This window comes from Anaerobutyricum hallii DSM 3353 (assembly GCF_000173975.1).
GTDB classification, from domain to species: domain Bacteria; phylum Bacillota; class Clostridia; order Lachnospirales; family Lachnospiraceae; genus Anaerobutyricum; species Anaerobutyricum hallii.
This window is the reverse complement of record NZ_ACEP01000093.1, coordinates 1-50,366: the sequence shown is the minus strand read 5'-3', so window position 1 is coordinate 50,366 and position 50,366 is coordinate 1. Positions and strand designations below refer to the sequence as shown.

43 protein-coding genes and 1 tRNA gene are annotated in these 50,366 nt (G+C 38.9%); 35 read left to right on the top strand and 9 right to left on the bottom strand.

From position 1 onward, the window contains the following. Positions 1-268: 268 nt before the first annotated feature. From EUBHAL_RS09305 to EUBHAL_RS09270, 8 genes are all read left to right on the top strand, one after another. Positions 269-1,180 (top strand): AEC family transporter, encoded by a 912-nt coding sequence (locus tag EUBHAL_RS09305; RefSeq protein WP_022169673.1) that lies wholly within the window; start codon positions 269-271, stop codon positions 1,178-1,180. 303 nt (positions 1,181-1,483) lie between these two features. Continuing rightward, positions 1,484-2,212 carry a CpsB/CapC family capsule biosynthesis tyrosine phosphatase gene (locus EUBHAL_RS09300; RefSeq protein ID WP_005348459.1) on the top strand — a complete coding sequence of 243 codons (729 nt, stop codon included), beginning with the start codon at positions 1,484-1,486 and terminating at the stop codon, positions 2,210-2,212. A 134-nt stretch (positions 2,213-2,346) separates the two neighbouring features. After that, positions 2,347-3,366 carry an LCP family protein gene (locus tag EUBHAL_RS09295; protein ID WP_005348457.1) on the top strand — a complete coding sequence of 340 codons (1,020 nt, stop codon included), beginning with the start codon at positions 2,347-2,349 and terminating at the stop codon, positions 3,364-3,366. A gap of 18 nt (positions 3,367-3,384) precedes the next feature. After that, the gene (locus EUBHAL_RS09290) at positions 3,385-4,209 is read left to right on the top strand and encodes a YveK family protein (RefSeq protein WP_005348456.1); all 825 of its coding nucleotides are present in this window, start codon (positions 3,385-3,387) and stop codon (positions 4,207-4,209) included. Continuing rightward, a complete protein-coding gene (locus EUBHAL_RS09285; RefSeq protein ID WP_005348455.1) occupies positions 4,209-4,958 on the top strand; it encodes a CpsD/CapB family tyrosine-protein kinase in 750 nt (249 codons plus the stop codon). Before EUBHAL_RS09290 ends, EUBHAL_RS09285 begins: the two co-directional genes overlap by 1 nt. A 123-nt stretch (positions 4,959-5,081) precedes the next feature. Then, positions 5,082-5,684: a hypothetical protein gene (locus EUBHAL_RS09280; RefSeq protein WP_005348454.1), complete on the top strand. Its 603-nt coding sequence runs from the start codon at positions 5,082-5,084 to the stop codon at positions 5,682-5,684. A 256-nt stretch (positions 5,685-5,940) separates the two neighbouring features. Then, entirely contained in the window at positions 5,941-7,233 is a 1,293-nt protein-coding gene (locus EUBHAL_RS09275; protein WP_044922830.1) for a phenylacetate--CoA ligase family protein, read from the top strand. A gap of 10 nt (positions 7,234-7,243) precedes the next feature. After that, positions 7,244-8,689, top strand: a complete 1,446-nt coding sequence (locus EUBHAL_RS09270; protein ID WP_005348452.1) for a lipopolysaccharide biosynthesis protein — start codon at positions 7,244-7,246, stop codon at positions 8,687-8,689. A gap of 423 nt (positions 8,690-9,112) precedes the next feature. On the opposite strand, the gene EUBHAL_RS09265 is transcribed toward EUBHAL_RS09270, so the two are convergent. From EUBHAL_RS09265 to rffA, 3 genes are all read right to left on the bottom strand, one after another. Continuing rightward, positions 9,113-10,294 carry an ATP-grasp domain-containing protein gene (locus EUBHAL_RS09265; protein WP_005348450.1) on the bottom strand — a complete coding sequence of 394 codons (1,182 nt, stop codon included), beginning with the start codon at positions 10,292-10,294 and terminating at the stop codon, positions 9,113-9,115. A 232-nt stretch (positions 10,295-10,526) separates the two neighbouring features. Continuing rightward, positions 10,527-11,543, bottom strand: a complete 1,017-nt coding sequence (locus EUBHAL_RS09260) for a glycosyltransferase family 2 protein (protein WP_005348449.1) — start codon at positions 11,541-11,543, stop codon at positions 10,527-10,529. Between the two features lie 229 nt (positions 11,544-11,772). After that, positions 11,773-12,903 carry a dTDP-4-amino-4,6-dideoxygalactose transaminase gene (gene rffA, locus EUBHAL_RS09255; RefSeq protein WP_044922827.1) on the bottom strand — a complete coding sequence of 377 codons (1,131 nt, stop codon included), beginning with the start codon at positions 12,901-12,903 and terminating at the stop codon, positions 11,773-11,775. Positions 12,904-13,391: 488 nt separating this feature from the next. Between rffA and EUBHAL_RS14865 the strand changes: the two genes are divergently transcribed. The 11 genes from EUBHAL_RS14865 to EUBHAL_RS09200 all read left to right on the top strand — a co-directional run bounded on the left by EUBHAL_RS14865 (position 13,392) and on the right by EUBHAL_RS09200 (position 28,461). Next, a complete protein-coding gene (locus EUBHAL_RS14865; RefSeq protein WP_005348447.1) occupies positions 13,392-15,122 on the top strand; it encodes a L,D-transpeptidase family protein in 1,731 nt (576 codons plus the stop codon). Positions 15,123-15,477: 355 nt separating this feature from the next. Beyond that, positions 15,478-19,029 carry a YfhO family protein gene (locus tag EUBHAL_RS09245; RefSeq protein WP_005348446.1) on the top strand — a complete coding sequence of 1,184 codons (3,552 nt, stop codon included), beginning with the start codon at positions 15,478-15,480 and terminating at the stop codon, positions 19,027-19,029. A gap of 196 nt (positions 19,030-19,225) precedes the next feature. After that, entirely contained in the window at positions 19,226-19,615 is a 390-nt protein-coding gene (locus EUBHAL_RS09240) for a BlaI/MecI/CopY family transcriptional regulator (protein WP_005348445.1), read from the top strand. A 492-nt stretch (positions 19,616-20,107) separates the two neighbouring features. Further along, the gene (locus tag EUBHAL_RS09235) at positions 20,108-21,022 is read left to right on the top strand and encodes an L-lactate dehydrogenase (protein WP_242648775.1); all 915 of its coding nucleotides are present in this window, start codon (positions 20,108-20,110) and stop codon (positions 21,020-21,022) included. Positions 21,023-21,242: 220 nt separating this feature from the next. Next, positions 21,243-22,271, top strand: coding sequence for an ABC transporter substrate-binding protein (locus EUBHAL_RS09230; protein ID WP_005348442.1), 1,029 nt, complete (start codon positions 21,243-21,245; stop codon positions 22,269-22,271). A gap of 30 nt (positions 22,272-22,301) precedes the next feature. Then, on the top strand, positions 22,302-23,240 hold the full coding sequence (locus EUBHAL_RS09225; protein ID WP_005348441.1) for an ABC transporter permease: 939 nt from the start codon (positions 22,302-22,304) through the stop codon (positions 23,238-23,240). Further along, positions 23,240-24,016: an ABC transporter ATP-binding protein gene (locus tag EUBHAL_RS09220; RefSeq protein WP_005348440.1), complete on the top strand. Its 777-nt coding sequence runs from the start codon at positions 23,240-23,242 to the stop codon at positions 24,014-24,016. Before EUBHAL_RS09225 ends, EUBHAL_RS09220 begins: the two co-directional genes overlap by 1 nt. A gap of 341 nt (positions 24,017-24,357) precedes the next feature. Then, positions 24,358-25,644: a hypothetical protein gene (locus tag EUBHAL_RS09215; protein WP_005348439.1), complete on the top strand. Its 1,287-nt coding sequence runs from the start codon at positions 24,358-24,360 to the stop codon at positions 25,642-25,644. A gap of 99 nt (positions 25,645-25,743) precedes the next feature. Next, positions 25,744-26,514 carry a DUF6320 domain-containing protein gene (locus tag EUBHAL_RS09210; RefSeq protein ID WP_005348438.1) on the top strand — a complete coding sequence of 257 codons (771 nt, stop codon included), beginning with the start codon at positions 25,744-25,746 and terminating at the stop codon, positions 26,512-26,514. 67 nt (positions 26,515-26,581) lie between these two features. Continuing rightward, the gene (locus EUBHAL_RS09205; RefSeq protein ID WP_242648774.1) at positions 26,582-27,700 is read left to right on the top strand and encodes an alpha/beta hydrolase; all 1,119 of its coding nucleotides are present in this window, start codon (positions 26,582-26,584) and stop codon (positions 27,698-27,700) included. Positions 27,701-27,918: 218 nt separating this feature from the next. Then, positions 27,919-28,461, top strand: a complete 543-nt coding sequence (locus EUBHAL_RS09200) for a stage V sporulation T C-terminal domain-containing protein (RefSeq protein ID WP_005348436.1) — start codon at positions 27,919-27,921, stop codon at positions 28,459-28,461. Positions 28,462-28,755: 294 nt separating this feature from the next. Here the strand turns inward: EUBHAL_RS09200 and EUBHAL_RS09195 are convergent, their stop codons facing one another. Both EUBHAL_RS09195 and EUBHAL_RS09190 read right to left on the bottom strand, forming a co-directional pair. Beyond that, complete coding sequence (locus tag EUBHAL_RS09195) at positions 28,756-28,995, bottom strand: RNA-binding S4 domain-containing protein (protein WP_005348435.1); 240 nt, start codon at positions 28,993-28,995, stop codon at positions 28,756-28,758. A 47-nt stretch (positions 28,996-29,042) separates the two neighbouring features. Then, positions 29,043-29,318 (bottom strand): HU family DNA-binding protein, encoded by a 276-nt coding sequence (locus tag EUBHAL_RS09190; protein ID WP_005348434.1) that lies wholly within the window; start codon positions 29,316-29,318, stop codon positions 29,043-29,045. 151 nt (positions 29,319-29,469) lie between these two features. Here EUBHAL_RS09190 and yabP point away from each other — a divergent pair, with 151 nt between their 5' ends. The 4 genes from yabP (at position 29,470) to EUBHAL_RS09170 (ending at position 30,868) form a co-directional block, all read left to right on the top strand. Beyond that, entirely contained in the window at positions 29,470-29,781 is a 312-nt protein-coding gene (yabP, locus tag EUBHAL_RS09185) for a sporulation protein YabP (protein ID WP_242648773.1), read from the top strand. Next, complete coding sequence (gene yabQ, locus EUBHAL_RS09180) at positions 29,782-30,231, top strand: spore cortex biosynthesis protein YabQ (protein ID WP_005348432.1); 450 nt, start codon at positions 29,782-29,784, stop codon at positions 30,229-30,231. 22 nt (positions 30,232-30,253) lie between these two features. Then, positions 30,254-30,733 (top strand): FtsB family cell division protein, encoded by a 480-nt coding sequence (locus EUBHAL_RS09175; protein ID WP_005348431.1) that lies wholly within the window; start codon positions 30,254-30,256, stop codon positions 30,731-30,733. Between the two features lie 61 nt (positions 30,734-30,794). Further along, positions 30,795-30,868, top strand: a tRNA-Met gene (locus EUBHAL_RS09170). A 232-nt stretch (positions 30,869-31,100) separates the two neighbouring features. Here EUBHAL_RS09170 and EUBHAL_RS15925 read toward each other — a convergent pair. Then, positions 31,101-31,385 (bottom strand): hypothetical protein, encoded by a 285-nt coding sequence (locus EUBHAL_RS15925; protein WP_005348430.1) that lies wholly within the window; start codon positions 31,383-31,385, stop codon positions 31,101-31,103. Between the two features lie 254 nt (positions 31,386-31,639). On the opposite strand from EUBHAL_RS15925, the gene EUBHAL_RS14860 reads away from it, so the two are divergent. The 4 genes from EUBHAL_RS14860 to ftsH are packed head-to-tail and all read left to right on the top strand — an operon-like array spanning position 31,640 to position 37,026. After that, positions 31,640-33,049, top strand: coding sequence for a SpoIIE family protein phosphatase (locus EUBHAL_RS14860; RefSeq protein WP_005348429.1), 1,410 nt, complete (start codon positions 31,640-31,642; stop codon positions 33,047-33,049). Beyond that, entirely contained in the window at positions 33,022-34,563 is a 1,542-nt protein-coding gene (gene tilS, locus EUBHAL_RS09160; protein ID WP_005348428.1) for a tRNA lysidine(34) synthetase TilS, read from the top strand. Before EUBHAL_RS14860 ends, tilS begins: the two co-directional genes overlap by 28 nt. A gap of 26 nt (positions 34,564-34,589) precedes the next feature. Further along, the gene (gene hpt / locus EUBHAL_RS09155) at positions 34,590-35,180 is read left to right on the top strand and encodes a hypoxanthine phosphoribosyltransferase (protein WP_022170181.1); all 591 of its coding nucleotides are present in this window, start codon (positions 34,590-34,592) and stop codon (positions 35,178-35,180) included. Next, positions 35,170-37,026 carry an ATP-dependent zinc metalloprotease FtsH gene (gene ftsH, locus EUBHAL_RS09150; RefSeq protein ID WP_005348426.1) on the top strand — a complete coding sequence of 619 codons (1,857 nt, stop codon included), beginning with the start codon at positions 35,170-35,172 and terminating at the stop codon, positions 37,024-37,026. Before hpt ends, ftsH begins: the two co-directional genes overlap by 11 nt. Positions 37,027-37,687: 661 nt before the next feature. On the opposite strand, the gene EUBHAL_RS09145 is transcribed toward ftsH, so the two are convergent. From EUBHAL_RS09145 to EUBHAL_RS09135, 3 genes are all read right to left on the bottom strand, one after another. Beyond that, positions 37,688-38,599 (bottom strand): Ig-like domain-containing protein, encoded by a 912-nt coding sequence (locus EUBHAL_RS09145; RefSeq protein ID WP_005348424.1) that lies wholly within the window; start codon positions 38,597-38,599, stop codon positions 37,688-37,690. Between the two features lie 379 nt (positions 38,600-38,978). Beyond that, positions 38,979-40,346 (bottom strand): sensor histidine kinase, encoded by a 1,368-nt coding sequence (locus EUBHAL_RS09140; protein ID WP_005348422.1) that lies wholly within the window; start codon positions 40,344-40,346, stop codon positions 38,979-38,981. Between the two features lie 2 nt (positions 40,347-40,348). Then, positions 40,349-41,017 (bottom strand): response regulator transcription factor, encoded by a 669-nt coding sequence (locus EUBHAL_RS09135; RefSeq protein ID WP_022170185.1) that lies wholly within the window; start codon positions 41,015-41,017, stop codon positions 40,349-40,351. A 162-nt stretch (positions 41,018-41,179) separates the two neighbouring features. Here EUBHAL_RS09135 and EUBHAL_RS14855 point away from each other — a divergent pair, with 162 nt between their 5' ends. The 8 genes from EUBHAL_RS14855 (at position 41,180) to EUBHAL_RS09095 (ending at position 49,810) form a co-directional block, all read left to right on the top strand. After that, positions 41,180-41,872, top strand: a complete 693-nt coding sequence (locus tag EUBHAL_RS14855; RefSeq protein WP_005348420.1) for a hypothetical protein — start codon at positions 41,180-41,182, stop codon at positions 41,870-41,872. Positions 41,873-42,079: 207 nt separating this feature from the next. Continuing rightward, a complete protein-coding gene (gene nadA, locus EUBHAL_RS09125; RefSeq protein ID WP_005348419.1) occupies positions 42,080-42,988 on the top strand; it encodes a quinolinate synthase NadA in 909 nt (302 codons plus the stop codon). Positions 42,989-43,008: 20 nt separating this feature from the next. After that, a complete protein-coding gene (locus tag EUBHAL_RS09120) occupies positions 43,009-44,214 on the top strand; it encodes an L-aspartate oxidase (protein ID WP_005348418.1) in 1,206 nt (401 codons plus the stop codon). 35 nt (positions 44,215-44,249) lie between these two features. Continuing rightward, positions 44,250-45,101, top strand: a complete 852-nt coding sequence (gene nadC, locus EUBHAL_RS09115; protein WP_022170186.1) for a carboxylating nicotinate-nucleotide diphosphorylase — start codon at positions 44,250-44,252, stop codon at positions 45,099-45,101. 25 nt (positions 45,102-45,126) lie between these two features. Continuing rightward, the gene (locus EUBHAL_RS09110) at positions 45,127-45,639 is read left to right on the top strand and encodes a transcription repressor NadR (RefSeq protein WP_005348416.1); all 513 of its coding nucleotides are present in this window, start codon (positions 45,127-45,129) and stop codon (positions 45,637-45,639) included. 425 nt (positions 45,640-46,064) lie between these two features. Beyond that, positions 46,065-46,871: a helix-turn-helix domain-containing protein gene (locus EUBHAL_RS14850; RefSeq protein WP_005348411.1), complete on the top strand. Its 807-nt coding sequence runs from the start codon at positions 46,065-46,067 to the stop codon at positions 46,869-46,871. A 680-nt stretch (positions 46,872-47,551) separates the two neighbouring features. Beyond that, complete coding sequence (locus EUBHAL_RS09100) at positions 47,552-48,475, top strand: alpha/beta hydrolase (protein WP_005348406.1); 924 nt, start codon at positions 47,552-47,554, stop codon at positions 48,473-48,475. A 33-nt stretch (positions 48,476-48,508) separates the two neighbouring features. Continuing rightward, positions 48,509-49,810, top strand: a complete 1,302-nt coding sequence (locus EUBHAL_RS09095; protein WP_005348405.1) for an SLC13 family permease — start codon at positions 48,509-48,511, stop codon at positions 49,808-49,810. Positions 49,811-50,366 lie beyond the last annotated feature (556 nt).

Below are 50,366 nucleotides of genomic sequence, written 5' to 3'. Positions count from 1 at the left end.
CTATAAATATCAGAAATGAGGGAATGCGGCTGGTAAATGCATGACCTTAATACAATATAACACAACCGTGGGACACACGGGGATAGCTCGCTTATGCTTAGCACAGTAGTGTTATCGAACGAGAACCAAACTTGCCGAGGTTGGGAAGTCTCAACCTCTACAGGTGGGGGAGGATGTCACGACATAGAAGCTATAGCAATATAAATAGTAGTCTTATGTGCCGATTTACAAATACATTAAATAAACAGAGAAACGGAGAGACACAAAAGTGAAGGAATTAATTAACTTACAATTAATGATGTTCGCCCTCATCATCACAGGGCTGATTTTGAAAAAGGTGGGAGTTGTCGGAAAAGAAGTACAGAAAGGTATGACCAATCTTGTTATTGATCTTATTTTACCGTGTAATATTATTTATTCTTTTATGATAAAGTTCTCGTCAAAAATCGCACAGGACTTTGTAGTCATTCTTGTTATTTCTATATTAATTCAGGTTTTTTGTGTTATTTTAGGAGGCGTACTATATAACAAATGCTCCGTAAAAAGAAAAAAATGTTTGCGTTATGCAACGATTTGTTCTAATGCGGGATTTTTAGGGAATCCAATCGCACAGGGTGTTTTTGGAATGATGGGACTGACATTAGCATCTATTTACCTTATTCCACAGCGAATTATGATGTGGTCAGAGGGCGTTTCCGTATTCACCGAAGCACCAACCAAAAAGGAAATGCTCAAGAAAATCTTTACCCATCCATGTATCATTGCCTGTGAGATTGGTATCGTCCTCATGCTTACCGGATGGCGGCCTCCACATTTCTTAGAAGAAACAATTACTTCCGTAAGTAACTGTAACACAGCAATGTCCATGCTCGTCATCGGAATGATTCTCGCAGACGCAGATCCCAAAACGATTATTGATAAAGATGTACTTTTCTATACATTTATCCGTTTACTTATAATACCGTTTTGCGTATTTATCCCATGCTGGCTCCTGCATATCGACAGCCTTGTAATGGGCGTAAGTGTAATTTTGGCGGCAATGCCGGCAGGAGCAACTACAACAATTCTTGCTTCAAAATATGACTGTGAAGAAGAATTCTCCGTAAAATTAGTTGTATTCTCCACAGCGGCATCATTAATCACAACACCGCTGTGGAATATGATTCTGCTGAAATTTTGATTTGCCGCAGGCAAAGGAACTGTCTTTGGGGCTTGGGGAAAGTCAGAATTTATTTTTGAGAAATTTGAGAAAGGATTCAGATAGTTATGGTTTATTTATCTTCCCAGGTTCGTCTGTTTGGTCTGCCTTGCAGTCTCACAAATCAAATTTTGTATATTTTGCAAAGAAATTGTCCATTTTTCTGGATATTATTAGAGAATAGGACATTGAAATTTGGTACATTATAGTATAAAATATTGAGAAGAGTAAAAATTTATAATTTTATGTAACTTATTTAGTAAATAGAATAGAAGGGAAAAGAGAATGTCAGTAATAGATTTCCATTCACATGTGCTTCCCCGTATAGATGACGGGAGCCATAGTTCAGAGGAATCTTTGGGGATGCTACAGATCTCAGCTTCACAGGGAATAGATGTAATGGCGGCAACGTCTCATTTTTATGCTATAGAAGACAGAATTTCTTCTTTTTTGAACAGAAGAAGGTGTTCAGAAGAACGTTTGAAGGAACGAATGAACCAGGAACTGACAAAAGAAGAGAGGATTCCAAGGCTGATAATGGGAGTGGAGGTCGCTTTTTTTACAGGAATAAGCAGGGCGGAGCGTTTAGAAGAACTTACTTATGAGGGTACGGATCTTCTTTTGCTGGAGATGCCTTTTACAAAGTGGAACAAGTCTGAGATTGAAGAAGTGAGATATATTTTGGAGCGCAGGAAGCTGCGTGTTATGCTCGCTCATCTGGAACGTTTTCTGATGATTCCAGGAAATAAGAAGAGAATTTATGAGTTGATGGAGCTTCCTGTTTATGTTCAGATTAATGCTGGAAGTTTTGAACGGTGGGGTGAAAGAAGACAGATTTTAAAGATGATCAGGAAAAAGGAACAGATTTTTCTTGGAAGTGACTGTCATGGTCTTAATCATAGAGTTCCGAATCTTAAGAATGGGCGCGAAGCGCTTGAGAAGATGATGGGCAGTACCTTTATTGATAAAATGGATAAAGAAGCAGCAGTGCTGCTTGGTTTGGAGGATAAGTAGATGTCAAAGAAAGTTTCAATTATTATTAGTGTGATCTTGTTTGTGATTCTTGCAGTTCTTCTTGTATGTGAGAAGACGAACCCAGGTGCAGGAAGTGCTTTGCTCCAGGGGATTTTTTAACTGAGGTGTCTTAGATGGCGAAGAAGTACTATAGCAGAAGTGAAAAGGAGAAGCTTGCAAAGAAGCTTGCTGCGGTGGTGGCGGTCTTTGTTATTGTCTGTACAGCAACAGTTGTGATCGGGCATATTGTTGATAATCAGAAGATGAATACAGGGCAGAAGGATGCAGCGGCAGCGTCAGATATTGTTACGATTAACGGTGTGAAGTGTAAGCCGAACTGGGATGTGCAGACGTATCTTTTTATTGGAGAAGATGACAGAGGTGTGAAGACAGGCAAGACAGAATCGGATGGAACCGGACAGAGTGATGTTCTTGAGCTTCTTGTGATTGATACGAAGAAGAATATATATCATAAGCTTCCAATTAACAGAGATACGATAACAGATGTAAAGTCATTAGATGATGACGGTTCTTATCTTGCCACAACGAAGACACAGATTGCGCTTGCACATGCAAAAGGCGATGGAATGGAACTGAGTTGTGAGAATACGGTGGATGCAGTATCGCATATGCTGTACGGTATTCGGATTGAAGGATATATTTCATTGAACATGGATTCGATTAAGATATTGAATCATTTGGCAGGAGGCGTGCCTGTTACGATTGAAGATGATTTTTCCCAGTCAGATCCATCTCTTGTAATGGGGCAGAATATAACATTGACAGATGATCAGGCGATGCATTATGTTCATGACAGAATGAATGTAGGAGATGGTACGAACGAGTGCCGTATGCGCAGGCAGAAGGCATATGTTGATGCGTTGTTCCCTTTGTATAAAGCAAAGTTACAGGCGGATAGCGGATTTATTAATGAATTTTATAATGACCTCTCGGATTATATGGTAACAGATATGAGTGTTGGAGAGATGGGGAATGTCGCCAATATGATTATGAACAGCGAAGATAAAGGCGAGCTTTCTATCAAGGGAACGAACGCTATTGCAGAAGATGATGGTTTTAATGAATTTACTATGGATGAAACAAGCCGTGGCGAAGTAGCGATGGAGCTGTTTTTTAATAAAGTAGAAAAATAACAGGAATGAGGAAAGAAGATGAGTCTTATTAATAACAGGAATGAGGAGAGTACCCCGGAATTTGAAGTGATTTCCGGAGGTAAAGAGGATGTTCGCAGTAGTTTTGCGGATAGAACAGAGCAGGAAGCAGAAATTGATCTGATTGATCTGGCATGGGCATTGCTTGACAAGATACATTATATTGTGCTGTGCTTTTTGATCGGAGCAGTGATAATGAATGCATATTCCTATTTTCTTGTTCGTCCGACTTATAAGTCAACAGCGAAGATGTATGTTGTATCTGCATCTAAGAATTCAGTAGTTGATTTAGATGCTTTGAATATCGGTACATCGCTGACAGCTGATTATGAGCAGTTGATGTTAAGTTATCCGGTATTAGAGCAGGTAATCAATAAACTGAATCTGGATATGGATTCTGATACACTTGCAAAGATGATCACATTAGAGAATCCGACAGATACCCGTATTTTAAATATTAATGTAGTAAGTACTGATCCAAAGAGTGCAAGAGATATTGCGAATACACTTATGGAGGTTTCTGTTGACTATCTTCCTAAGACGATGAGTACGAACGCACCAAACGTTGCACAGAAAGCCAAATTAGCAGATTATAAGGATGGCCCAAGCTACACGAAGTATACAATGATCGGTGCATTAGCAGGAGCGTTCCTCTACTGTATGTATCTTGTAGTGAAGTATCTTATGGATGATACGATCCATACAGCAGATGATATGGAGAAGTACTTTGATATTGTACCTTTGGCAGTAATTCCGGATGTTAGTGAGCTGGCATCGGAAAAACAGCAGAAAAAGGGGAAGCTGGAGAAGGGATTTAGTAAGTAATGAAGAAGTTGAATTTAAAAATAAAGGATATGCCTTACGCTGCAGAAGAGGCTTTGAATCGTTTAAGAGTAAATATTAAGTTCTGTGGTAAGAATACAAAGAAGATTGTTATTACAAGCAGTATTCCTAATGAAGGAAAGAGTACAGTTTCTGTACGTTTATGGAAGCTTCTTTCAGAGGCAGGTTTTCCTACTGTTCTGGTAGATGTGGATTTACATAAATCTGAATTACAGAAGAAGTATGAAGTAGAAGGAATTAAGGAAGGGCTGAACCATTTCCTTTCCGGTCTGGCAGAGTATGAAGATGTTGTCTACGAAACAAATATTCCAAATGGACATATTGTTCCGGTTACTACATTGCTGGAGAATCCATCTGCTTTATTGGAAGATCCGAGATTAGGAGAACTTCTTGACAGATTAGCAGAAGATTATCGATATGTTATTATTGATACACCGCCGTTGGATAATATTTCTGATGGAGCGCTTATTGCCAGCATGAGTGATGGGGCAGTCTTAGTTGTACGTTGTGGAGAGACTTCCAAAGCGTTGGTAAGACAGTCCTTGCAGCAGCTTGACAGGGTTGGGTGCCCGGTTCTTGGAACGGTATTAAATCGTGCGGAAATCAGAAGTGGGGCATATAAGAAGTATTACAATCGTTATGGTAAGAAATATGGTGATTACTATGGTGATTACTATGGTGCTTACTATGGAGGAGATACTACAGAAAAGAAAGCAGGTATAAAAGAGTAATAATTACATTTCTACAGATAGCATGATTTGTGTATCATATTGTTAGAGGATGTTGATTATATTTAAATCGGACACAATTTTTCGTCGTGGCCGAAAGATTTTTGTCAAAAGGAGGCATAAATTATGAAGACAGTAAAGAGAATCGCAGCAGTACTTCTTGCAGTAATGCTAATGGCTCCGGCAGCAGTTCATGCAGCTGCTCCATCTGTAAAACAAACTAATATTAACAAGAAAAAAGCTACTGCTACAGTAACGTACAATAAGAAAAAACAGTTACCTACAGTAATTACTGTAAGTGGTCAGAAGCTTGTTGTTGGAAAAGATTGTATAATTTTAAAGAAGAAAAAGAGTGCTAAGAAGAATGCCGGTACTTACAAAATTACAATTAAAGGCATCGGTAACTACTATGGAACAACAACAGTAACTTATAAGATTAAAAAAGCAAAGCAGAAGATTAAGACTTCTACAAAAGCTAAAACTTACAAGGCTTCTACTATTAAGAAGAAAGGTAAGAAGTTTAATCTTAAAACAAAAGCTATTAGGAAAAAAGTAACTTATAAAGTTAGAGGAAAGAAATCTGCTAAAAAGTATATTAAAGTAAGTAAAAAAGGTAAGGTTACAATTAAGAAAGGTATCAAGAAAGGTACTTATAAGATTGTAATTAAAGCAAAAGCTACTAAGAACTACAAACGGGGTAAAAAAGTAGTTAAAATTACTATTAAATAACAGTAATTTTGGGAGGCATCCTGCCACGAGGGATGCCTTTTTTTATTTCAAACACGCTCTGGAGCATTTTCCAAACACGCTCTAGTTGACAAAATAATTTTTCTTATATACAATATTTAAGATATTTACAGAACAGATGAAACTGTTTACAGTGAGTCGATTTCTGATATAGTACTATAGTAATGAAGTGATTGATATTTGTCTTATGGGAATAAAAACTTTAAGAGAGATATCCGAAAAGAAAAGAGGAGAAGACATGTTTGAGAAGTTAGAGAGAAAGCTTGTAAATGTACTGCTTTTTTTTGATTTGTTTAAGATGAAAACAAAGATTCCTACAGATTTTAGAGGGGTAATGCACACACAGGACAAGCGTGTACAGAAGCTTGTAAAAAGAGCATATGAGATTCCGTTTTATAAGAAGAGATTTGATGAGGCGGGAGTGAAGCCGGAAGATATCCGCACAGGAGATGATTTATCAAAGCTTCCGTTATTGACCAAGGATGAGCTTCGTGCCTGGATGAATGAGGAAGCAAAGAATCCGAAGTATGACTGCTGGTTCCACGATACAACAAGTGGATCTTCAGGAATTCCGCTGATGCTGCTCGTTTCTCCAAAGGAAAAGGCCTACAACATGGCGAACTGGTTCCGTGTTATGATGTGTGCCGGTTATAATCCATTTACAGGAAAGACGATGAGCCGTAAGAGTGCCCATAGTATTTCTGGTGGCAGCGATACATTTTTACAGCATTTCGGGATTTTGCGTCGTGGTTTTGTAAATCAGTATGCACCTGAACCGGAAATCGTAAAGCAGATTAATGCATATAAGCCAGACTTTTTATATATGAATAAGAGTGAATTTATGCGTATCTGTTTATATTGTAAGCAGAATCATGTAGAACTTGAGAAACCAAAGTTCTACTGTCCAACTGGAGAGAAGATCGACGATACCGCAAGAAAGCTTTTTGCAGAGATTTTAGGCCCTGGAATCATTGATTCTTATGGAACTGCCGAGACAGGTGCGGCAATGGTACGACTTTTTGACAGCGAAGAATATACGGTGCATAATGACTCTTTTGTTGTAAATATTTATGATGAAAAGAATCGTCCTGCCAAAGAAGGTAACATCGTTGTAACGCCTCTTTACAAGACAGATTTACCGCTCATCAACTATGCGATTGGCGATAAGGGAACCTGCGAAGTTCGTGATGGTGTCCGCTATATCACAAGCGTACAGGGACGTATGAACGACTTCTTCCGCTATGAGACAGGCGAAGTTACAACATTCTTCGAAATTGCACCGATTATTGCTCATTGTGAGGACATTTTACAGATGCGTTTCATTCAGGAGACCTATCATAAGATTCATATCCAGTGCGTACACAATATAGCAGAATCTAAGCTGACAAAAGAGGAAGTTGAGAAAGATATGACAGCGAAGTTAAATGCGAAGTTCAAACATCCATTTGAGATTGAATACGAGTGGATGGATTCTATTCCACCGGATAAGAACGGAAAGCTTCGTATGATTGTATGTAAGGTACAGGATTAGGAGGTATACAATGGCTGGGAAAAATAAAGATGCTTCTCTGAATAAGAGAGCCTTTACTTCAGGATTTTTCTTCATCCTGGCACAGCTTTTTGCAAGGGGGCTGACATTTGCGGTAACCCCGGTTTATTCAAGGCTGCTGACAAAGGCACAGTACGGTGTAGTCAGAACCTACGAGTCATGGCTTCTGATTGCCTATACGATTATGTCACTCTGCCTCTGGCGTAGTGTTGATGTGGCGAAGAAAGATTTTGAAGACGATTATAATGGTTATGTATCGAGCGTACATACACTTTCCTACATTGCCATTGCATTCTTCTTTGGACTGTGCATGATATTTAAGACACAGGTACAGGATTTTTGTCAGATGGATGATCTGATGTTTTACACCTGCTTCCTGTATGTATTTACTTATACAAGTATGCTTTATGTGCAGCGAAGAGACAAACAGGTACTCAAATATAAATTCAGTACGATGGCAACTCTGCTTACAATCGTGCCGGGAACGTTCCTGTCTATATGGCTTATTTACAGAGGACGTGTCCAGGGGCTTATCGGACAGCTTGTAGACCGCCGGGTTATCGGATACTATGTACCACAGATTATCGGTGGTGCTGTTGTTGCAATTGTTATCTGGACACAGGGCAAAAAGTTCATTAATTTAAAATACTGGAAATACGGTCTGGCATTCAGTCTTCCGCTTATTCCAGAAGCCTTATCCATCCAGATTATGAACCAGTCCGATAAAATTATGATCCAGAAAATGATCAGCAAAGAGGCAGCGGGTGTATTTGCCATTGCCACAACAATCTCTTTCATTATCTGGATACTTGAGGATTCTGTATGGAATGCCTGGATTCCGTGGCTTTATGCCAAAATCGGAGAGGGCGCAGAAAAAGAAGTTGCCAAACCGTGGATTTCTGTTATGCACATGTTTGGAATCCTCTCCTGGATCCTTGTAATGCTCGCCCCGGAGGAGATTTTAATCCTCGGTGGTGCTAAATATAAAATGGCAGTCTGGCTTATTGCTCCAATGGTATCGGGAACTTTATTCCGATTCTACAGCTATAGCTATTCTGCTCTTCAGAACTACTATAAACGAACCCAGTATGTAGCTGCAGGAACAATTGGGACGATGGTATTAAATGTAATCTTAAACTATGTTTGTATCCTGAACTTCGGTTACATGGCAGCCGCCTACACAACTGCGTTCAGCTATATTATTCTCCTGCTCGTACAGGGAATCTTAGAGCATAAAATCACAGGAATGGTCATCGTACCACTTCATAAAACGGTACTTATCGCTATTGCTTATGGGGCAATTAATCTGCTCTCTATGAATCTGTACAGAGTCGCATGGTATTATCGCTATGCGGTGATGGTTTTAGTGGTAGGTGCGGCTGCGATTGCATTGAGAAAACAGATGATGGCAGTGCTGAAGATGTTTAAAAAGAAATAGTTTGCCGCAGGTAAAATAGACGCTCCCCGAGAGAGAAGATACCCTATATTTGTGACTCTATCCCTGCGGGTTGAATGTTCGCTAAACGGCTCACATTCAATCCTCGCTCTAAGGCCACAAATATAGGGTATCTTCTCTCTCGGAGAGCTGTTTTTGACTGGAGATGAAATTATTATTTAATGTTTTCTTATTCTAATCCTTTAATGGGTTTGTAATTCTGTTTATCGAAATTCTGGCATGCCATAATGATAATTCAAGTATCAGTTTTTTGAAAACCGGTTATAAAGAAAGCGATGACCCTACATATCAGGAAATTGAAAATGGAAACTGGTATTTTAATGAAACCTATGGTACCATTCACCGAATTGCTTCTGCTGGGGTTCGTCTCTTGGGGCGCGTCTATTTTGCCTGCGGCAACCCAGATTATTCTACCGTGATTTCCACCTTATCCATTGCTTCAAACAGCAACTTCTGGGCGTCCTCCAAAGTTTCTCCCTTAGTAATAATATGACCAATACGATGTGGTCCCACATGGAATTTATGTACCTCATCCCCTGGTTTGTAGTCAAATTCAACTTCACAAATGTCTTCATTTGGCTCATTATAATCAACCTGAGACTTGATGATTCCATCTTTATCACTCATGAGAAGGTGGCTGGCATTCGGTACGAATGGTTTGTCAAATGTGAAGTGAGGGTTTTCTCCAAGTGCAGTTCTAAGAATTTTTTCGTAGTAGTCAAATCCGTAGTAAATGGATGTTAACTCTGCGAGGCAGGTTGCACCGCAGCGGCCGCCGAGTTCTAATACATAGGTTTTATTGTCTTTTAAGATGAAGTCGGCGTTGATAGCGCAGTTGTCAAGCTGCATTGCTTTTACTGCACCGCGAAGCTGTTCTTTGGCATCTTCGATTACGTCTTCGTTTAAGTTGTATGGAGCAAAGTGACCGATTGGGACACCAGTATCTCCGTGGAATACATAGTCTCCGTGAGGAAGAATGAACTGTACTTCCCCATTGTATACAAATGCCTGTGCACCGAATTCTTCGCCTTCTACGAATTCTTCGATTAAGAAATAGTCTTTTCTTGTATTTTCTTTCACATAGTTCATAGCGGAATCGAACTTGTCGTAGGAGTCTACCCGGGTAATTCCACGGCTTCCTGAGGAGTCTACAGATTTGAAAATCAGTGGGAACTCTAAGCCTTCAATTGTTTTCTTAATATCCGGGTCACTGAAAAGAACTTTGCGGAAACGAGCGGTGCGGACACCGTATTCTTCGTATTTGGTCTTCATAAGCATCTTGTCTACTGCAATCTGAGCGGCTTCATAGGAAAGACCGGCAAGTCCCATAGCATCGCAGACTTTACCGATTGTGATAACACACACGTCAGTTCCAGTTGTGATGATACCGTCAATCTGTTCTTCTTTTGCGATTTCAAGAATCTTTTCATCATCGACGGTGTTCTCATAATATACTTTGTCAGCTAACTCAAATCCAGGATAGTTTCCAGGAATGCTGACTACGATAGTGTATAATCCTAATTTCTTTGCTGTTTTAATTAAAGGAACCTGGTAGATGCCAGCTCCGAGAATCATAATTTTCTTCATGATGATAGTACCTCCTGATAGATTATGATTTGTGATACAACGGTTCAACCCATACTATATAATAATAGATAGAAGCTGATATGTCTTTTTTAGTGCAATAGACTATCTGTTTATAATAAGTTATTTATGTTTAGTTGAACAGTTAAAAAATAATTTAGATATTAATTCTTTATTGTTCTGCCGCAGAAGAATCTGCCAAATTAGAAATGTTTGTAGGACCTGGGATTAGTATCTACAACTTTTCTATGTCAGAACTACTAGTAGTTTGAGATTCTTCCACAGTAGATGTATTGATTCCGGTTTTTTCGGTATCAGGTGCATTATTTTGTGTAATCACTTCCCGCACAACGAACTGCGGCTGTTTATTCATTCCAAGGAACATTCTGCCCAGGTATTCTCCGATGGTCCCCATAAATAACATGATAAGTCCGGAGAAGAAGCAGATGGCGCACATCATGGAAGGCCATCCAAGTGCCATTGCAGGATTTACGAGCTTACGGATAACGATTGCCAGTGCGCCGAGAATACTTAATATAGAGAAGAAGTATCCGCAGTAAGTGGACAGGCGCAGTGGGACAACAGAGTATCCCATAATATTTGAGTAAAGCTGGATGAGCTTCTTTAAGGTGTAGCCGGACTGTCCGACTTCACGCTCAAAATGCTTGATTGGCACACAGCTTATATTGCGGGTGGTACGCAGGAATAATCCCTGTAAATGGGTGTAAGGACTCTGATACTGGATAACATAGTCTCTTACAAATTTACGGATTACCCAATAGCTGGATGTTTTCATGTCTTTTGGCTTACCGATAAGAATGCGGACAGTAAGATAATTTAAGTAGCTTCCGAAGTTACGGAAAGCGGAATGTTTCTTATCTGGATAATAGCCGTAAACAATGTCATATCCCTTTTCAATTTCATCTAACAGAAAATGTAACTGGGAAGGGTGGGTCTGCATATCATCATCCATTGCGATTAAAAGATCGCCCTGTGCGTAGTTAAGTCCTGCCATGACAGCATTATGCTGCCCGGAGTTCTTCGCAAGGGAAATTGCTTTTACAAATGGATAGTCAGCTGCCAGTGCTTTTAATTCACGAAGGGTCGCTCCGTCATCTGGTGAGTAGTCATCGACAAGAATAAATTCATATTCCGGGCGCCCTAAGCGGTCGAGCTCTGCACTGGTAAGCTCTACGACTTCACGAATAGTCCGTGAAGATTTATAACAAGGTATAATAATCGAGTGTAACACGAGTTTTGCCTCCTGAGTAGTTTCGTTTCCAATAAATCTGCTAAATATTCAACGGTTTATTAATATGTTTGAATATTCGTAGTATTCCATTGATCTGGTTTTTAAGTATTATTTGGATATAGTTTTTAGTTTGATTCGTGCAACTTTTATTGTAGAAACTGCTAAATGACTATTAATAAACTATTATTACCGAATGGATACTACAGTAGCATATAATATTGAATGTATGCTATTTTGAATAAAATTCTTTAATCTTTTCGCAGACAGTCAGAACTTTTTCTTTTTCTAAACCATAATAAAGAGGAAGACGAAGGAGACGTTCACTCTCTTTTGTTGTGTACTTATCTTCTCCGTGGAAGCGGCCAAACTTCTGTCCGGCTGGTGCTCCGTGAAGAGGAATGTAGTGGAATACAGAAGAAATCCCGTTCTCTTTTAAGAACTTGATCAAGGCACTACGTTCTTCTAAGTCTTTTGCTTTGATGTAGAACATATGGGCATTATGTACGCAGCCTTCAGGAACAACAGGAAGTTCGATGTATCCAGCTTCTTTTAAAGGAGTGAGATTCTCGTAGTAAGTGTTCCATGTGCTCATACGGTCATCATAAATCTTATCGGCAACTTCTAACTGGGCATAAAGGTAAGCAGCGTTCATATCACTTGGAAGATAAGAGGAACCAGCCTCTACCCATGTGTATTTGTCAATCTGTCCGCGGAAGAACTTGCTTCGGTTTGTACCTTTTTCACGGATAATCTCGGCATCTTCGATATTCTTTTCGTCACGGATTAAAAGGCAGCCGCCCTCACCCATGCTGTAGTTCTTTGTTTCGTGGAAGCTGAAACAGCCGTAATCACCGATTGTTCCGAGAGCCTTTCCTTTATAGGAGGACATAACGCCCTGTGCGGCATCCTCGATAACGAGAAGATTATGACGCTTTGCGATATCCATGATCGTATCCATCTCGCAGGAAACACCGGCATAGTGTACAGGAACGATTGCTCTTGTCTTATCAGTAATAGCATCCTCAATTAATGTTTCGTCAATGTTCATTGTGTCAGGGCGGATATCTACAAATACAGCGGTAGCACCACGCAGAACAAATGCATCTGCAGTAGAAACGAATGTATAAGATGGCATGATAACTTCATCACCTGGTTTGATATCTGCAAGGAGGGCAGCCATCTCTGTAGCGTGTGTGCAGGAGGTAGTAAGAAGAGCTTTCGCTGTTCCTGTCTTATCCTCAATCCATTTGTTACATTTTTTAGTGAATTCTCCATCACCACTGATCTTGTGATTCTGGATGGCTTTTGTCATGTATTCTGTTTCCTTTCCCGTAAACGGGGGAATGTTAAAGTTAATCATATGAATTCCTTCTTTATAAAATAGTATAAATAAATGGGTTAACAGTAACAGTACACGAACTATCATACGCATACTTTCACATCATTATAGCAAAAATCAGGATAATTGTATAGTGAGAGAGCAGGAAAAATGTACAGTTTCTTCCATACAAAGGGGTGAAAATATCAGGAAATTTTAAAGAAGCAGATTTCTTGACGGGGGTTTTATTTAATTATATAATATAAAAAGGCCTTTTTTGTAAAAAGCAAGAAATATAAATTTATTTATTATGATATGGAATCATTTTAAAACAGAAAAGTATTTTATAAAAAATGCCAGAAACCTTATTTGTGTCGTATTTCTGTTTTAATATAATTTTAATATAACAGAAATATACTTATAACAAAGCTGTTTTTTTATGATACTATATAATTTGTGATGGAGTGTACTCTCGGAATCTTTCCTGTACTTGATTTTGTGAGCACATTGAATAATATGGGAGGTAAAGAATGAATAAGAAACATTTAGGAATTGTAGCATTGTTTATATTGTGTTTTTCGTTTGCTTTGGCAGGGAAGTCTGCACAGGCAGCAACAACACCACAGGAAACAAGTGTCAGCAAGATTGCTTATGTGGATGCTTCTGGAAGATTAGTACTTAAGTTTGCGGATTTTTCAGATGCGGGTTATACATATACTGTAACAAATGAGAAGACGGGAGCTAAGACAGATACAGCGCAGCTCGCATCAAAGAAAGGTGTGCTTACAGTAAGTCTTGGCCAGCTTTATTCTGCTAAGACCGAATATAAGCTTATTCTCACAAGTAAGGATAATACAAAGAAACTGACAGTTCACTATTATACAGGTAAGGCGCTTGGCAGTTATTCTATCAAGCAGAAAAGCAATGATTCTGTAAAAGCTTCCTGGACAGTGTCTGACAAGATATATACTGGATATTCTTTAGAACTGTATCTGGGAGAAAACTCAACAGTAGCACAGAAAAGGATAAGTGTAGGTAAGACAGCAGCCTCTGCTTCTATTGCATCCTCATCTTTAAAGAATGCCAGATATTATACTTATTTAATTGGTCAGACCACTCTTAACAATAATAAGACAGTTTATTATGGACAGGGAATGCTTAAGACATTTGATTATGTTAAGAAGCCTGCAAAGGTAAAAGGTGTAAAAGCTGTACCAAATGCGAATGCAGCAAAGCTTTCATGGAATGCTGTGAGCAATGCTTCTTATTACACTGTTTATAAGAGTACAAAGTCTTCATCTGGCTATAAAGTAGCCAAGAGCAAATGCACATCCACTTCTTTAAAAATAAAGGGACTGACTGGTGGTAAAAAGTATTATTTCAAAGTTGTAGCAGTTTCACAGGCTGGTGGAAAGATAGTGATCGGAACACAGTCTAATGCGGTTTTAGCGAAGATTCCAGTAGTTGCCGGGCAGGTACGGAATGTACAGTTAACTTTTGATTCCAAAAAGAATCTGGCACTTACATGGTCAAGAACAGCAAAAGCAACTAGCTATCATATTTTATATAAGAAGGCAGCAGATTCCAAATATAAGATACTGATAAAGACAAAAAAGAGCAATTATAGTCTTGCTAAACTGAAAGCGGATACAAAGTATAACATCAAAGTACAGGCAGTTACCAGAATTGGAAACAAAGTTTACTTAAGCAGTAAGACATCTAAGGTAATTACAGTAACCCCAAGACAGTATAGAGATAAGAATTATAATAAACTGCTTGCCAGCCAGGTAAGAAGTATCGGTTACGTTGGAAATAAATGTATTTACACAACAAAGAAGTATTCAACAGAAGTTAAGACAGCATTTGTAAACTATAAGGGATATTCCAGTAAAACAAAGTATTTAATCTGGATCAGCCATTATACACAGCAGGTAAGCATTTTCGAGGGAAGCAAAGGCAAATGGAAGATGATCCGTACATTTATCTGTGCGACCGGAACAGCAAAGAATCATTCTCCAAGAGGAGTATTTAAGATTACTTATAAGGAAAAAGGCTGGTTCTACACAAGCACAAAAGAACTCTATGTAACACATTATAAGGGAAGAAACTCTTTCCATACACGTCCATTATGGAATAACGGTTCTGTACAGAACCCGACAATCGGAAAACCAGCGTCTCATGGATGCGTCCGCTGTTATAACCAGGATGCGAAATATATCTATGATAAAATGCCAATAGGAACAACAGTGGTGTCTTATTAATCTGGTTTGCCGCAGGCAAATAGACGCCCTCAGGGAATAAAATAATCCATATTTGTGACTTTCGTCGCAGCGGGGAGTAGTCTTCTGAGAAAAGCCCGGCATTAAAATAATTGATTTTGACTCAGTTGTAAAAAACACAAAGTCGTCAAAATCAATTATTTTAATGCCGGGCTTTTCTACCACTAAGCTACACCCTCGTAGCTCCCAGGCCACAAATATGGATTATTTTATTCCCTTAGGGCTGGCTTCGTCTGTTTACCCCCCCACCGATAAATCATAAATCATCCCATATATTGCAAATTTGTAGACAATGACGTACAATAGCGTTATGTGATAAAGTCAGGAGGATTATAAGATGTCTATACAAGGGAAAAATGGAACTTCAAGGCGCGAAGTTTTTTCCAGAGAGCTTATCGTAGCTTTTTATTTTATATTTTTGGTAATGACGGCACTCTGTCATAAGTTTGGAGAGGTGCATATTGTTCATGCGTTTACTCGAATAGTTCAGATTGTGTATGTGCCAGGAATCTTTTTTGCAGTAGGATATTATATACAGATTCAGAGTGAGAAGTATGGGGACTTTAAGGGATGTATGTTAAGGCATGCGGCCTATAGTCTTGGATTGTATGCACTTTTGGGAATTCCTTATGAAGTATTCGCAAAACATGTGGATCCGTTTACGACAATAAGGAATTTCATATCGTTTATAAAGGTTTTTGAAATTTCAGCTATCTTTTTGTCTGTCAGCATTGTATTTCTTTTGTGTGCCTATTTGTGGGATTATATAGAAGGATGGATGGAGAAGCCGGTATTGCTTCTATTGATATGTATTATTGGTTTTCTGCCTGTTTTTCTTCCAGAAGGGATTATCGGATATGGTCTGGCAGGAACATTGATTGGCGGAGACCGCACACATGCAGTTGCGATTAGTACGGAATTATTTGTATTTTTCTGGGGTGTATTTTGTGCTAGGAAAAAGCAGAATACATTTTTAGAAAAAAAGAATTTTATTATGGCGGCGCTTTCTTTTGTTATTGCAGGAGTGTTTGCAGTACTTCATATAAAGGCGGCATGTTTTGTATTTCTTGGAATGTTCCTTGCATTTATAGCGATTAATATATGTGTGCCATTTGCCGGTATTTATGCGGCATTAGAAGAAGCGGTAGTGAATATTTTAGAAAGAGTGTGGGGCATTATAACAACACCGGCTTCCAGAGAGGGAGAGGAAAACTGGCGTTCCTTACTTAGATATTTTATTGGATATACTGTGCTTTTTGTGGTGATGGCAGTGCTTATTTTCCTGCCATACATTTTACAGAATAAAACGTTAATCTGGGAGGCAGATGGTCTTGGGCAGTATGTTCCGAAGGTATATCGTTTTATTCAGTATATTCCTGAGATATTTAAAGATATTTTCAGTGGAAACTTTGATTTTAAACAGTACGATTTTACAACAGGACTTGGTGCGACAGTGGCAATCAGTTATGACCCGGTTTATTGGTTATACCTGCTATTCTCACCGGCGAAGATAGAGAATGCATATAGTTTCCTGATTATTGTAAGGTATTTTCTTGCAGGACTTAGTATGTCCGGTCTCGTACTTTATTTTAAAAAGTCACATTTTGCAGCTTATACGGCAAGTATTGTGTATGCCTTTTCCGGCTATGCGATTTATGCGGGAACGAAGCATGGGCAATTCCTTACACCAATGATTCTTCTCCCGATTCTTGTTGTTGCGATGGAGAGACTGATTCGTAATAGAAAATGGTATATGCTCACAGTTTTAGTAGGGGTTTCTCTGCTGTGTTCTTATTATTTTCTGTATATGAACACGATTGCACTGGGAATCTATTTTGTGCTTCGAATCGTTTGTACAGAGGAATATCGGAATTGGAAGACATTTTTTGAGCGAGGATTTATTATAGTGGGAAGTTATATTCTGGGGGCATCCCTAGGAGTGATCTCATTATTTACATCTTTTGGAAGTTACATGGGTTCAAGCCGAAGTGGTGGTGGAAAGATTACTGCATTTTTAAGTACAACACCATTATTTTACCGTACAGAATGGCTGGTGGACTTTTTCACGTCCTATATATCGGATAACTTTGCGTCTGGTTTATGGCTTAAGCTTGGATTTGCTCCGCTTGCAATGCTGGCAATCGTATTACTTTTTACAAGAAAGAACCGAAAGGAACTTCGCTGGCTGTTTGTGATTTTCACGGCATTTTCCCTGTTCCCTGTTTTCGGATATATTTTCAGCGGATTTAGTAATGTAAATAACCGCTGGGGTTATATTTATGTGGTGATCGTTTCCTTTATTCTGGCAGAAAGTCTTGATAAGATGCGAGATCTGAGTGGAAAAGAAATGGGAATCATGACAGCGATCACTGGACTTTACGGGCTAGTAAATGCTTTCTCTGACAAGTTGTTTGTTCCAAGTATTTATGGTGCGTTTGGACTTTTGGCAGCGACGCTGATTATGCTGTTCTTATTAAATAGCGATAAAATTACATTTTCTAAGAAACAGTTTAGAGGAATTGTTCTTGGAATGACTGCCCTAGTTATTTTCCTTAATGCAAAGTGGTTTATTACTTCTGGGGATGATAGTTATACGCATCTGGATACCTACGTTTCTGCGGGGGATTCTAAAAAGAAGATTTCCGGGACAGCGTTAAAGCATCTTGATGAAGTGCCGGGAGCGGATACGGATGAATTTTATCGAAGTACCAATCTTGTTACAACGGGTAACCTTCGTTCTTCCAGTTTGTTATATGGATATAATGATGTTTCTACATTTAGCAGTACGTTAAATGGCGGTATTGTAAATTATAATAATGCGATGGGTAATTGTCGCTGGAATATTGTAAGTATCTATGATTACAACTTCCGGACTTACCTGAATACGCTTGCGAGCGTGAAGTATATGGGTGTTGCAAAGAAGAATACGGCAACAATTCCATATGGCTATAAAAAGGTGCAGGAGACAAAGAATAAATATTATTCTATTTATGAGAATCAATATTCCTTGCCACTTGGGTATACTTACGATAAAATAGTAAATACAGATAGAATTGATCAGTATTCTGCAGCCGAAAAGCAGGAGACTACAATGCTTGCAGCTATTGTGGAAGATAAGGATATGGATAAGAACAGTAATCTTACTGTGGCTACGAAGCTTCCGCTTACTGCACAAAAGTTAAAGATTAAAAATATAAAGCTTAACGGTGTGTCTATGACAAAAGATACGATAGAGATAGAGAAGCCGGGTGCGACGATGAAGTTCTCCTTTGAGGCGCCGGCCAATGCAGAAACTTATCTGTCTCTGGTTGGAGATATTTATGCAGAAAAAGATGCGAAAGAGCATTTTATAACAGCAAGAATTAAGGCTCCGGGCGTAAAATATGGTCATAAGTTCCGTATTGATGCATATACTACCGGGCAAAAGGAATATCTTTTTAATCTGGGATACAGAGAGGGTGCTGTAAAGACATGTACCTTGAAGTTTGTCGGTACAGGCACTTTGAAGTATAAGGATCTTGCGATTTATTCTCAGACGATGTCTAATTATGCAGACAGAGTGAATGCACTTAAAGAGAATTCCCTGCAGAATGCAAAAGCAGAGAAGAATACGGTAACTGGTAATATCACTGTTGACAAAGACAAGATGCTGGTGGTCACTCTCCCATATCAGAAAGGCTGGACAGCATATGTTGACGGCAAAAAGACAGATATTCAGAGGGTAAATTATCAGTATATCGGTATTAATCTTAAAAAAGGAACACATGATATTAAGCTGCATTATCAGCTTCCGGGAATTAAGCTTGCATTTATGATTACCGGATGTGGTATCATAGCATTTGTGGCAATTATTATATTTAATATTGTCAGAAAAAGACGAAAGAATTAGAGGATTTTTTAATACACTCTAAGAAAAATCATTTTGTAAAGGAAGGACAGAATGCAATCAAAGAAATGCCTGGACAGATATGGCAGTGGAAGGCCGCTTTGTCAGAAGTCATGAAGCAGGCAAGATATAATGCATTCTTATTAAAAGGGTGTAGTGAACATAAATAAACATATATAAAGTTTAAGGAGAGATTATCATGGCAGAACAACATTTAACAAAGAGCGAGTTGGCGATTATGGAGGTAATGTGGGAGCAGGAAGAAGCACTTACTGCTTCAGAGATTATCAAAGCATCTGGGGACAAGGAATGGAAGAACAGTTCTATTCATCTCATGGTGAATGCTTTACTTGAAAAAGGATTCCTTGAAGTTGCCGGATTTAAAAAGACAACAAAGAATTATGCGCGTACATTTAAGCCAACTATGACAAAAGAGAAGTATTTTGTACGCAAAGTTATGGGAAATACTCCAGTAGCAGAGAAGAAAAAGATTTATATGCAGCTGTTAAAAGAAGTGGACGAAATCGAGACACTTGATACAATCAAAGAAGAAATATACGCGCGAAAAAAAGAATTGGAAAATAGATAGTTGACTTTTCCTATCAAGTGGGTATATAATCAACGCATTAAAGTAAATACAGCGGACGCTTAAACCGATGATGTGGAAGTTAGGGCGATTGATGCACTTACAGAGAGACCGGGATGCTGAGAACCGGACAGAACGCAGATTGTCAAGTGGGCCACGGAGGGCAGTGTGAACAGCAGATTCAGGCAGATATCAATTATCTTGCACAGAAGTATTTGAAGAAGTACAGAAACTGATAGAATACGGTGATATGGAAGTTTAAAGCTTACTAGCATTGACGTGAGGACATACGTTAGTTGTCAGGGATATGATGTGTATCCTGTGAGTGCATGAAGATTTTCATGAAGCAAGGTGGTACCGCGGGAGAATTTTTGGAGTTTTACCCGTCCTTGACAGATAGAGAATATTTGTCAGGGACGTTTTTTTATAGTTCTCTGACATCAACAAAGCTGTATTGTGGAAAAACTTTGATAATTGTGGATAAGGAGGATGAAAATGAGAAAAGTTGTGATTATCGGTGCAGGACATGTCGGTTCCCACTGTGGATATGCACTGGCACATTCGGGTATAGCCGGTGAGATTGTCCTTGTGGATGTGGATAAAGATAAGGCACACGCACAGGCATTAGACATTGCAGATAGCGTAAGCTTCTGTGAGAGAGAAACGGTAGTAAGAGATGGTGACTATAAAGATTGCGAAGATGCAGCTCTCGTTGTTGTCGCAATCGGTGAGGCAAGAAAGCCGGGACAGACAAGACTTGATATGTTAGGCCGTTCCGTAGAAATGTTAAAAGAACTTCTCGAACAGTTAAAACCATACAAGATTCCAGGAATTGTCGTAACCATTACCAATCCAGCTGACATTGTAGCCGACTATGTAAGAAAAGGACTTGGTTTAGAAAGAAACAGAGTCTTTGGAACAGGAACTTTATTAGACACCGCAAGATTAATTCGGACATTAAGCGAAGAATCCGGTGTGGGAAGACGTTCTATTCAGGCATATTCCTTAGGAGAACACGGAGATTCCTCTATGATTCCATTCTCATCAGTAACAATCGGGGGACTTCCATTCGATGCTTATGATATTTCTAAGGAAAAAGTCTTAGAAGCAACCAGACAGATTGGAATGACTATCATCGAAGGCAAAAAATCAACTGAATTTGGCATCGGCAGAGCATTAACTGAAATGGCAGCCTGCATCCTCCGTGATGAGAAAAAAATCATGCCGGCCTCTGTATTACTTCAAGGCGAATACGGTCAGCATGATGTACATTGCGGAGTCCCATGTCTCATCGGTAAAAATGGAATTGAGAAAATAATCGAACTTCCATTAACAGAGGAAGAACAGGAGATGCTTAACAAATCTTGTGAGGTAATTAAAAAGCATATAAAAATGGCAAGTGAAAATTAGAACTTAGAATTGCTGGCACTCTGATATTTAACACAATTTTTTACATAGTTTTTCACTTGAATCTTTTTCTTATGTGAAATTAAATATCACAGCAGACCAGCTTACACAAGTTTTAATCTGAAACAATTAAATTTTTAAATTTATATAATCTTGGGGAGAAGGTTTTTACAATATAAGCTGATTAAAAACTTCGGGCAACAGATATAGAAAGGAAAAGAAAATGAGAAAATTTAAAAAATTTGTAAGTACAGCAATTATAGCAGCAATGGCAGGAACTCTTTGTTTAACAGGATGTGGTTCTAACAGCAGTTCCGAAAGCAGCACAGGAAGTAGTAAGTCAGGAAAACAGGTTACTGTAGCAGTCGTTCAGCCAATGTCCCACACATCCCTTGACCAGATTCGTGATACTATCACTTCTGAACTTGGAAAAGACGACAACATCAAAGTTGTAACAGATAACGCAAACGGTGATACAGCAGCATTAAGCTCTATCATTGAGAATTATAAATCTGAAGGAGTAGACATTGTTGTTCCAATCGCAACTTCCACAGCACAGACAGCAAAGAGCGTTTATGATGGAGAAGATACACCAATCGTATTCGCCGCAGTTTCAGACCCGGAAGCAGCAGGTCTTACAGGAGAAGATTGTGCGAATATCACGGGTGTTTCTAACAACATTCCAGCAGATGAAATCGTTAAGCTGATCGCTAACTTCCAGCCAGATTACAAGAAGATTGGTTTCCTGTATACATCCAGTGAAACAAACTCCGTATCTACAATCACAGCAGCTAAGAAATACTGTGACGATAATAATATCGCTTATGAAGAGTCTTCTATCTCTAATGTTTCTGAGCTTCAGACAGCAGTAGAATCCCTGATTTCTAAAGGAGTAGATGCACTTTATACTGGTAATGACAACACAATCGCTTCAGCAATGGCTACTTACACAGATGTCGCTTACGCGAAGAAAGTTCCTATCTACTGTGGTGCTGACTCTATGGTTGCAGACGGTGGATTTGCTACAGTTGGTGTAAACTATGTACAGCTTGGAAAACAGGTTGCAGACATGGTAGAAAAGATTGCAAACGGCGAAAAAGTTTCTGATATTCCTTACGAGACAATTTCTGATTATGCAAAATATGTAAATATGCAGGCTGTAAAACAGTTTGGTGGTAACTTCGATAAGAAGGCATTTGAAGAATTTGATGTGCTTGTAGAGGAAGATGGAACAAGTCATTTTAATAAATAATGAATCAAGATTAGAATTGAGGACATAAACATGAATGAAATAGCAGGCATGTTAGTTTCCGCTCTCGGCCAGGGGTTTATCTACGCCCCTATGGCCCTGGGCGTTTTTCTGACATTTAGTATTTTAAAAACCCCTGACCTTACGGTAGAGGGAAGTTTTGTATTTGGAATGACCGCCTGTGTCGTAGTGACGATTGCAGGACATCCGATTTTAGGGCTTGTTGCTGGCACGCTTGCAGGAGCGGCAGCAGGACTTTGTACGGGACTTTTGCAGACTAAATTAAAGATTGAACCGATTTTATCTGGTATCCTTACAATGACGGGACTTTACACAGTAAACTATGCTATTCTGGGTGGTCAGTCCAACCGTTATTTACAGTATGAAGCAAAAAACAGCTTGGGCGTAACCGTAAATAAACCGGCAGATACTGTATACAAGATATTCCAGAGAGACTTTGGCAAGGATATGTCATCAGGCATGACCGCATTTTTACTTACCATGATAATCGTTATTGTAACCTGTGCAGTTCTTGTTACATTTTTCCGTACAAGAAATGGTATGGCGATTATTGCAACTGGTGATAATGAGGAAATGGTTCGTTCATCTTCGATTAATGCAGATGTATCCAGAATCGGCGGGGTCATGATTTCTAACGCACTCGTTGCATTTTCCGGCGCACTTCTTTGCCAGTATCAGAAATACGCAGATTTGAACTGTGGAAATGGTATGCTTGTTATGGGACTCGCCTCGGTAATCATCGGTCTTACTTTCTTTAGTAATCATTCCGTTACAATACAGGCAGTTGGTGTTGTTCTCGGTTCCTTATTATACCGAATCATCATTCAGATTGCATACAAGATTGATATGCCAAGCTATGCAGTTAAATTATTGTCTGCAGTTATCGTTGTAATCGCATTAGTTATTCCGTGGTTACAAAAAACATATAAAAAGAAAGGGGGCAGACGTTAATGAGCAGTCAGTTAAAACTTACAGATATCACAAAAAAGTTTGAGGCAAACACTGTCAATGAAAAAGTTGCCCTCGACCATTTAAATCTCACCGTAGAACCCGGTCAGTTTGTTACTGTACTCGGTTCAAACGGTTCCGGTAAATCTACCATGTTTAACGTCATCCTCGGAAGCCTTTTTCCAGATGAAGGAAAAGTGTACTTAGGAGACAAAGACATTACGAAATTAAAAGACTACAAACGAGCCTTAAACATCGGATGCCTTTACCAGAATCCACTTCGTGGAACCGCTCCGAACCTCACCATTGAGGAAAACCTTGCCCTTGCTTACACAAGAAAGGCTTCCCCGTCTTTCTTTGCCTTAAATAAAAAGGACAGTGCCTACTTTAGAGAAGTCCTTTCCACACTTGGAATGGGACTCGAAGACAGAATGAAAACAAAAATCGGTCTTCTTTCCGGCGGACAGCGACAGGCAGCCTCTCTTTTAATGGCAACCATTGCAGAACCAGAACTCCTATTACTCGATGAACATACCGCAGCCCTTGACCCCGGCGCAGCCGAAAAAGTCATGGCATTAACGAAAAAGATTGTTGAGGAAAATAAGATCACAACCCTTATGATTACGCATGATATGGAATATGCATTAGAATACGGTAGCAGGACGATTATGCTGGATTCTGGAAAAATAGTCATGGATCTGACCGGAAAAGAACGAGAAGAAATGACAACAGGGAAATTAGCCGAACTCTTTTATGGAAAAGCACATAAGAGGGGGTGATTTGCCGCAGGCAAGGGGGAGCGACAGATAAACAGACGAACTCCAGAAGGTAAATAAAGCATATTTGTGACTTTAGTCGCGGCGTGTTGAATGTTCGCTTTCGTGCTCACATCCAACACTTGCTCCGAGGCCACAAATATGCTTTATTTATCTTCTGGAGTTCGTCAGTTTGCCAGTTTGGTATCTCAGAATGATGGTTCGTCAGTTTGTTAACTCGCTATGATGGTTCGTCAGTTCGCCTTGAATACCAAGCTTTCTACTTCATCTGTTTTGTTAAAACATTTTGTGGTAATATATATAATAAAACTGCGTGAATATTATCATACAGACAGGAGTACGAGATGAAAAGCAGAGTCCAGAAAAAAGAAACGCGTTGGGAGAAGCTTGATAATACAGCGAATCTTTTCCCGGTTATCGCGAATGAGACGATGACAAATGTATATAGAATCGCTGTAATTCTTTCGGAGAATATTGAGCCAGAGTGTCTGCAGGAGGCATTAGAGCAGGTTCTGCCCTGGTTTAACACAATGAATGTACGGATGAGAACGGGAATGTTCTGGTATTATTTTGAGACAAATGTAAAGGGAAAGCCAGTTGTGCGTGAGGAGGAAGATTTTCCTTGTCGTTATATAGAGCAGCATCGGAATAAAAGTTATTTATTTCGGGTGACATACTATAAGAATCGAATTAATTTGGAAGTATTTCATGCGCTTGCAGATGGAATGGGAGCGGTGAACTTTTTAAGGGAATTGACATATCAGTATTTGAGAATTTGTTATCCGCAGCTTTCGGGTGAGATGGGTGACCGGCTTTGCGATGATACGTCGCTTGATACAGAGGACAGTTATTTAAAGAATTATAAAAAGGCAGGGAAGAAGACTTATAAGTCTGTTCCAGCAGTGCACATGAAGGGAGAACGTCTTGTTCGAGGTGAACTAGGGATTATTCATGGGTATATGTCAGTGAAGCAGCTTAAAGAGAAGGCAAAAGAACTTGGGATGAGTATTAATGAATATTTATCCGGGATTTTTGTATACAGCATTTATAAAGGATATTTGCATGGAAATGTTTCAAAAAAGCCGATTGTGCTGTGTGTTCCGGTGAATCTGCGGCCGTTTTTTGGCTCAATGACAACAAGGAATTTCTTTGCGATGGCGAGTGCCTCTTTTTTACCGGAAAAGGAAAAATACGAGCGGCAGGAAGTGATGAAGCTGGTGCAGGCAGAGTTAAAGAGGCAGATTACACAGGAGAATCTGGAAAAAATGATTGCATACAATGTGTCGAATCAGAAGAATTATGCATTGCGGGTAGTCCCTCTTTTCCTGAAAAAGCCAGCGATTAAGTTTGTATATTTGATGAGTGCGAAGGCAACGACAACAACGATTACAAATATGGGACAAATGATGGTGGATGAGGCATACCGCCCATATATCAAGCGTTTTCAGATAATACTGTCTCCATCGGCCGGGCAGAATACAAAGGCAACAGTCTGCTCCTATGGGGATGAACTGACATTTACTTTTAGTTCGCTTTTAAAGGATACTTCAGTACAGAAAGTATTTTTTAGAAGTCTTGCGGAGGACGGCATTGATGTAGAGATAGAAACGAATGGAGTGTATTATGATTAATGAAAAGCATTTTTCAAACACGCTCTGGCATTCCGAATAGAAAGTTTGAATGTACTATAATTAATAGAAAGTGTTTGCTGAGAGGAGGTGCATTTTCCCATGAATAAATGTAAGAGATGCAACGTGTGGGTTGCGGATGATACGATGGTTTGCCCGCTGTGTCATACAATATTGACGGAAGAAAAGTCAAAGGGACAGAAATCAGGCAGCGGATTTCCAGATAGTGAATTTGAATATAATGGAGCCAGGTATGTTGATATAGATTCTGTAGCAGATAAAAGATTTCTGATACAAGGTCCGGGCTATCCTGATGTAAAGAAAAATACAAGACGTTTCCGAAAAGCAGGGCGAATTCTCCTGTTTATTTCGCTTGCGTTAGAAATGCTGCTTGCATTTATCAACTATCTGACATTTGATATGGCACCGAAATACTGGTCTGTTGTAACTGGGGGAATTATTGCCTATCTCATATTGACAATGTGGGATATTTTCAGTAGAAGACAGGGGCATATCCGGAAGATTTATACACAGATTTTTGTTATATTAGGACTGATGATTTTGATCGATTTTGCCCTTGACTGGAGTGGATGGTCACTGGAATTTGGTCTGCCGTGCATTATTTATGGATTGGTTCTTGCAATTATCATTTGTATGAGCGTGAATTCTTCAAGCTGGCAAAATTATCTGCTTATGCAGCTTGCGGCAATTGCGCTCAGTATATTAGATGTAGTATTACATTTTACGGGGTATTTGCATCATATCGTACTTGCATGGATTGCATTTGGATTGTCCGTATTGCTGTGGAGCGGAACGATGATAATTGGAGACCGCAAGGCAAAGAATGAATTGAAGCGAAAGCTTCATATATAGCCTTCTATAGTTTTGTGTAAACAGAAACAAACGTTAAAAAATTAAAATAGTGAATAGGGAGATGAGGATGAATAGAAGAAATTTGGGGACAAGTAGTGGAAGAAGAGAGAAGGCTGTGGATAAATCTGCAATGGAGCGAATGGTTCGCCAGAATAGGGCAAGAAGAAAGAAACGCAGAAAAGATAAGTCAATCAGTCTGGCAGCGACTATGTCTAAGAATGTTATTGCGCTTGCAACTTCTCTGCATGGAATTGGTCCGCTGATTCAGAATGGGACATTTCGGAAGAGAGTGGCAGAGATAGAACCGCCGTGGCATCCGCCAAGAGGATTTTCACTTGTTCCGATTGAGATGCCGGATTTTTCAATGGAATTGTTATTGCATCAAAATGAGTTCTTTTCCAATAACAGCTTGGAATATTTGAAAACTGATGATAGCAATATGCCAGAAGACCGGGCGGGCAAAGAAGATACAGCAGAACGCCTGCTGACCGAGAACCGTGAAGTCGTTTTACAGCTTCATGGTGGAGGTTACATTGGAAAAATGAAAAATGCATACCGGGATTTTGCCGTATTGTATGCAAGAATGCCGGGAGAAAGGGCAGTTCTTTCTGTTGATTATCGTGTGGCACCAGAAGACCCATATCCGGCAGCACTAGAAGATGCTTACGCAGCATACCAGTGGCTCCTTGAAATGGGATGTAGGGGAAGTCAGATTATTGTTGTCGGAGACTCTGCCGGAGGCGGCCTGGCATTAGCGCTCTGTCTTTATTTAAAAGATAAAGGAGAGCCGCTTCCGAAGAAACTTGTGTTAATGTCTCCGTGGACAGATCTGGCAGCCACAGGAGATTCCTATGAGACAAACTTTGAAAAAGATCCTCTTTTTGGTAATACGACAGACAGCATGATTTACAGCAATGCATATTATGGGGAAAATGACCCTAAAACACCATACATTTCCCCACTTTACGGTAATTACGAAGGGTTTCCGCCAATGCTCTTTCAGGTAGGCGGTGCAGAAATGCTTTTAAGTGACAGCGCGAGAGCAGCAAAAAAAGCGAAAGCAGCAGGTTGCGAAGTGCAGCTTACCATATATGATGAAATGTTCCATGTCTTTCAGCTTGGAATGAAAAAAATGAAAGAATCAAGAGAAGCCTGGAAAGAAATAGAAGAATTTCTTACTATTTAATTCATTAGACAGACACCCAAGAAGAAAGGATATCTTCTTTCATTAGGGACTTCGACAATTTTGTTATATTATTCTTGAATTAAGAAAAAGGGGCGTTTTTTATGCGGCAAAACGAAATTTCTCCGAAAACTGGTAAACAGAGTCATAATTTCAAAAAAATGAGCAATACTAACAGCAGAAAATCATTATCTATAAAACCAGAATAAGGAGAAGATATTATGAAAGCTACAGGTATTGTACGTCGTATAGATGATTTAGGCAGAATTGTTATACCAAAGGAGATAAGAAAGACTCTTAAGGTAAAAGAGGGAATGCCGCTTGAGATTTACACGGATAAAGAAGGGGGAATCATTTTACGAAAATTTTTGCCTTTTTCAGAAATGTCTTCTCTTTCGGAAGAATTCGCACAGTGTGTAGCACAGCAAATGGGGAATGCAGTCTTTGTCACAGACAGAGAAAAAGTTGTTGCTGCTGCCGGATACACAGGAGAGGATATTGTCGGAGAACCAATCAGTCATATATTAGAGAATATTTTGGATGACAGAGATGAGAGATTACCGTTATCCGAAAGAAATCGCTTTATTCCGATAATTCATGGCATGGAAGAACATGAACAAATCTGCCAGGCAATCCGAAGCAATGGACAGATAATGGGAGCGATTATTATACAGGCAAAAGATAGAAAACAACGACTGGGGGAATCGGAGAAGAAGATCGCCCTTGTGGCGGCGGAATTTTTGGGAAAACAGGTGAGTGTGTAATAAATTCCAGTTTGCCGCAGGCAAAAAGACGCGCCCAAAGAGAGAAGATACCGTAAATTGAGGCGTGCAGGTTGCTGGAATGATTTTTCAAACACACTCTAAATCCCTCCAATGGATTTTCCGACCTGCCAGCAAGCAGAACCCAGAAAGATAAATAAAGCATATTTGTGGCCTCGGAGCAAAGGCTGGATGCGAGCGCTTTTACGCGAACATTCAGCCTGCAGCGACTAAAGTCACAAATATGCTTTATTTATCTTTCTGGGTTCGTCTGTTTTGTCTGTTCCGCCTATCTCCCTACAAATACCGGAAAAGCTCCTTAGCTTCATCCTTCTTTGCAGTATCCTTCACATCAAGTATCTCCGCCTTGACAGTCTTATTTCCAAACTGGATTTCAAGAACATCGCCATTCTTCACATTAAGACTTGCTTTAGCGGTCTTACCGTTCACAAGAACACGACCGGCATCGCAGGCTTCATTCGCTACGGTACGGCGTTTGATTAAGCGGGAAACTTTTAAAAATTTATCTAGTCTCATAATGTCCTCCCGGACGCTGACTTTTAAACACGATCTAATTAATAAAATTAGTTATTTACTTTCTCTTTTAAAGACTTCATAGCTTTGAACTTAGGAGCTTTAGAAGCTGGGATGTGGATAGTCTCTTTTGTTCTTGGGTTGATTCCGTCACGAGCTGCTCTTTCAGTTACTTCGAAAGTACCGAATCCAGCTAACTGAATCTTCTCGCCTTTGCTGAGTTCATCACCAACAACATCAATGAAAGCTTTTAAAGCCTGGTCAGCATCTTTTTTTGTTAATTCTGTTCTTTCTGCAATTGCTGCTACTAATTCTGTTTTATTCATGATAAATTCCTCCTGATATTCTTGTCATTGTCTCATTGAAATATCGCGCAAAAGCGCATTTACTTCAATAGTTATAACGGTTTTGGAAGTGTTTGTCAAGGTGTTTCCTGCAATTTTTACAGGGTTATATATTTTATTAGCAATACATATAATGAAAGGAATAAAAATGAGGGTAAAACTTATGGAAGAGAGGATTTTAAAGAGTCATAAGATTTCACTTTTTAATCGAAGCAGCGGGATTATAAGCGGTGTAAAAGAGGTAATTTCCTTTGACCCAAATGAGATTATTTTAGATACGGAACAGGGAATGCTTATGATTCAGGGAGAAGAACTGCATGTAACAAAACTTACAGTAGAAAAAGGGGAGGTGGAGATAGAAGGACTGGTATACAGCATGGTGTATTCGGATGACGGATATATGAAAGGGGAAAAAGGAGGTCTGCTCAGGAGGTTGTTCCACTAAATGGAAAATAAAAAAATAGCGGATATTATTATAAAGCAGATTCATCTTTTTTTCATTAGCGGTCTATATGGAATTTTGCTCGGATTATGGTATGAATTTTTCCGAACGCTTCGAAAAAATTTTGTACATAAAAACAAAATGGTGCATTTGGAAGATGTGATTTTTTGTTTTACAGCAGCTATAGGATTATTTATACTGTTTCAGGTGTATAATCAGGGAATGGTACGATTTTATTGTCTGGTTGGATTAGAATGTGGGGCTGTTTTTTATTTTTTGGTTTTGAGTGAAGTGATTGGAAAGCTGTTTTCTGTATTTATTAAAATTATTAGCAAAATAGTGAAAATTACAGGGGGAATCATACTTTTTCCAGGAAAAGTAATTGTGAAAAATACAGGCAAAATGTTGAAAAATATGAGGAGAACCGTTAAAATAATAAGAAGAAATAAATGAGGCAGGATTTGGCAGGTGCAGAATGAAGAAGAGAAAGAAAAAGAAGAAAAACAGTAAACAGTTTAACAGACAGTTCAAGAAGACGTTTTTTACGAAAAAGTCTGCGATTATTATTGTTTGTACAGTTATTATTTTAAGTGCTTTCTGGGGAGCATACCAGAAAGTTGAGAGAAAAGCTGCGAAGTATCAGAAGACAATTGATGAATTAAAGACAGAAGTGAAGAATTTAAATCAGACGAATAAAACACTTGAAAAAGAAAAGAATAATATTGATACGGACGAGTCTAAAGAGCGAATTGCGAGAGAGCGTCTCGGAATGATCAAAGAGGGAGAAATTTCTTTGCAGGAAGCCCAGGAAGGAGAATCAGCGAGTACAACGGCGGCAGACAGCGCAGAAACCACAATGGCAAGCGAAGATCAAAGCGGTCAGACAACGGAAAGCGCAGATCAGACAACACAATCTCAGACAGAGAATAAAGCAACAATACAAAAAACAGATTAAAAATTTTGAAAAACCCTTGACATATCATAAAATACATGGTATGATATTGCCTGTTGAGTGCGGCGGGATAGCTCAGTTGGCTAGAGCACGCGGTTCATACCCGCGGTGTCGCTGGTTCAAATCCAGTTCCCGCTACTTTGAAAAAGGCTTGTATAAGCCTTTTTTTGTTTTCTGGAAAGAGACGAACACAAAGGAAGTTTATAATAGTAGAGGTGAATGTAGTCGCTGCTAGAAGGGTATCGGGTGAAAGTTCCTCCGTAAAATAATTGATTTTGACTCAGTTGTAAAAAACACAAAGTCGCAAAATCAATTATTTTACGGAGGAACTTTCATTAATAGTATCTTTGAGCAGCTCCTAGAGTGTGTTTCAAACACGCTCTAAGTTGCCATTGCTATTATAAGCTTCTTTTGTGTTCTGTTTTTCGTAAGAAATAAAAAGGTTATTCAATCCTTTGAGAGGATTTGAGGATTTGGGCAGCGGTTTTTGTTTACTTCCAGTTGTTTGCTGACAGTTCAACAAATCCATTGGAAGATTCAGGGAAGAAAGTTGTAAATGTAAAATATCTTGAACAAGGTGATTGGTGACATTGGTAAGCAAAGATGTCCGCAAATTTCTCAAGAAATAAATTCTGAATTTTCCCTCTCCAGCCAAAGACAGCTCTCAGGGAATATAATAGTCCATATTTGTGGCCTGGGAGCAAGTGTTGGATACGAGCGACAGAGCGAGTATTCAACACGCCGCGACGAAAGTCACAAATATGGACTATTATATTCCCTGAGAGCGTCTCCTTTGCCAGCGACAAACCAGAAGCCTCAGCTTTTCGTCGGCGTTGCCACCAATCGACATATCTGTTTCGAAGAATCAACTATAATGATTCTGAAATCGTATTGTGGAGGGAAGGTATTATGCATAACAGAAGTTATAACGAGCAGGATGCCATACAGCGCCTGCTTCTTTTTGAAGAGGGACTTTCCAGATTGATTGAACTGATGAAAATAGAGAAAAAAGATGTGCTGGGTAATGACATGGATTTTTTGTGTCAGTCAATCATGCAGGATGTATGCCGCAAATGTCCTAAATATAGAGAATGTTATGGAAGCAGACAAAAAGAAACGATTGGAGAAATTGCTTCGATATTGGAGCAGGCTTACCAGTGTTCTGGAGTAGACGGGCGGATGGCATCCTCAGAATTTCGCAGGAATTGTGTTTTTTTTCAGCCATTTATGGAAGAAATATCATGGTTATATCGTCTCATTTATCAAAACATATACTGGGAACAAAGGTATGATGAGATAAAACAGGTTATGTGCCGGCAGTTAGATGAACAGCGCCTTTTTCTTCGGGAGTGCCGGGTAAATATGCAAAAAGGTGAAGAAATCTGTGGACGAAAAAAGATGGCATTAAAAACGCTTTTTTTCAGAAAAGGAATTCATTTTATAAAGGGAAAAGAATATAAAGATGGAAGTGGATTGCTTCAGGTGACGGTACAGGTGCAGCCTCTTTTGGGGACAAAGAAAGCAGAACTGGTAAGAAAATGCCTGAATACATATTACAAGAGGAATTTTTACAGGAACATGGAAACAACATGGCTTAGGCCGGGAGAGAACAGGATTTCTTTTATAGAGGAGAATGGTTTTCATGTCGTTTTTGGACAAAGATGTTGTAATAAAAAAGGAGAAGATGTTTGTGGAGATACATTTTCATTTACTAATTTTGGAAGAAAAAGAGCGGTCATGCTTTTGTCAGATGGAATGGGTACTGGAAAAAAAGCGAATGAGGATAGCCGGCGATTGATTGAGACATTGGAAGATTTGCTTGAAGCAGGAATCTCAGAAGAGTTTGCACTGGAAATGATACAGGATGCTCTTTTATTTCAGGATAAGGGAGCATTTTCTACGATAGATGCGGCGGTTATTTCATTAAAAACAGGGATATTAAAATTGTTAAAGGCAGGGGGAATGGCTACATTTATCCGGCATAAAAATTCAGTAGAGAGGATTATGCCAGCTGCGCTTCCTCCAGGATGCCGAATTGGACAGCAGTTTGACTTGAAATATAAAAAGCTATATGATGGAGATATGGTAATCATGGTATCAGATGGAATGCTGGAATTTGAAAATATGCCAGAGATTTCATTTCGTATGGAAAGCCTGATTGGAAAGATAAAGACAAATAATGCACAGGTTTTTGCAAATGAATTAATAGAAGCAGTTCCGGTGTTAGAGGACGGTTATGACGATGACCGAACGGTGCTGGTAGCTGCTATCTGGGAGAAAGGAACACAAAAATGTGGGATAAACATTGGGAGAGAGTAGATTCTTTCTTGAAAAAATGGAAAATGGTACAGGAGGGAGACTCCATTTTACTTGGGATTTCCGGAGGAGCGGATTCTGTTTGTCTTGCGAGATATTTTCTTGCAAGGAGGGAGGCTCTTTCTTTAAAATTGTACGCAGTACATATTAATCACATGCTTCGTGGTGAGGAGGCAAAGCGGGATGAAGAGTTCGTGCAGGATTTCTGCCACAAGTGGAACCTCTCGCTAAATGTGGAGTACCGTAATATAAAAGAGGAGAGCCGGCAGAAAAAATGTTCTGAGGAAGAGGCGGGCAGAATCGCCCGCTATGAGTGTTTCGAAAAATATGCGAAAGAGTATCATTGTGGAAAGATTGCGGTGGCGCATCATCAAAATGATGCGGCGGAAACGATTTTATTTCGGATGCTGCGAGGGACTGGACCGCAGGGAATGGCGGGCATTTTGCCGGTCAATGGAAAGATTATCCGTCCATTTCTCTGTTTAAGCAGGGAAGAAATCATGGATATTCTTCAAAATATCGGGCAGAATTATGTCGATGACAGCACGAATACGAATGAAGAATACAGCCGCAATTATATCCGTCACCGCATTTTGCCGGAGATGGAACATGTCAATCAAAAGGCAGCGGCACATATCAGCGAGCTTGGAATGCAGATGCAGGAGCTTTTAGCATATGTTACCCCGCAAATGGAAAAATTATATAATGAAAATGTAATAGCAAATGAACAGGGAGAGCTGTTTTTGGAAGAGAAAACATTTTCTGTGATGAGTCTTTTTGAACAAAAGGAAATGATGAGACGGATGCTTTTTGAAATATCGGGACACCGAAAAGACATTTCCCTCGTTCATGTGGAACAGATGCTTGCACTGATGGCAAATAAGGAAGGTAAGCAGCAGAATTGTCCGTATGGGGTGCTTGCAAAGCGAGTGCGGGATGGACTTTTATTAATGAAGTTGTCGACTGATGTAACATTTTCAGATAAAAATAAACAAAAAGATGGGCAACAAAAGAGTGATGAACAGAATTTAGAGAATTTAAATAAAAAAAATAAAAAATGTGGTAATCATTCAGAAGATAAAATGCAGCCAGTATATTTGCAGCTGACTGCCGAATCAGAAGAATCAAAGGCAGAAGAAACGATAGTATTGTCAAATGAGACATTATTGCAAAAATTTACAATCCATTTTTCCATTTTACCGTGGAATGGCGGGAAAGTTGCAAAAAGGGATTGTGTGAAATACTTTGATTATGATAAAATGAAATGTAAACCCTGTTTAAGAACCAGAGATACCGGCGATTATTTTATTATGGATAAAGAAGGACGGCGTAAATCACTGGGACGCTATTTTATTGATACGAAAATTCCTGCTTCGGACAGAGACGGGCAGCTTCTGCTGGCAGATGGTTCCCATATTATGTGGATAATCGGAGGACGCATCAGCGAGTTTTACAAGGTAAGCAGCGAGACAAAGCGGGTGCTTAGAGTATCGGTGCAGGAGAAAGAAGAGAATTAGAGAATTTTTTAATGGAGGACACGGAAATGGCAGATAAGATTAATGTTTTGATTCCAGAAGAAACTGTAGACGCAAAGATTAAAGAAATCGGTGAACAGATCAGCAAAGATTATGCAGGAAAAGAAGTTCACCTCATTTGTATTTTAAAGGGCGGTGTATTTTTTGCCTGCGAATTAGCAAAGAGAATTACAGTTCCGGTTTCTCTGGACTTTATGCAGGTATCCAGCTATGGAGATGCGACAGAGAGTTCGGGAATCGTTCGTATTAAGAAGGATTTAGATGATACAATGGAGAACAAGGAAGTAATTATCGTGGAGGATATCATCGACTCCGGAAGAACACTTCACTACCTTATCCCTGTATTAAAACAGAGAAATCCAAAGAGTATCCGTCTGTGTGCCCTTTTAAATAAACCAGACCGCCGAGAGGTAGAAGTTCAGATTGATTATCTTGGATTTGATATTCCAGATGAGTTCGTTATTGGATACGGACTTGACTATGCACAAAAATATAGAAATCTTCCATTTATCGGAGTTGTAGAACCAGAGGCAGCAGAAGATGCTGAGGAGGGAGCAGAGCAGGCTTCCGGGGAAGAGAAAGGAGACAATGTTGAATAGAAATATGAGAAATACTGCCATTTTACTGGTAGTGTTCCTGGCGGTATATATGTTTGGCAATTATTTTGCTGAGAAGAATCTGATGTCGGGGAGCGGCAGCAGTTCGTATTCTTACGAAAGACTGGAGTCCGATATTGCAAAGAATAAAGTAAAGTCAATAGAGGTAGTGCAGAACGCACAGGTTCCTACAGGTTCTGCCATTGTAAAACTGAATGATGGAGAGAAGAAAGTAGCACATGTAACTGACGTGAATAAGGTCATTGATCTGGCACAGCAGTATAAAGTATCCTGTCAGGTAGACGATGTGAAGTCATCCGATGCAGGCTGGCTTTCCATGATTTTGCCGTGGATCGTCATTGGTGTGATCATGATGTTCATGTTTGGTATGATAAGCCGTGCTTCCGGCGGTGGCGGCGGCGGAAATAAGATGATGAATTTCGGAAAGAGCCGCGCAAAAATGCAGGACCCGGAATCTCAGAATATCCGTTTTGACCAGGTTGCAGGATTACAGGAAGAAAAAGAAGAATTAAAAGAAATCGTAGACTTTTTAAAGAGTCCGCAGAAATACATTGAAGTAGGTGCGAGAATTCCGAAAGGTGTTATTTTAGTAGGTCCTCCAGGAACAGGTAAGACTCTTCTTGCCAAGGCCGTTTCCGGCGAAGCAGGCGTGCCATTCTTCAGTATTTCCGGTTCCGACTTTGTGGAAATGTTTGTCGGTGTCGGAGCTTCCCGTGTAAGAGATTTATTTGAAGATGCAAAGAGAAATGCACCATGTATCGTTTTCATTGATGAGATTGATGCGGTGGCAAGACGAAGAGGTACCGGACTTGGCGGCGGCCATGATGAAAGAGAACAGACATTGAACCAGCTCCTCGTAGAAATGGACGGTTTCGGAGTGAATGAAGGAATCATCGTGATGGCAGCAACAAACCGAGTAGATATTCTTGACCCTGCTATTTTAAGACCAGGCCGTTTTGACCGTAAAGTAGCAGTTGGCAGACCAGACGTAAAGGGAAGAGAAGAAATCCTTAAAGTCCATGTAAAAGGCAAACCACTTGCAGAAGACGTAGATTTACACCAGATTGCCCGCACAACACCAGGATTCTCTGGAGCAGATCTTGAGAACCTTATGAATGAAGCGGCAATCCATGCAGCAAGAAATAATGCACGATTCATCCGCATGGAGGATATCAGAAAGTCTTTCATTAAGGTTGGAATCGGAACTGAGAAAAAGAGCCGTCTTGTGCCAGAATTAGAGCGTAAGATTACAGCCTACCATGAAGCAGGCCATGCAATCTTATTCCATTTACTGCCAGATGTAGGCCCTGTATACACCGTATCCATCATTCCTACTGGTATGGGGGCAGCAGGATACACAATGCCTGTACCAGAGAATGATAACGTATTTGAGACAAAAGGCCGCATGATTCAGGAAATCAAAGTCGGCATGGGCGGACGTATCGCCGAAGAATTAATCTTTGACGATGTAACCACAGGAGCGTCTCAGGACATCAAACAGGTAACAGATACCGCAAGAAGTATGATTACGAAGTTCGGTATGTCCGACAGACTCGGATTTATCAACTACGAAGAGAACACAGACGAAGTATTCCTCGGACGTGACCTCGGTCACTCCAGAAGCTTCAGCGAGGAAGTCGCAAGCATCATTGACAAAGAAGTAAAGAAACTTGTTGACGATTGCTACACAGACGCGAAGAGAATCCTCACAGAAAATATGGATGTACTTCATTCCTGTGCGAACTTACTTCTTGAAAAAGAGCGTATTAGCCGAGAAGAATTTGAAGCATTGTTTAAAAATGATAAAGCAGCCGAGGAGAATTTATAGTCTTTCAGTCAGAATGACAAAAGTCGTCAGAATTCGAACGAATCTGCACAAAAATTTTTTTCAATTCATTAAAACTTTATGCACACTTTCGGGTGACCCAATGCTATTATAATACTCGTAACCCCCCCCAATACATTATATAGTTTTGCTACACCCAATAAGTAACAAAAAATACCTTCTCCAAAAAGATGACCGTTCGCTGGTCATCTTTTTTTGTGTTTTTCTCAAATTATTTCATAGATTCTTTCAAAATAAAATTTACAGCATTTCTGGTTGCTGTTTCTTTTCTTCATAAAAAGTATTTTTACAAGTACAAAATTGGTGTTTTTCGTTGAATACTGTAGGAAGTTGTTATATATGAACAAAAGATTGAGTTTAATATTGGCAAATAGGGGTATTTCATTGCGAAAAATGCATAAAAAATATTTTGAAATTTCTTCATGTTTATGCACACTTTCGTGGTAGGAAATGCTATTATAATACTCGTAACCCCCCCCAATACATTATAAGTTTTGTTGCATTTAGTGTAACAAGAATACCTTCTCCAAAGAGAGCAGCGATCGTGGCTGCTCTCATTTTTGCATTTATGAAGAATTAATTATTCATTTACTGTATTATGATGACATATGACAGAATACCGGAAAGAGACTTCGGTACCGTATTAGTTATTTGTATTTTTCCATTTGGTAAAACCAATCTTTTTCATGCTGTATCCATATTTTTTAAGTAAAATATTATAATTGGCAAAAGCATCATTTATTCGGTAGATTCCTTTGATGATATCGTCTGGCCTCGGTTTGCCTTTATAAGGAACAGAAGTTTCTACATCATCATAAGCCTCATCTGAATCAGCCCCATTATAACATTCTGTCAGGAAAAGCCCCTGTGACTTTCCGTCATATAAGGTAGAAATCGTACCATTTACAGAATGAGTATATACAGGATCGACATACAGGTTTCTGTAAGAACTGGAAATCGTACCTTTTTTCTTTTTCAGGAGATTCATGGTTAATTCTGTATGATAACTATCCCATGGAGAATCTAGAACGTAATCATAGCTAAAAAGGAGCTTTCCTTTTTCCGGGTAGGCAGTAATACGGACTTCAATAGAATCATCTGTGCCTTTAGGACGGAACTTTGTAGAAATTGTTCTTAGATTTTTTTCTTCTCCTTTACCTTTTTTACCTTTTTTCCGTATAAGATCATATAATTTTTTCGCGTTGATTCGTTCAACGGTATCTACCGTTACTTTACATTTTAGCTTTTTGCCTCTTACCTTTGCAGTAATGGTGCATTTGCCAGGGCTTAAAGCTTTTACAACTCCCTTTTTATTCACTTTTGCAATCTTTTTATTACTGCTTTTCCATGTTACTTTCCTTTTAGTTCCAATTACTCGTAGTTTTACAGTTTTTCCTTGAATCAGTGTAACAGCAGTTTTATTCAGTCTCATTCTTGGAGCTGCATTAACAGCTTTTCCCGGAAAAAGAAGGGAAAACAGTAGGCAAAGAGTAATGGCAATGCTGAGCATGGAAATAACAGACCTCTTTGTGGATTTTTTAAAATATTTATTCATAAAGTGACCTCCATTCTTAATAAATGTATTTGCTCATAGAGTTTCCGGGTCAAAAAAAGCGTCTTTTTGTACATGACAAAAAGACGCTTAAAAAATCAGCTTTATCACACCACGAAAACCGGACAAGAGCCTTCGCCCGATTCTTAAAAATAGAATAGATATTGTATTGAGAATTGTCAAATAAATCATATCCGGCCCTCCTCTTAATCGCATATCAATATATATGTTCATCTTAATTGTAACATAGAAAAGAGGCGGTGGTCAAACACTATCAGAAACTTCTTTACACTTTTTTTACAGGTGTCTTGTTAGATGTAAATGTTGGTGTTATAATGGGCAGAAATTTGGCAAAAATCAGGGGGTGGTCAATGATATTGCTTTATAATGACACAGTAAATGTAGTTCCGTATCCAGGTTTACTTTTTACGGCAATACTTCCGCCATGAATATCTACAATAAAACGAACCATAGAAAGTCCAAGTCCAAAGCCTTCCCCGGTACTCCTGCTTTTATCAACTCGATAAAAACGATTCCATATTTTGTCAAGATGTTCTTTTTCGATACCGATTCCATTATCTTTGATGATGATATCAGTGTTTTCCTGGTTCTTTATAAGATTAACCCAGACACATCCGCCGTTTATACCATAATTGATCGCATTTTCTATAAGATTATAAATCATACGCATTAGGAGCATCGTGTCTCCCTGAATAATATATGATTCATTTTGGGGGATATATTCAAATAAAAGAGAAATATTTTTATAAGCTGCCTTTTGCTGAAGTTCTTCTATGACAGATTCTATTAAAAGAGTAAGGTCTACTTCTTCTTTTTGAGGCTTAAAACTATGCTTATCTGTGCGGGATATAGTAAGAAGCTGAGAAATCAGCTGGCCAATATAGGTTGTTTTTTTATAAATAATCTCAATTTCTTCCCGAACACTATCGGTGAGCTTTAGTTCATCAAGGCAATATTCACAGTGGCTTTGTATTACTGAAATTGGTGTTCTTAGTTCATGAGCTGCATCGGATGTGAATTGTTTCTCTTTTTCAAAAGACTTTTCCAGTTTAGCAATCATAGAATTAAATGCATCAGCCAAGTAAGAAAATTCGTCATGAGTGTTTGATGTTTCAATACGTTTTGAAAGATTGACGGAAAAAGATATCTCTTTTGCCATATCACTGATCGTGTAAATTGGTTGTAACGCTTTTTTTAATATATGGTAGCCGACAAAGGCGGAGATGAAAACAGTAATAGGGAAAAGAACAGCAAAAATCCATAGCATATTATAAAGAATTCTTGACCAATGTCCATAAGAAGCGATGCTTCGAACCCATATGGAATCTTCCGGAGATTCTTCATAACAATAGTCATAGACTAACCAGATATTTTTATCAGATTTTATCTGTCGTACCTTATTGTTGATAAATGGAACTTTATCAGGAAAATGTTCTGGCAAAACACCATTTATAAAAGAACTGTTTTTGTCATATAAACTGATAGAAACATTATCGTCATAGAATTTTGTCCAGTCTGCATTATACAAAATATCATTCCTGCTGGACTTATCATATAAATTTTCCAGTATATCAGCGGATTCATCTTTTAGCTCTTCCTGAAGATCATGGACACTGTAGCTTTTAGAAAGAAAATAAATATAAAAAAATACGAGAGCCAGAATGAGAGAAAACACAAGAGTATACCAAAAGGTGATTCGAAATTTTATTGATAGTTTTGAACTTTTCATATTTACTCTCCTAAACAATATCCTTTACCATATACAGTGTGGATTAATTTTTTTTCATAATCGGAGTCAATTTTTTTTCGGAGATAACGGATATAGACATCGATAATATTAGAACCTCCCTCAAAAGTACTGTCCCAGCCTCGCTGTTCAAGCTGATCACGTGAAAGAACATGTCCAGGATTACGCATCATATATTGCAGTAATTTATATTCTTTTGTAGTAAGGGAAATTTCCTTACCATTACGGCTGACTTTTTTCTTTTTCGTATCCATTACAAGGTCTTCATAAATAAGAATGTCGCTTGGGTCTGCTGCTATATTTCTTCGAAGCAAAACCCGAAGCCTGGCCTGTAGTTCTTCAAAAGCAAACGGTTTGATTAAATAATCGTCTGCACCGGAATCTAATCCGTTTACTCGTTCTTCAATAGAACTTTTTGCAGTCAGCAAAAGAACAGGTGTAGTCTTCTTTTGGTTTCGCAGCCATTTTAAAAGAGTGATTCCATCTATTTTAGGGAGCATAATATCAAGTAAAATAATATCATAAGTATAGGTATTCAGATAATCTTTAGCAATTTCGCCATCCATACAAATATCAATAGTATAGTCTTTTTGCAACCGTTTTTTTAAAATATTACACAAATCTTTTTCATCTTCAACAATCAGCATCCTCATAGATTTATACTCCTTTCTTAACTTGATCATCTGTCATTTTTAAATATGCTTTTTAATGATTTTCTCATTTTTTGTGAGTATAATCAAGATATAAAATAAAGGAAGTTATTCAATAAAATCTTAAAAGATTGCAAAAATTATGCAAAATGAAAGGAGAAAACTATGAGAAAAAGAAGGTATTTATTCCCTGGGATGGCAGTTGTATTATTATTTACTATTTTGTTTGCGGCAGGTTATACCACCCCTGCAATTGGAAATGTTAATACTGTGCAGGCAGCTACAAAGAAAAAAGACATTTCGAGAGAGGGAAAAAAGAAACGTAGTATTATTAAAGGAAAGATATTTGAACTAGAAGTAGATAAGCCAGAGTCTGTTAAAGATAAAAACCTGACTTGGAGTATTAAAGATTCTTCTATTGTAACATTTGCCGGGAAAGAAAGACATGATGATGATATTAAATTTAAGGCACTGAAAGCAGGCACAACAAAAATTACTTGTCGAAATACAAAAACCGATAAAAAAATTAATTTTAAGATTACAGTGAAAAATGTTAAAAAAACAATAAAAGCATCTTACCAAAATAAAACGATTTGTGCAAAAGGCTCTCTGAAACGTAGTATAAGAGTAAATGGTGAATTAGAACTTGAAGTTAAGAAAACAAAAGGAAAAGGAGTAAAAGACCGTCAGTTAAAATGGACAGTAGAAGATTCTTCTGTTCTTGCATTCGAAGATATGGATGATGGAATATATGATGATGAAATGGAATTTGTTGGGATAAAACCTGGAAAGACAACGGTTACATGTACAAATACAGCAAATAAAGAAAAAGTAACATTTACGATTACTGTAAAATAACACTCATGTTGGAAAAATAAATATGGTATGTAGCAACAATGGCAGGGAATTTCTATATGATATAGAATCCCTGCCATTGTTGTAATCTTCTTTACACTTTTTTAACAGGTGTCTTGTCAGATGTAAACTTTGGTGTTATAATGGACAGAAATTTGGCAAAAATCAGAAGGGGGTCTTTAAAGGCCATACCTTACAGGAGGGTATTTCATGACAATTGTAGAAGAAATAAAGAAGTTAAAAGAAGAAAAAGATGCAGTGATTCTTGCACATTATTATGTGCGTCCTGAGGTGCAGGAGATCGCTGATTACATAGGAGATTCATTTTATTTGAGCAAGGTTGCTACAAAGTTAAAAGAGCAGACAATCGTTTTTTGTGGTGTTTCTTTTATGGGCGAGAGTGCAAAGATTTTAAATCCGAAGAAGACCGTTTTAATGCCGGATATGAATGCGGACTGTCCGATGGCGCATATGGCAGAAATCGAGACGATCAAGAAGGTTCGTTCGGAATACGATGATCTTGCAGTAGTATGTTACATCAATTCTACTGCAGCGCTCAAGGAGTATTCTGATGTTTGTGTTACTTCCGCAAATGCAGTTAAGATTGTAAAGGAGCTGCCGCAGAAGAATATTTTCTTTATCCCTGACCGTAATCTGGCTCATTATGTTGCCAGTCAGGTGCCGGAGAAGAATTTTGTTTATAATAATGGATTTTGCCCGACACATGAGCGTATTGAGGCGGAAGATGTTGCGAATGTAAAGGCACAGCATCCAGATGCACAGATTGTTGCCCATGGAGAATGTCAGGAGTCTATTCTTTTAATGGCAGATTATGTTGGAAGTACTTCTGGTATTATTAATTATGTTACAGAGAGTGACTGTCAGGAATTTATCGTATGTACAGAAGAAGGTGTTGGTTATAAGTTAAAGACACAGAATCCAGATAAGACATTTTATTATCCAGACAGGCTTCCAGTCTGCCCGAATATGAAGAAAAATACTTTGGAGAAGATTCTCCACGTATTGAAGACAGGAGAGAATGAAGTGCATGTCAGTGATGCTTTAAGAGAGAATTCTAAAAAGCCTCTCGAAAAGATGCTTGAGCTGGCTGCAAAGTAGTAAGCAGGAGGTAAACAGCAATGGATTTTAGGACAGATGTAGTAATAGTCGGTACAGGTGTAGCCGGTACATTTTCTGCGTTAAATCTTCCAAAAGATAAAAATATTATTATGATTACCAAATCAGATTTAGAGAGCAGTGATTCTTTTCTTGCACAGGGTGGTATCTGTGTTTTGACAGATGAGAATGATTATGACAACTATTTTGAAGACACGATGAAGGCAGGGCATTACGAGAACCGTAAAGAATCAGTTGACATTATGATTCGCAGTTCTCAGGAGATTATTCATGACCTGATCGGCTATGGTGTTGATTTTGCTCATGACGGTGATAAACTTCTTTATACAAGAGAAGGGGCACATTCCAGACCAAGAATTCTTTTTCACGAGGATATCACAGGACAGGAGATTACGAGCAAACTTCTTGCACAGGTGAAAAAGCTTCCGAATGTAACGATTTATGAATATACGACCATGACAGATATTATTGTACAGGACGGACATTGTGCAGGTATTATCGCTAAAACAAAGGATGGCGGGATCATGCACATCCGTGCCGAGGATACGATTTTTGCAAGCGGTGGTATCGGTGGATGTTATAAGCACTCTACAAACTTCCCTCATCTGACAGGAGATGCGTTAGATATTTCTAAGAAGCATGGAATTCGTTTAGAGCATCTTGACTATGTTCAGATTCATCCTACCACTCTTTATTCTAAAGAACCGGGAAGAAGATTTTTAATTTCTGAATCAGTACGTGGAGAAGGTGCGGTTCTCTATAATAAGAACGGAGAACGTTTTGTAAATGAGCTTCTTCCACGTGATGTTGTTACGAAAGCGATCAAGGCACAGATGGAAAAAGACGGAACCAGTCATGTCTGGCTTTCTATGGAACATATTGATAAAGAGACGATTCTCAATCATTTCCCTAATATTTATCAGAGATGTCTGGAAGAGGGATATGATGTATTAAAAGAATGGATACCAGTTGTCCCTGCACAGCATTATTTTATGGGTGGTATCTGGGTAGACAGTGACAGCAAGACTTCTATGGATCATCTTTATGCTGTTGGTGAGACAAGTTGTAATGGTGTACATGGAGCGAATCGTTTGGCAAGTAACTCTCTTCTTGAAAGTCTTGTCTTTGCAAAAAGAGCCGCACGTAAGATATGTGGTTTAGAACAGACTGTTAAACCTGTAGACTTCAGTGAATCTGCAGCCGTATAAATTTATGTATTATTTATATAGAAAGGAAACTACCTATGAATACAATTTCCATGAAACTTCAGGCAGACGAACTGATTCGTCTCGCTCTGCAGGAAGACATTTCCAGTGAGGATGTTACAACCAACTCTGTTATGAAAGAAGCTGTAGAAGGTGAAGTACAGCTTATCTGTAAGCAGGATGGTATTGTTGCCGGGCTGGATGTATTTAAAAGAGTATTTGAATTATTAGATGAGAACACAAAGACAGAATTTCTCTGTAAAGATGGGGATGCCGTAAAAAAGGGACAGCTCATGGGAACAGTTACCGGAGATATTCGTGTGCTTTTGTCCGGTGAACGTGTTGCACTAAACTATCTTCAGCGTATGAGTGGAATCGCCACTTACACACATACGGTTTCTGCTCTTTTAAAAGGAACAAAGACAAAGCTTTTAGATACAAGAAAGACAACACCTAACATGCGTATTTTTGAAAAATATGCAGTTCGTGCCGGCGGCGGATTCAATCACCGCTATAATCTTTCCGATGGAGTCCTTTTAAAGGATAACCATATCGGTGCAGCAGGCAGCGTAGCAAAGGCTGTACAGATGGCAAAGGAATATGCTCCATTTGTACGTAAGATTGAAGTAGAAGTTGAAAATCTTGACATGGTAAAAGAAGCAGTAGAAGCTGGTGCAGATATTATCATGCTTGACAACATGTCTGTTGAGGAAATGAAAGAAGCGATTCGTATTATTGACGGACGTGCTCAAACAGAATGTTCTGGTAATGTAACAAAAGAAAATATTGACCATCTGACTTCTCTTGGAGTAGATTATATATCAAGTGGTGCGCTAACTCATTCCGCACCTGTTCTTGATATTTCACTGAAGAATCTTCACGCTCTGTAATTAATGAAAGGGAAAATGATACACAATGACTGGTTCGAAACGAAGAGAAGAATTAATTAATACAATAAAAAGTAGCACTTCACCAATTTCCGGTAAGACTCTGGCACAGCTTTATGATGTCAGCCGTCAGGTAATCGTGCAGGATATCGCTCTGCTTCGTACCGCAGGTTATGACATTATCTCTACTAATCGTGGATACATTTTGAATGCTCCGCATACAATTACAAGAGTATTTAAAGTTAGTCACACAGATGCTCAGACAGAAGATGAACTTTACTCGATTGTGGATTTGGGCGGCACTGTTGTAAACGTAATGGTCAATCACCGGGTATACGGTCATATGGAAGCCCCACTTGGCATTTCTTCCCGATTAAAAGTAAAGGCATTTATCGATGATATTAAGAACGGCAAGTCAAGCCCTCTTAAAAACATCACATCTAACTACCATTACCATACAGTAGAAGCAGATTCCGAAAAAACACTCGATCTGATTGAAAAAACACTTGAAGAAAAAGGATACTTAATTACAGAAGTATAAGTATTTTGTATGATTACAAAAGTGTACTTGTCTGTATTTCATTTTGTAAAGACTCAAAATAATGCTTCATGATTAAAGAAACGGACAACGCATATCATTCCGGCGTTGTCCGTTTTTTAATATATGATAACTTCTATGGATTTCACAGCCGATTCTATATATTCCTGCTTTTACTTTTCATTGGTATCTATTATAATGTAATGATACCAGGGTCAAAAAGTCAGAAAGCCGATGCAAGCTTGCTTGGGAGAGGTTTTTTGACCTCTTGACCCGCCAAAAATATGAGTAAGTAGCCATTTTTCAAAGAAAAATGAGCGGATTATGAATGTTTTTGAAGATTGCGAGAGTGCAGGGCACGTAGCAATCTGGTATCAAAGGGGCATTATACAATTACAGTAATACCAGATATACAGGCAGGTGAAATAATGAATGAAAAAACTGTCGGAATGCTTTCTAAATTTACCGGCGTATCCGTCCATACTATTAAATATTACGAAAAACTGGGGTTGATTTCCTCAAGCAGAAGAGAACAATCCAATTATCGTTCCTACGATGTAAAAAGCTGTACGGATATTTATGAATGTATGAAATATCGAAATATGGGATTTTCCTTAAAAGACATCCAGCTCCTTCTTAAAAAAGGGGATAATGCTTTGCTTTCTTCCCTTCTTGAAAAAAGAAGTCAGGAACTCACCACAGAGGTAACGGAATTACTAAATACTCGTGAACTTATAGAAAATTATCGAAAAGAACTGGCCGATTTAGACCGCAGATTTGGTAAATGGTACATTGAGGATTGCCCTGACTTTTATTTTCGCCGTCAGACAAAAGGACTGAACTACATGGATGAGGCTTCCTGTGAATCCGATGGAATCAATCTCGCAGAATATGCTCCCAAAAGCAGCTCTTTACTGGAACTTTCTCCTGAATACTTCAAAGGAGATCTTTCTGCATTTTCATGGGGACATGGAATCTCTATAGATACGGATAATGATTTCATGAAAAATAAAAAAGGATTTGAAAAGATTTCCGGAGGCAGAATGTTTACTGCTTACATGAGTCTTAGAGGGCATTACGCTTCCGAGGGAGACTTGATTAACGAGTTCCTTCGTTATTATAATGAATATAAATCTGGTATTCCTAAAGCTCCTGTGTATGGTTTCCGCCTGCGGATCACTCTTGATGAAACCGGGGAAAGAAAAGACTATTTTCGCATGCAGCTTCCATTATAATAGGTTTTTTACTATTTAATTCATTAGATACACTACAGACGAAGCCATTGCCCCCCAATAAGGCATATTTGTGATTTTAGTCGCGGCGCGTTGAATGTTCGCTCCACGCGCTCACATCCAACACTTGCTCCGAGACCACAAAGGGGGCAATGGCTTCTGTGCTGTGGCTGGAGAAGATGAATTAAACAGGGGGAGGGGATTTGGGGACAGAAGCTGATGTATTCTGCTTACTCGAGAATGACTGGGAATAGGGGGATGATTTGACTTGACTATATTATATTGGAGCAAGAAGTAAGCTTCAATTTCCCTTTTCAACCTTTATAACTTCAATTTAAAGTCCAAAACCTGTGAGCTACTCACAGGTTTTTTGCCATCTTCTAAATTATTTCCAAACTATTTCTAAACCATTGGTACACTCAGAAACTGTTTTTATATTCACTTGAAAAAATACCCAAATCTAAAGAAACAGCTCAAACACTTTTACTGTTAATCATAAAAAAATCTCGTTATTTTATACAAAATTTATTATGATTTTTATACATTTTGACAGATTGACCTGCGAGCAAGACATGGTTATATAATTAACAATATAAGCTGTTTGAGTTTATATCAGCTGCGATTTGAATATATATTTTACTGTATATACTCCGGCATAAGCAAGGGTTAGAAAGGAGATACAAATGACACCAGAAGAAATAAAAAACACAGATTTTGAAACTTTTTTCCAGGCAGTTCCACAGATGAAAGAAGTTCATCATATAAAGGCAACTGGTCAGGAAATCTACCATGTTTATAAACATGACGTTGTTTATGTTACACGATCAGAGGGGGAGCGCACATTACAAATGCTCGTACCAGAAGTAAAACCAGAATCTGCACAGCAGAAATATCCGGCGATTCTTTATGTGCAGGGTTCCGCATGGCTGAAGCAGGATCAGTATAAACGTCTTTCTGCCATGGCTGATTTTGCAAGAAGAGGTTTCGTAACTGCTATTTTACAGTATAGAGAAAGTGATCTGGCTACTTTTCCTGCACAGGTTCAGGATGCAAAAACCGGCATAAGATTTTTAAGAAAACACGCAGAAGAATATCATATCGATGTAGATAACATTTTCATCATGGGAGATTCCAGCGGCGGACATACTGCTGTACTTGCCGGAATCACTGCCGGACAGGACATTTTAGATACGGAAGACTACAATGAATATTCTTGCCAAGTAAAGGCCATCGTTGATTTTTACGGTGTGACAGATGTTCGTCAGAAAGAAGACTTCCCTACCACTTTAAACCAGGGCGAGCCAGACAGTCCGGAAGGAAAGTTGATCGGCGGCAATAATGTTTATGAACATCCAGAACTTTCTGTCCCGGTCACCTGCGCTAATTATGTAGAAAAAGCCACACCAATTCCTCCAATCCTTATGATGCATGGAACAGGGGATGACACTGTATCTTGGAGACAGAGCGTACGCCTTTACAAAAAACTTCGAGAAGAAGAAAAAGACGTTACATTCTATATAATGGAAAATGCAGTTCATGGCGATAACGCTTTCTGGACAACGGAAAATCTTAACATTGTAGATGAATTTATTAAAAAGCATATTTAAGTAAATAACTATAATAAACGAAAGGATTTATTTATGAACGCTACTTTAATCATGGCATTTATTCTGATTCTCATTGTAGTTGCCACTGTTATAACAAAAAAACTTCCATTTAACTTTGTCCTTTTCATTGCACCGGTTCTTTGTGCACTGATTCTTGGGCATTCCATAGAAGAAACAAGTACTTTCATCGTAGAACAGCTTGCTTCCATGATGAAATCGGCTGGATTTATGCTCTTGTTTGCATTTTTGTATTTCCAGATGCTTACAGAAGCCGGTGTATTCGACACGATCGTTTCCGCTATCACAACAAAACTCGGAAACAAGATGAATGTAATCGTTATTATGGTTTTGACAACCCTCATCGGCGGTTTCAGCATCCTGACAGGTAACTTTACACCTGCATACCTTATTACATTTCCACTGATGGTGCCTCTGTATAAAAAGTTTGATTTTGATAGAGAAGCAGCTTTCATCATTGCACAGACAGCCATGTCCGCAATGTGCTTTATCCCCTGGGGAATTGGAATGGCATACACTGCTTCCTCTGCCGGTTTAGATGCCAATAAACTCGCAGCTGCATCTATGCCTTGGGGATTATGTTTCATTCCAGCAATCATTTTCCAGTGGGTATACTTTGGAATCAAACACAAAAGACGTGTCGGAACATTCCAGGCAGTTACTACAACCGTAGAAGCTGCAGCACAACAGGAGGAGAATCAAAACCGCAGACCAAAACTCTTCTGGGTAAATTTTATCCTTTTTATTCTCTGCCTCGTAGCACTCGGAATCTTCGGTATTGCACCATACTTCGTATTTATTTTTGCAACAGTAATCACTGCAATGCTTAACTACAAAGACAACTTCGGAGAAATATTCAACAAAGTTGGAGCAATGTACTTAAACATCCTGATCATGCTCCTGGCGATTAATGTATATCAGGCAGTATTTAATAACACAGGCATGGTAGAAGCCCTCTCAAACGGACTTATGCAGGTTTGTCCATCTTTCCTGTTAAGATACCTTCACGTTATTATGCTTCTTCTGTGCGTTGTCATTATCTACGTTGTACCATTCCAGATTTTCAATGCCCTGTATCCGGTATTTATTTCCATCGGCGCAGGATTTGGAATACCGGCTGTTGCAATTATCGCACCGTTTGTATGTAACCTGTCACTTGCAACAAGTTCTACACCAACGAACTCTTCTACTTATACTGGATGTGCATTGACAGAAACGGATGTACAGCACTACTGTAAGAAAGCGGTACCGGTTCAGACAGTTACAAATGCAATCGTTGTGTTAACGGCAGTACTTTTCCATGTACTAAAACTGTAACTTCTGATTTGCCGCAGGCAAAGAGACGCTCCCAAAGAGAGACCATACCCTATATTTGTGACTTTAGTCGCTGCAGGTTGAATGTTCGCTTAACCGCTTACATCCAACCTTTGCTCCGAGGCCACAAATATAGGGTATGGTCTCTCTTTGGGAGCTGTCTTTGGCTGCCTAAGCAAATTCAGAATTTATTTTTGGAGAGATTTGAGGGAGGCGTCAGATGGTTATGGCATTCCGAGGAGTTAAAATTCTAAAGGACTGACGTTTAAACTGTTATCATTGTGTTACAATAATAAACTAAGTTTCAAACACGCTCTAATACATATGCAAATCAATCTTGTTCCACTACAGCATTTGTCATGCTAATCTCAATAAAATATGGCTAAAATTCAGTGCTTTTCACATCCATTTTCGTATCAGTCCACTAAAATTTAATTGCCTGGTATTTTTATATTTTCTGTCTTCTTCCCCAAATCTTTTAATTGATTTGCCGGATTATAAATAGACAACCGTTGTAGATATTCTATCGGATTGCTCAAAAAACATGAAAAAGAACCAC

Coding starts and splice junctions, on each gene's coding strand:
- EUBHAL_RS09205 (WP_242648774.1), top strand. CDS start 26,582: ATGAATAGAAGAAATTTGGGGACAAGTAGTGGAAGAAGAGAGAAGGCT.
- EUBHAL_RS09285 (WP_005348455.1), top strand. CDS start 4,209: ATGAAGAAGTTGAATTTAAAAATAAAGGATATGCCTTACGCTGCAGAA.
- EUBHAL_RS09275 (WP_044922830.1), top strand. CDS start 5,941: ATGTTTGAGAAGTTAGAGAGAAAGCTTGTAAATGTACTGCTTTTTTTT.
- EUBHAL_RS09190 (WP_005348434.1), bottom strand. CDS start 29,318: ATGAATAAAACAGAATTAGTAGCAGCAATTGCAGAAAGAACAGAATTA.
- EUBHAL_RS09300 (WP_005348459.1), top strand. CDS start 1,484: ATGTCAGTAATAGATTTCCATTCACATGTGCTTCCCCGTATAGATGAC.
- yabP (WP_242648773.1), top strand. CDS start 29,470: ATGAAAGGAATAAAAATGAGGGTAAAACTTATGGAAGAGAGGATTTTA.
- EUBHAL_RS14865 (WP_005348447.1), top strand. CDS start 13,392: ATGAATAAGAAACATTTAGGAATTGTAGCATTGTTTATATTGTGTTTT.
- EUBHAL_RS09245 (WP_005348446.1), top strand. CDS start 15,478: ATGTCTATACAAGGGAAAAATGGAACTTCAAGGCGCGAAGTTTTTTCC.
- EUBHAL_RS09215 (WP_005348439.1), top strand. CDS start 24,358: ATGAAAAGCAGAGTCCAGAAAAAAGAAACGCGTTGGGAGAAGCTTGAT.
- EUBHAL_RS09270 (WP_005348452.1), top strand. CDS start 7,244: ATGGCTGGGAAAAATAAAGATGCTTCTCTGAATAAGAGAGCCTTTACT.
- nadA (WP_005348419.1), top strand. CDS start 42,080: ATGACAATTGTAGAAGAAATAAAGAAGTTAAAAGAAGAAAAAGATGCA.
- EUBHAL_RS09240 (WP_005348445.1), top strand. CDS start 19,226: ATGGCAGAACAACATTTAACAAAGAGCGAGTTGGCGATTATGGAGGTA.
- EUBHAL_RS09225 (WP_005348441.1), top strand. CDS start 22,302: ATGAATGAAATAGCAGGCATGTTAGTTTCCGCTCTCGGCCAGGGGTTT.
- EUBHAL_RS09235 (WP_242648775.1), top strand. CDS start 20,108: ATGAGAAAAGTTGTGATTATCGGTGCAGGACATGTCGGTTCCCACTGT.
- EUBHAL_RS09280 (WP_005348454.1), top strand. CDS start 5,082: ATGAAGACAGTAAAGAGAATCGCAGCAGTACTTCTTGCAGTAATGCTA.
- EUBHAL_RS09220 (WP_005348440.1), top strand. CDS start 23,240: ATGAGCAGTCAGTTAAAACTTACAGATATCACAAAAAAGTTTGAGGCA.
- EUBHAL_RS09140 (WP_005348422.1), bottom strand. CDS start 40,346: ATGAAAAGTTCAAAACTATCAATAAAATTTCGAATCACCTTTTGGTAT.
- EUBHAL_RS09195 (WP_005348435.1), bottom strand. CDS start 28,995: ATGAGACTAGATAAATTTTTAAAAGTTTCCCGCTTAATCAAACGCCGT.
- EUBHAL_RS09200 (WP_005348436.1), top strand. CDS start 27,919: ATGAAAGCTACAGGTATTGTACGTCGTATAGATGATTTAGGCAGAATT.
- EUBHAL_RS09210 (WP_005348438.1), top strand. CDS start 25,744: ATGAATAAATGTAAGAGATGCAACGTGTGGGTTGCGGATGATACGATG.
- EUBHAL_RS09145 (WP_005348424.1), bottom strand. CDS start 38,599: ATGAATAAATATTTTAAAAAATCCACAAAGAGGTCTGTTATTTCCATG.
- EUBHAL_RS14850 (WP_005348411.1), top strand. CDS start 46,065: ATGAATGAAAAAACTGTCGGAATGCTTTCTAAATTTACCGGCGTATCC.
- EUBHAL_RS09290 (WP_005348456.1), top strand. CDS start 3,385: ATGAGTCTTATTAATAACAGGAATGAGGAGAGTACCCCGGAATTTGAA.
- EUBHAL_RS14860 (WP_005348429.1), top strand. CDS start 31,640: ATGCATAACAGAAGTTATAACGAGCAGGATGCCATACAGCGCCTGCTT.
- rffA (WP_044922827.1), bottom strand. CDS start 12,903: ATGATTAACTTTAACATTCCCCCGTTTACGGGAAAGGAAACAGAATAC.
- yabQ (WP_005348432.1), top strand. CDS start 29,782: ATGGAAAATAAAAAAATAGCGGATATTATTATAAAGCAGATTCATCTT.
- ftsH (WP_005348426.1), top strand. CDS start 35,170: ATGTTGAATAGAAATATGAGAAATACTGCCATTTTACTGGTAGTGTTC.
- EUBHAL_RS09135 (WP_022170185.1), bottom strand. CDS start 41,017: ATGAGGATGCTGATTGTTGAAGATGAAAAAGATTTGTGTAATATTTTA.
- EUBHAL_RS09265 (WP_005348450.1), bottom strand. CDS start 10,294: ATGAAGAAAATTATGATTCTCGGAGCTGGCATCTACCAGGTTCCTTTA.
- hpt (WP_022170181.1), top strand. CDS start 34,590: ATGGCAGATAAGATTAATGTTTTGATTCCAGAAGAAACTGTAGACGCA.
- EUBHAL_RS09175 (WP_005348431.1), top strand. CDS start 30,254: ATGAAGAAGAGAAAGAAAAAGAAGAAAAACAGTAAACAGTTTAACAGA.
- EUBHAL_RS09110 (WP_005348416.1), top strand. CDS start 45,127: ATGACTGGTTCGAAACGAAGAGAAGAATTAATTAATACAATAAAAAGT.
- EUBHAL_RS09230 (WP_005348442.1), top strand. CDS start 21,243: ATGAGAAAATTTAAAAAATTTGTAAGTACAGCAATTATAGCAGCAATG.
- nadC (WP_022170186.1), top strand. CDS start 44,250: ATGAATACAATTTCCATGAAACTTCAGGCAGACGAACTGATTCGTCTC.
- EUBHAL_RS09120 (WP_005348418.1), top strand. CDS start 43,009: ATGGATTTTAGGACAGATGTAGTAATAGTCGGTACAGGTGTAGCCGGT.
- EUBHAL_RS09095 (WP_005348405.1), top strand. CDS start 48,509: ATGAACGCTACTTTAATCATGGCATTTATTCTGATTCTCATTGTAGTT.
- EUBHAL_RS14855 (WP_005348420.1), top strand. CDS start 41,180: ATGAGAAAAAGAAGGTATTTATTCCCTGGGATGGCAGTTGTATTATTA.
- tilS (WP_005348428.1), top strand. CDS start 33,022: ATGTGGGATAAACATTGGGAGAGAGTAGATTCTTTCTTGAAAAAATGG.
- EUBHAL_RS09100 (WP_005348406.1), top strand. CDS start 47,552: ATGACACCAGAAGAAATAAAAAACACAGATTTTGAAACTTTTTTCCAG.
- EUBHAL_RS09295 (WP_005348457.1), top strand. CDS start 2,347: ATGGCGAAGAAGTACTATAGCAGAAGTGAAAAGGAGAAGCTTGCAAAG.